Source organism: Filifactor villosus, assembly GCF_042652965.1.
GTDB classification, from domain to species: Bacteria; Bacillota; Clostridia; order Peptostreptococcales; family Filifactoraceae; genus Filifactor; species Filifactor villosus.
Genome location: NZ_JBHSHL010000045.1, coordinates 1 through 57,671, shown reverse-complemented (window position 1 = coordinate 57,671; position 57,671 = coordinate 1). Strand labels below are relative to the sequence as shown.

52 protein-coding genes are annotated in these 57,671 nt (G+C 45.1%); 41 read left to right on the top strand and 11 right to left on the bottom strand.

Going from position 1 to position 57,671, the window contains the following annotated elements:
* Positions 1-461: 461 nt before the first annotated feature.
* The 8 genes from ACFO4R_RS09750 to ACFO4R_RS09715 form a co-directional block, all read right to left on the bottom strand.
* Complete coding sequence (locus ACFO4R_RS09750) at positions 462-1,931, bottom strand: alanine/glycine:cation symporter family protein (RefSeq protein ID WP_379788924.1); 1,470 nt, start codon at positions 1,929-1,931, stop codon at positions 462-464.
* Positions 1,932-2,404: 473 nt separating this feature from the next.
* Entirely contained in the window at positions 2,405-3,247 is an 843-nt protein-coding gene (locus ACFO4R_RS09745; RefSeq protein WP_379788923.1) for a response regulator, read from the bottom strand.
* A 249-nt stretch (positions 3,248-3,496) separates the two neighbouring features.
* Entirely contained in the window at positions 3,497-4,819 is a 1,323-nt protein-coding gene (locus tag ACFO4R_RS09740) for an ATP-binding protein (protein ID WP_379788922.1), read from the bottom strand.
* Positions 4,816-5,145: a DUF6881 domain-containing protein gene (locus ACFO4R_RS09735; protein ID WP_379788921.1), complete on the bottom strand. Its 330-nt coding sequence runs from the start codon at positions 5,143-5,145 to the stop codon at positions 4,816-4,818. The genes ACFO4R_RS09740 and ACFO4R_RS09735 overlap by 4 nt, the downstream gene beginning before the upstream one ends.
* 41 nt (positions 5,146-5,186) lie before the next feature.
* Positions 5,187-5,408, bottom strand: a complete 222-nt coding sequence (locus ACFO4R_RS09730; RefSeq protein ID WP_379788919.1) for a DUF3784 domain-containing protein — start codon at positions 5,406-5,408, stop codon at positions 5,187-5,189.
* An 11-nt stretch (positions 5,409-5,419) separates the two neighbouring features.
* Positions 5,420-5,905, bottom strand: a complete 486-nt coding sequence (locus tag ACFO4R_RS09725) for a GNAT family N-acetyltransferase (RefSeq protein WP_379788918.1) — start codon at positions 5,903-5,905, stop codon at positions 5,420-5,422.
* A gap of 133 nt (positions 5,906-6,038) precedes the next feature.
* Positions 6,039-6,371, bottom strand: a complete 333-nt coding sequence (locus tag ACFO4R_RS09720; protein ID WP_379788917.1) for a YqfO family protein — start codon at positions 6,369-6,371, stop codon at positions 6,039-6,041.
* Positions 6,372-7,049: 678 nt separating this feature from the next.
* Positions 7,050-7,565, bottom strand: coding sequence for a GNAT family N-acetyltransferase (locus ACFO4R_RS09715; protein WP_379788916.1), 516 nt, complete (start codon positions 7,563-7,565; stop codon positions 7,050-7,052).
* Positions 7,566-7,979: 414 nt separating this feature from the next.
* Between ACFO4R_RS09715 and ACFO4R_RS09710 the strand changes: the two genes are divergently transcribed.
* Entirely contained in the window at positions 7,980-8,846 is an 867-nt protein-coding gene (locus ACFO4R_RS09710) for a MerR family transcriptional regulator (protein WP_379788915.1), read from the top strand.
* Positions 8,847-9,298: 452 nt separating this feature from the next.
* Here ACFO4R_RS09710 and hutI read toward each other — a convergent pair whose 3' ends face one another.
* Positions 9,299-10,567 (bottom strand): imidazolonepropionase, encoded by a 1,269-nt coding sequence (hutI, locus tag ACFO4R_RS09705; protein WP_379788914.1) that lies wholly within the window; start codon positions 10,565-10,567, stop codon positions 9,299-9,301.
* A gap of 426 nt (positions 10,568-10,993) precedes the next feature.
* Between hutI and ACFO4R_RS09700 the strand changes: the two genes are divergently transcribed.
* From ACFO4R_RS09700 to ACFO4R_RS09685, 4 genes are all read left to right on the top strand, one after another.
* Positions 10,994-12,385 carry an AAA family ATPase gene (locus tag ACFO4R_RS09700; protein ID WP_379788912.1) on the top strand — a complete coding sequence of 464 codons (1,392 nt, stop codon included), beginning with the start codon at positions 10,994-10,996 and terminating at the stop codon, positions 12,383-12,385.
* Complete coding sequence (locus ACFO4R_RS09695) at positions 12,382-13,101, top strand: hypothetical protein (protein WP_379788910.1); 720 nt, start codon at positions 12,382-12,384, stop codon at positions 13,099-13,101. Before ACFO4R_RS09700 ends, ACFO4R_RS09695 begins: the two co-directional genes overlap by 4 nt.
* Positions 13,102-13,264: 163 nt before the next feature.
* A complete protein-coding gene (locus ACFO4R_RS09690) occupies positions 13,265-15,298 on the top strand; it encodes a urocanate hydratase (RefSeq protein ID WP_379788909.1) in 2,034 nt (677 codons plus the stop codon).
* A 420-nt stretch (positions 15,299-15,718) separates the two neighbouring features.
* Positions 15,719-15,910, top strand: a complete 192-nt coding sequence (locus tag ACFO4R_RS09685) for a PspC domain-containing protein (protein ID WP_379788908.1) — start codon at positions 15,719-15,721, stop codon at positions 15,908-15,910.
* Between the two features lie 686 nt (positions 15,911-16,596).
* Here the strand turns inward: ACFO4R_RS09685 and ACFO4R_RS09680 are convergent.
* Both ACFO4R_RS09680 and ACFO4R_RS09675 read right to left on the bottom strand, forming a co-directional pair.
* Entirely contained in the window at positions 16,597-17,160 is a 564-nt protein-coding gene (locus tag ACFO4R_RS09680; protein ID WP_379788906.1) for a hypothetical protein, read from the bottom strand.
* Between the two features lie 506 nt (positions 17,161-17,666).
* Positions 17,667-18,245 (bottom strand): TetR/AcrR family transcriptional regulator, encoded by a 579-nt coding sequence (locus tag ACFO4R_RS09675; protein WP_379788905.1) that lies wholly within the window; start codon positions 18,243-18,245, stop codon positions 17,667-17,669.
* Between the two features lie 813 nt (positions 18,246-19,058).
* Here ACFO4R_RS09675 and ACFO4R_RS09670 point away from each other — a divergent pair.
* The 36 genes from ACFO4R_RS09670 to ACFO4R_RS09495 form a co-directional block, all read left to right on the top strand.
* Entirely contained in the window at positions 19,059-19,991 is a 933-nt protein-coding gene (locus tag ACFO4R_RS09670; protein ID WP_379788904.1) for an AEC family transporter, read from the top strand.
* Positions 19,992-20,272: 281 nt separating this feature from the next.
* The gene (locus ACFO4R_RS09665; RefSeq protein WP_379788903.1) at positions 20,273-21,304 is read left to right on the top strand and encodes a PTS sugar transporter subunit IIC; all 1,032 of its coding nucleotides are present in this window, start codon (positions 20,273-20,275) and stop codon (positions 21,302-21,304) included.
* 368 nt (positions 21,305-21,672) lie between these two features.
* Positions 21,673-22,017, top strand: a complete 345-nt coding sequence (locus ACFO4R_RS09660; RefSeq protein ID WP_379788902.1) for an ASCH domain-containing protein — start codon at positions 21,673-21,675, stop codon at positions 22,015-22,017.
* A gap of 909 nt (positions 22,018-22,926) precedes the next feature.
* Positions 22,927-24,372, top strand: a complete 1,446-nt coding sequence (locus ACFO4R_RS09655) for an aminotransferase-like domain-containing protein (protein ID WP_379788900.1) — start codon at positions 22,927-22,929, stop codon at positions 24,370-24,372.
* 83 nt (positions 24,373-24,455) lie between these two features.
* On the top strand, positions 24,456-24,677 hold the full coding sequence (locus tag ACFO4R_RS09650) for a DUF896 domain-containing protein (protein ID WP_379788899.1): 222 nt from the start codon (positions 24,456-24,458) through the stop codon (positions 24,675-24,677).
* Positions 24,664-25,923, top strand: a complete 1,260-nt coding sequence (gene yfmF, locus ACFO4R_RS09645; RefSeq protein WP_379788898.1) for an EF-P 5-aminopentanol modification-associated protein YfmF — start codon at positions 24,664-24,666, stop codon at positions 25,921-25,923. The genes ACFO4R_RS09650 and yfmF overlap by 14 nt, the downstream gene beginning before the upstream one ends.
* 1 nt (position 25,924) lies before the next feature.
* Positions 25,925-27,214: an EF-P 5-aminopentanol modification-associated protein YfmH gene (gene yfmH, locus ACFO4R_RS09640; protein WP_379788897.1), complete on the top strand. Its 1,290-nt coding sequence runs from the start codon at positions 25,925-25,927 to the stop codon at positions 27,212-27,214.
* A gap of 207 nt (positions 27,215-27,421) precedes the next feature.
* Entirely contained in the window at positions 27,422-28,171 is a 750-nt protein-coding gene (lgt, locus tag ACFO4R_RS09635) for a prolipoprotein diacylglyceryl transferase (RefSeq protein WP_379788896.1), read from the top strand.
* A gap of 484 nt (positions 28,172-28,655) precedes the next feature.
* Entirely contained in the window at positions 28,656-29,591 is a 936-nt protein-coding gene (gene rsmH, locus ACFO4R_RS09630) for a 16S rRNA (cytosine(1402)-N(4))-methyltransferase RsmH (protein WP_379788895.1), read from the top strand.
* Positions 29,592-29,683: 92 nt separating this feature from the next.
* Complete coding sequence (locus ACFO4R_RS09625) at positions 29,684-30,364, top strand: FtsB family cell division protein (RefSeq protein WP_379788894.1); 681 nt, start codon at positions 29,684-29,686, stop codon at positions 30,362-30,364.
* Between the two features lie 11 nt (positions 30,365-30,375).
* A complete protein-coding gene (locus tag ACFO4R_RS09620) occupies positions 30,376-32,808 on the top strand; it encodes a penicillin-binding transpeptidase domain-containing protein (protein ID WP_379788893.1) in 2,433 nt (810 codons plus the stop codon).
* 182 nt (positions 32,809-32,990) lie between these two features.
* The gene (locus tag ACFO4R_RS09615) at positions 32,991-34,361 is read left to right on the top strand and encodes a UDP-N-acetylmuramoyl-tripeptide--D-alanyl-D-alanine ligase (protein ID WP_379788892.1); all 1,371 of its coding nucleotides are present in this window, start codon (positions 32,991-32,993) and stop codon (positions 34,359-34,361) included.
* A complete protein-coding gene (gene mraY, locus ACFO4R_RS09610) occupies positions 34,358-35,323 on the top strand; it encodes a phospho-N-acetylmuramoyl-pentapeptide-transferase (protein ID WP_379788891.1) in 966 nt (321 codons plus the stop codon). The genes ACFO4R_RS09615 and mraY overlap by 4 nt, the downstream gene beginning before the upstream one ends.
* A 13-nt stretch (positions 35,324-35,336) precedes the next feature.
* Positions 35,337-36,683, top strand: a complete 1,347-nt coding sequence (gene murD, locus ACFO4R_RS09605; protein WP_379788890.1) for a UDP-N-acetylmuramoyl-L-alanine--D-glutamate ligase — start codon at positions 35,337-35,339, stop codon at positions 36,681-36,683.
* Between the two features lie 9 nt (positions 36,684-36,692).
* The gene (locus tag ACFO4R_RS09600) at positions 36,693-37,886 is read left to right on the top strand and encodes an FtsW/RodA/SpoVE family cell cycle protein (protein ID WP_379788889.1); all 1,194 of its coding nucleotides are present in this window, start codon (positions 36,693-36,695) and stop codon (positions 37,884-37,886) included.
* Entirely contained in the window at positions 37,883-38,989 is a 1,107-nt protein-coding gene (murG, locus tag ACFO4R_RS09595; RefSeq protein ID WP_379788887.1) for an undecaprenyldiphospho-muramoylpentapeptide beta-N-acetylglucosaminyltransferase, read from the top strand. Before ACFO4R_RS09600 ends, murG begins: the two co-directional genes overlap by 4 nt.
* Positions 38,990-39,118: 129 nt before the next feature.
* Positions 39,119-40,258 carry a cell division protein FtsQ/DivIB gene (locus tag ACFO4R_RS09590; protein ID WP_379788885.1) on the top strand — a complete coding sequence of 380 codons (1,140 nt, stop codon included), beginning with the start codon at positions 39,119-39,121 and terminating at the stop codon, positions 40,256-40,258.
* A gap of 3 nt (positions 40,259-40,261) precedes the next feature.
* Complete coding sequence (locus ACFO4R_RS09585) at positions 40,262-40,993, top strand: DUF881 domain-containing protein (RefSeq protein ID WP_379788884.1); 732 nt, start codon at positions 40,262-40,264, stop codon at positions 40,991-40,993.
* A gap of 7 nt (positions 40,994-41,000) precedes the next feature.
* On the top strand, positions 41,001-41,687 hold the full coding sequence (locus ACFO4R_RS09580; protein ID WP_379788883.1) for a DUF881 domain-containing protein: 687 nt from the start codon (positions 41,001-41,003) through the stop codon (positions 41,685-41,687).
* A 14-nt stretch (positions 41,688-41,701) separates the two neighbouring features.
* Complete coding sequence (locus ACFO4R_RS09575; RefSeq protein WP_379788882.1) at positions 41,702-42,061, top strand: small basic family protein; 360 nt, start codon at positions 41,702-41,704, stop codon at positions 42,059-42,061.
* 721 nt (positions 42,062-42,782) lie between these two features.
* Positions 42,783-43,928, top strand: coding sequence for a cell division protein FtsZ (gene ftsZ, locus ACFO4R_RS09570; protein WP_379788881.1), 1,146 nt, complete (start codon positions 42,783-42,785; stop codon positions 43,926-43,928).
* A gap of 73 nt (positions 43,929-44,001) precedes the next feature.
* The gene (nrdR, locus tag ACFO4R_RS09565) at positions 44,002-44,469 is read left to right on the top strand and encodes a transcriptional regulator NrdR (RefSeq protein WP_379788880.1); all 468 of its coding nucleotides are present in this window, start codon (positions 44,002-44,004) and stop codon (positions 44,467-44,469) included.
* Positions 44,470-44,514: 45 nt separating this feature from the next.
* Entirely contained in the window at positions 44,515-46,305 is a 1,791-nt protein-coding gene (locus ACFO4R_RS09560; RefSeq protein ID WP_379788879.1) for a 3'-5' exonuclease, read from the top strand.
* Positions 46,266-47,738, top strand: coding sequence for a GspE/PulE family protein (locus tag ACFO4R_RS09555; RefSeq protein WP_379788878.1), 1,473 nt, complete (start codon positions 46,266-46,268; stop codon positions 47,736-47,738). The genes ACFO4R_RS09560 and ACFO4R_RS09555 overlap by 40 nt, the downstream gene beginning before the upstream one ends.
* 3 nt (positions 47,739-47,741) lie before the next feature.
* Entirely contained in the window at positions 47,742-48,860 is a 1,119-nt protein-coding gene (locus tag ACFO4R_RS09550; RefSeq protein WP_379788877.1) for a type II secretion system F family protein, read from the top strand.
* A 427-nt stretch (positions 48,861-49,287) separates the two neighbouring features.
* Positions 49,288-49,686 (top strand): hypothetical protein, encoded by a 399-nt coding sequence (locus ACFO4R_RS09545; protein ID WP_379788876.1) that lies wholly within the window; start codon positions 49,288-49,290, stop codon positions 49,684-49,686.
* The gene (locus ACFO4R_RS09540) at positions 49,683-50,114 is read left to right on the top strand and encodes a hypothetical protein (RefSeq protein ID WP_379788875.1); all 432 of its coding nucleotides are present in this window, start codon (positions 49,683-49,685) and stop codon (positions 50,112-50,114) included. The genes ACFO4R_RS09545 and ACFO4R_RS09540 overlap by 4 nt, the downstream gene beginning before the upstream one ends.
* Positions 50,115-50,446: 332 nt before the next feature.
* Positions 50,447-50,776 (top strand): hypothetical protein, encoded by a 330-nt coding sequence (locus tag ACFO4R_RS09535; protein ID WP_379788874.1) that lies wholly within the window; start codon positions 50,447-50,449, stop codon positions 50,774-50,776.
* Positions 50,776-51,390, top strand: a complete 615-nt coding sequence (locus ACFO4R_RS09530) for a hypothetical protein (RefSeq protein ID WP_379788873.1) — start codon at positions 50,776-50,778, stop codon at positions 51,388-51,390. Before ACFO4R_RS09535 ends, ACFO4R_RS09530 begins: the two co-directional genes overlap by 1 nt.
* A gap of 57 nt (positions 51,391-51,447) precedes the next feature.
* On the top strand, positions 51,448-51,927 hold the full coding sequence (locus ACFO4R_RS09525) for a pilus assembly FimT family protein (RefSeq protein ID WP_379788872.1): 480 nt from the start codon (positions 51,448-51,450) through the stop codon (positions 51,925-51,927).
* A complete protein-coding gene (locus ACFO4R_RS09520) occupies positions 51,914-52,492 on the top strand; it encodes a type IV pilus modification PilV family protein (RefSeq protein WP_379788871.1) in 579 nt (192 codons plus the stop codon). The genes ACFO4R_RS09525 and ACFO4R_RS09520 overlap by 14 nt, the downstream gene beginning before the upstream one ends.
* Positions 52,493-53,495: 1,003 nt before the next feature.
* Positions 53,496-54,419 (top strand): NAD-dependent epimerase/dehydratase family protein, encoded by a 924-nt coding sequence (locus ACFO4R_RS09515; protein WP_379788870.1) that lies wholly within the window; start codon positions 53,496-53,498, stop codon positions 54,417-54,419.
* A 1-nt stretch (position 54,420) separates the two neighbouring features.
* Positions 54,421-55,227 (top strand): glycosyltransferase family 2 protein, encoded by an 807-nt coding sequence (locus tag ACFO4R_RS09510; RefSeq protein WP_379788869.1) that lies wholly within the window; start codon positions 54,421-54,423, stop codon positions 55,225-55,227.
* A gap of 13 nt (positions 55,228-55,240) precedes the next feature.
* Positions 55,241-56,029, top strand: a complete 789-nt coding sequence (locus ACFO4R_RS09505) for an ABC transporter permease (protein ID WP_379788868.1) — start codon at positions 55,241-55,243, stop codon at positions 56,027-56,029.
* 25 nt (positions 56,030-56,054) lie between these two features.
* Positions 56,055-56,792 carry an ABC transporter ATP-binding protein gene (locus ACFO4R_RS09500; protein ID WP_379788866.1) on the top strand — a complete coding sequence of 246 codons (738 nt, stop codon included), beginning with the start codon at positions 56,055-56,057 and terminating at the stop codon, positions 56,790-56,792.
* Between the two features lie 25 nt (positions 56,793-56,817).
* Positions 56,818-57,671 (top strand): glycosyltransferase family 2 protein (locus ACFO4R_RS09495; RefSeq protein WP_379788864.1); only part of this gene is annotated, 854 nt, incomplete at its 3' end.

Sequence of the window (57,671 nt, the reverse complement as noted above, 5' to 3'; positions counted from 1 at the left end):
TCTTGTCTTCCTCCGTGATAAACCGAGATTATACTGTTCTCCAATAGAGGTATGGGTTTCGACCACGAAAAATTGTTTTATCTTCTACAGGTCACAGAACGTTGATATCCACAATAGAAGGAATAATAGTAATCAGCTACTCTTTTTCCTTCTATTATGGACAACATATAATTCGAAGAAGTCGGCACAAAAGCAATTCTACAGGAAGGATGAAATTCTTGGAGATTTTGATTTGGCAAACTTTCGAGCCTTATAAACTGAGAGATCGAGACGGTGTTTCCTCGTATAATAAAACTTACATTCAAGCACATTCTTTATACAAATCGAGTCTGTGGCCAAAGGAGCGCTTATAGTTAAAACTCAAATAGGTAACGGTATGAATCGGGGCTTTGTCAGTAACGAAGTTGCCCCGTAGTCAAGACAGTTTAGATCAGAGTTTGTACGTTCTTTGTAGGCAAGCTCTATTTGGCGTTCAGGTTGGAATAGCTTCGTTTGGAAATGCTGTTCCAAAGTCCTGCGTTCTTGAAACCCGCTTTTTCCGGTGAGAATACGGGGTCGAGTCCCTGTTTTTTCTGGTCTTCGTAGTCCTTTAAGACAGCGATAGCTTTTTTTCTTAGAAGGATCATTGCAATCAGGTTGATCCATGCGGAAAGTCCCACACCGATGTCCGCCATATTCCATGCCACATCGGAACTTCTTAAGCTTCCGAAGACAATCATAACCAACAGAAGCACCTTGAAGCCCATAGTGATCTGTTTGAAATACTTGCTGTTTTTAAACAGGTAGGCGACGTTACAGTCGCTGTATACTGCAAAGGAAAGCAGGGTGGTAAAAGCAAAGAAGAACATTGCCACAGCGATGAAGATCGATCCGAAGCCGGGGAAGACCGAGTCGATCGCAGCCTGTGTGTAAGCAGTTCCTTGAGCGACATCGGGAAGGTTGTTTACAAGAAGATCCCCTGCTGCATCCACGACGTTGTAACAGCCCGTTGACAGAATCATCAGTCCTGTTGCGGTACATACAAAGAGGGTATCCACGTAGACGGAGAAAGACTGAGCCAACCCCTGTTTTGCAGGGTGGGATACTTCTGCCGCCGCGGAAGCCTGTGCTCCCGAGCCCATGCCGGCTTCACTGGAATATACTCCACGTTTTACTCCCCACATAATTGTCTTGCCGTAAATTGCTCCGAACAAGGCTTCTTTTCCGAAAGCGGAACGGAAGATAAGAGCGAACATGGAAGGGATCTGTCTTGCATTGATCACGAGAATAATCAGAGCCAAGACGATGTAGACGATTGCCATGAACGGAACGATGTACTCCGCTACTTTTCCGATTCGTTTGAGACCTCCGAAGATGATGACGGCAAACAAAAAAGCCACTGACAGACCTACAATCGCGGGATTGATACCGAAGGCGTTCTTTGCCGCATCCGCAATGTTAAAAGCTTGGATGGTAGGTCCTGTCAAAGCGTTTGCAATAATACCCGCAATGGCAAACAGAACAGCCAGCCATTTTAAACCGGTTCCGTGCTCTATGTAGTAAGCGGGACCTCCGCGGTATTCGCCGTTGATCTCCTCTTTCCAAACCTGAGCCAAAGCGGATTCGGAAAAAGCACAGGCAGCGCCTACAAAGGCGATGACCCACATCCAAAAGATGGCTCCGGGTCCACCGAAATAGATGGCGGTTGCCACACCGGCGATATTTCCTACACCGATCCTTCCGCCTAAGGCCATTGCAAAACCTTGAAAGGATGAAATTCCATTTTCGGAATCTCCGCCACCGAGCAGGTTGCTTACCATATCTTTGAGCAACCTCGCTTGAGGTACCTTCATTGCAATCGTAAAATACAATCCCACTCCCAAGCACAGTAAAATCATTGGGGTACTCCATAGCCAACCGGCGATGGTTCCTGTTAATGTTGCCAGATCCATTTTTTCTCCTCCTTAAAATTAAACGAAATTTCATTTGCTTTCTTAATTTTAAGAGAGAGGTTCAAAAAAAATCAAAATCCTTCAAAAAAATCTCAAAAATCTTAGAAATATTTTTTCTGACAATTCTGTGTCGGGAAATTATTTCGAGGCGGAGATCTCTGTCAATTCTTTGTTTGATGTTGCTCCCATTCCCTTATTAAAGCGACCGAGAAATATAATATATCCTGTTGATAAACGAAACTCGTCAATACCCGGCTTTTATTGACAGGATCACCTAAGCGGAGTTTATTGAAGATCTTCAACGCACAGACTTTTATGCCGTCTGTCAAGTGAGGCCAAAAGTACAAGATGCCCTTGTAGGGCAGTTCTTACACTGCTTTTCAAATGAAATCCTGATTGAAGAAAGGGTATAAGGCACATAGGGAATCGACGAATATCATTACCGGATAATCGTATCATTCAAATAAGTCGTATCAATGATCAAAGTACAGAAATAAGGTGGGAATAAATTTATCTACGTTGACCTTTGCCGTTCCATTTCTTTTTCCGCGCAGAGCATCCATCTCCACCCGAATTTGGGAGAAGTCAAACAAGGTGTTGCTGTAGGCTTCAAAAGTCGGATTGGCATAGTCTTCAAGTCCCAGACTCGCCAGGTTGGTCATTCCCTTCTTTAAGGCGCGACGTATCCTTTGTCGTATGACTTTTTCGGAGACATCGATCTTCTTTCCATAGTCCGAAATTGTGTTTTTGTCGTACTCGCTTGAGTTGGAAATCAAAAATTCCATGATTCCGAGGATGTCGTTACTCCCTTTTTCTCCAATCATGCCGAGTTCGTTGAGGATCTTTTTGCAGACATCCATAGGAGTTTCGACCGAAGCTCTGCTTCTTGAAGGCTCTTCAAGAGGCTCATCCCCCATAATGGTTTTGATTTTTTTGAGAAGCCCTTCCATGCGAACCGCTTCTCTCACCTTTTCGATTACGCTTTTGACCTCTATGACATTGATGGGTTTGTGAATGAAGAATTCGATCCCATAGGAATAGGCATCGGAAATCAGCTGTTGGTCCGAAATTTGAGAGATCATAATAAAACGTTGACCGTGAGAATAACGACTGATTTCTTCAATTACAGTGAGACCGTCTTTTTCAGGCATCAAAAAATCGACCAGTACGATGTCCGGTTTTGAGCTCAGGACCTCCGAGGCTGCCGAGGTCGAATCGGTCGTATAGCCCACGACATCTCCGAGATCCGAGCTTTCGATAATATTTTTCAGGGTTTGGATAACCCCCATATCGTCGTCGATCAAAAAAAACTTCATCTCATCCTCCTGTCTTTGTTTCCATGTTTATTCTTAGTCGACACCATACAAGTATAAAATTCTTGTGTCCTGTAATACTATTGTCTATTAAACTTGTCCGGTCGAGAAGTTTCAATTCTACAATCGCTCAAAACATTTCCGGTAAATATATATTCTGTTTGCCTGATATGTTGAACGAAAAATAGTACAAAACGGGTATCGAGGAGCTGTCTTATCTTTGTGTAGTGCGGGTTCGATCGTTTTTTGAAATCAAAGGTTTTTTTCCGGGATGGAGACCTTAAACTCCGTAAATTTGCCGAAGACGGACTCGACTTCTATGCTTCCCTCGAAGAAGTCCACCATATCTTTGACAATGGGAAGACCCAGACCTCGGTTGATGTTTCCCGTCTTTTTGTCAAACTTTGTCGAGTAGCCGGGAAGGAAGATCATCTTCTGTTCCCGACTTGTCATTCCCCTTCCGTTATCTTTGATGGAAAAATAAATAGTTCCGTTTCCGCGATAGACATTCATCCGAATAGAAGGAGACTCCGATTCGACAGTTGCATCCACAGCATTTGAGAGTAGATTGCGTAGGATCGGGATCAGTTGATAATAGTTTTTGACGCCTACCTTTTTTGCATCGAAATGATAGCGGTTGCTGAATTCAATTTTTTTATCATTGAATCCTTCCTCCCCGAGAATATGGATGGATATCATATCAATAAGCTGTTCAACGCTGATAAAAGCACTCTGTTCTTTTTCATCAAAGAGGGTTTGGATTCCTTGAATCACCCGAATATACTCTTTTTTGATTTCGTGGATATCCTTGGCGATCTCGAGGGCGGTGCTTTTCCACTGTGCAAATTCCGGCTGCGTGTTCAAGCTTCGATAGAGATCGAAGGATTTTTTCATCACATCTTCAATATCCACAATACTCTTATTCATCATAAACAATTCCGACTGAAATACGGAATTCATCATAAGCAGGTTTTCATAGCGGCGTCGATCCTCCCTTTGCAGGATGAAATTTTCGGAAGAATTGATGACGGTAATAAGGATACAGGAAAGAAGTGTCCGAAAAACAGCCACAATCCAAAGATAGTACAGGGTATCCGGAATCGCACGAAAACCGTTTCTTAGCGAAATCTCAATCACGTTCGATACCCAATCGCAGAGGAAGACAACGAGGGCAAAACGCCGAAAGTCTCTTCCGCCGGATTTTAACTGGCGTCTGTGATAGAGAAGGTAATAGATCAGACTGTAGCTGAAATAAAATATGCACTCCGGATAGACTGTAGCCAAAGCGATGGAGAAGGTTTTTAGCTGTCGGAAGGTGATGATCGCCGCTCGGAAAAAAGGGGAGAAGAACGATGTCATCAAACAGATTTTTGTAATCGAGTGCTCTCGATACAGATAGAGGAAGATGGGGAAGATCACAACGGAAAAGGCAATGATAAAGCCGTTGGTAAAGGCATCGATATAAAATTGTGAGCCCGCCGCGATAAAAAAGGCGATGATCCATGCTTCCTTCCAGTCGTCGGAGGGAAGAAGGCCTCTTGAAGTTGTTCTTGAATATTGAAATTTGTTTTTCATAAGCGATCCTTGTCTTTTTGAAGATGAAAGGAAGTTAAACTTCCGCTGTACATTCCGGTCTTCCATACCCTCTCAAAGTCTTCCCGGGAGATAAGGACTGCATAAAAGCCCTCTCCCCAAACGCCTGTATTGAGCTCATCAAGGGTTGGAATCGGAAGTTTCTCTATAACATCGGAGTACAGATCCTTCATATGGTGGACCTTCCTGCTTGTAAACACTTCCATTGCTCTATGAGCAAACCGGCCCTCACTTAGGTCAACTTCATAAAAATATACCAAAGGCATATCAACAGATTCATACTCCATAAATACTTGTATATATTCCATAGACTCTTCCAAGGTCAACGTCCTCCATGATAAACCGAGATTTATTTAGTGCTTATCACACAAATTCCGATCAACGATAACAGCAGTCCTGATATCATTTGAATCATACCGACTTTTTTAGCATAAGATTCTGTTTTTCTGCCTGCCTTATGATCCTCTTCAAAGCCGTTGATCAAATCATACTGTTTTTTAAAGTAAATTAAATAGCCGAATAATGAAAAAGCCACTCCAACTGTTATCAGCATCATCTTTAATATTGTCATAAGTCCTCTCCTTACAACTTCAAATGGACAAGGTTACAAATCATAATATAGTCTTCTTCGTGTTCAAAAGCAACTTCAAAACCTACTTTTTTGTACATATACACTGCATAGTTCGCCTTTTGAACCGACAATGAAACCTGCTTGTATTCTTGCTCCTTCAAAGTCAAAAGAATTTGTTTCATAAGTTCGGTTCCAATACCCAGATTTCTATACTCCTTGAGAAGTGAAATAGAAAGGGACGGTGTTTCATCATCAATATGACCGTAATCATTTATTATACGAGTCCATACCGCTCCTACTACCCTTCCTTCAACTTCTGCAACATAACAGAGATCCTCTTTCTTGCCGAAATCCGCAACATATATTTGCAGATCCGGGTGTTTGATAATATCTTTCGATGGAGCTTGTACACCTTCGGGAATAAAAATAGCCTCGTATAGAAATGTATCCAACAGTTTGGTTTCATTGCGTTTTAATTCTCTTATGTTGTAATCCATGTTTGCCTCCGATTCGTATTCCGATGGTTATTTTTATAAATCGGCAGTAATTCCACATATACTCTACCTCCATACTTTGTAGGTTATCTCATAAAATTGTAATTTTTATACAGCAACCATCTACAAAAACTTCTTATCTTTCAACAAACTCATGGTTCAATAAAGGAATAATGTGGATCACCGGCTCCTCATAAGGATGATATGTTCGAATGATGTCAATCGCTTTTTGCACCTGATCATAAGGACAGCGAACCTCCAGTTTATATTCCTCGCCTCGCGAAATTTCGCCGGTCTTTCCCTCATAAGGATTGCTTCCTTCTCCCGGCATCCAAGTTCCATAGATCTTAGAATACGATGACACATAGGAATAGCGTCCTATCCTACAAGCACCTATTTCCGAAAGCTTCGAAAGTAAAGATTCCAAATAACTTTCGGGCATAAAAATTTCCAATTTGACCTGTTTCACGACTTTTCCTCCTTGTAGACTTTACTATACATAATCATAGGGAACTTTCTTTTTCATTTAGGGGGTATCTGAAAAGTCTTTAAGCGTTTCAAACAAGGCTTTGTAAAGCAGTTAAACACATTTATTCCATATGCTTTTCACTTTCATTTACTGGAATATGGCTAGTTTTTAAATCACCCTAATTTATTTCATGCTATTTTCTTTATAAATTTTTAATTTCCTTTTTTTGTAGTTTTATATTACCATAAACACTGACAGGTACAAAACTTTTTAAATCTCATGATTTTATTGAATAACATTTGAATTTGTAGTATTTGGATATTGTTCTATATGCTTGTTTTTTCATTGATATTATATAACTATTTTTAGTTTTCAGATACTCCATAAGTTTTATACTTTGTAAAAGATTGCGTAGATACACTCTAGTGTAACGGCACGTTGAAATTCACGGTAATTCTGACTTTGATATGAATTCTTTTTCTTTATAACCGAGATGAGAAATAAAGCTGAATATCAATATGTCAGTACACTAGTATAAAATCCTATTGGCAGGTATTCATATAGTTTTTTCTGATAATAGGGTAGCGTTGCGTTTCCAACCGAATTCATAAGAATGTTACTATTTTTTTCCTTGTATTTGTCCATATCGAAACTTTTAAGCAAATCCAAATGAATCCTTCACTCAAGGTTTAACTTGTAGCAATGAGCATCAAAGTATGTTTCTTCTCCCCATTTTCTGTAGCGAGTTTTCCTGTCTTCTGAAAAACCGAATTTACGAAGAAGTGCAATCGACGCAAGATTCACATCTGCCACCTCGCCGGTGATAGATTTTCCTCCTTCCGATCTGATCCGGTCAATCAGTGCATCGATCATTTCGGTTCCGAGCCCTTCTTTCCAATGCGATTTAGAAATACAATAGCCGATATCATAGTTCTCATTTTCAGGAAATGCACAACAAGTTCCAACCGGACTGCCATCTTCTTTCAAAACAGCAATCATATAATATCCGTCAGGATTGTCTTCCATCTCATCAATAGATTGAAGGTATTCTTCATCTTGATTTTCAAAGGCAGGATCAGACATATACATTCCATTTTCTTTGTCGCCCCAAAGAGACAGAGTAAAATCAGCATCCGACTTTTTCCAAGATCGTATCACAAGTCTTGGAGTTTCTATTATTTTATTAAGTAACATTTTATGAAAACCTCATTTCTCTTTCTATTATGTTTCTCTTGACATTGCGCCTCATCCATCTTTTCCAAATGTGAATTCAAAAGGTTCATTCTGAAAGTATCTTCCTTAAATAATCTATTTGAGTCGGAATCTTCATATTTTGAAGCAGCCCATTATCCAAGTTGTTTTGCGGCAATGACAAGTTTATATACCCGTCATTTCAAACGGAGAATAGTATTACATCTACAACTTCCGATTTATCGATATACTCCCTTACAATATATCTATTTTTTGAGTTTTGTTCAATATCTTTGCCAAACTTTATTGAGAAGAACGAGTGGAAGAGGTTGGGAGAGTGTGTTATCATAAAACACAAATGACACTTGACCTGCACTCGGGGAACAGGCTTATCCTTGTATTAAGGAGGTGGCGAAAATGCTTAGAAATGAAGTGGAAATGTTGACCGGACTGACGCGTAAGGCATTGGAATATTATGAAGACAAGGGGCTTTTTTGCACAAAGAGGGATGAAAACGGATACAGGCGATACAGCAGGGAGGATATCGACAGGATTAGGAGTATCGGGCTCTACAGAAGATTGGGACTTTCGGTAGAGGAGATCAAAGCGATCCTCCGTTCGGATACGAAGTCGATATTGGGTTCCATCGTACGTGAAAAACACTTGAAGAATGAGATCGAAAGGAAGAAGGAGGAGGCTCTGAGTGCTCTTTTGAGGGGAGAAGAACTCAATGTGATCGAAGACAGGTTGAAGAATATCGAACAGGAAGAAACCGTCTATCAAAAATTGACAAGGGTCTTTCCGGGATATTTCGGGCAGCTGTTCTTTTTCAACTACAAACCGTTTTTGTCCGACAAACTTGACGAGAAAGGGAAGGCAGCTTTTGACAGGTATGTGAAGTTTATGGATGGCCTGCCTCCGCTTTGTCTATCTAAAGAGGAGGTCGACTTTCTCGAAAAGGGAGCGGAGGGTATGGAAGTCGAGAATATGACGTTTTCCATCAACGAAAGGATCGGCGATTTAGAAGAGATTGAAGATTGGTGTGAGCAACATGACGAAGAGATCAGGACCTACCTTGAATTTCAAGAGAGTGACGAGTACAGAGATTCTCTTTGGTATTCGATAAAGAAAAAACTTGAGAATTATATGGCACAAATAAATTATTTTGAAATAGCTTTGCCTTTAATCAGGGAGTTTTCGCCGTCATATGATCGGTATTATAAAACGATATTGAAGGCAAATGAACACTTTGTTCAAAAATACAGGATAGAGAGGAGACGGTAGTAGGGTCGGTACCGAAAGTTATGAAGGATACCTATTTATGAAGGATCGGTGAAACCGTCGGCGATGTGAGCTGTATGCGGAGGAGTGTTTCAAAGGGGCGAGGGGATTTATGCTGTCAGCTCTTTGAAGCACAGGTGTTCATGGCTTGTGCTTTGCAAGGAACAAGGGAACGTCCTGTCATTTGCAATACTGTTATCTGTTTGAATTTCCGGGGTGTATAGCACTGCACTTCTTAAATCCATACGTTCTTCAGAGATGATATCGCTTCTTCGGACGGCTGTTTTGTCGGAGGATGGTATGCAATAACTACGTTCACACGCAATCAAGAACAGTATAACGATATCAATGATCGATGCAACAGATAATAAATCCCGTACAAATAAGGAGGCTTGCAACATAAGAACGGTTTATGTTGCAAGCCTCTTCTTGTCGGTTTTTTATTTCCCTGTTTTTTAGTATAGAACCCTTCGATCTTCCATGACAAGTTCTCCTTTTTTGTAAACCTGTTTTACCTGATTGACTCCGAAGTGGTAGAGCAGGTAGTCGAGGTTGGGAGCTTCGAAGACGGTGATATCGGCTTGTTTTCCTTCCTTGAGACTGCCGACTCTGTCAGCGACATCCAAGCAGTGTGCCGCGTTTATCGTTACGGCGTTGAACACTTCTACCGGTGTCATCCTCATGGCAAGACAGCCCAACTGCATGATGAGTTGAAGGTTTTCGGTCGGACAGCTTCCGGGGTTGAAGTCCGAAGAGAGGGCAAGGGCGAGGTTGTTGTCCATCATTTTTCGAGCGGGAGCATAGGAAGTCTTCATCAGGGAGAAGGTTGTTCCCGGAAGAAGGTTGGCGATGACTCCCGCCTCCGCCATGGCACGAATCCCTTCATCGGAAGCAGCCATCAGATGCTCGGCACTGTGTGTTGCAAGTTCTCCGGCGAGCTCCGCGCCGCCGATCGATTCGATTTCGTCCGCGTGCATTTTCAATTTCAGGCCGTGCTCTCTCGCTGCGGTCAATATCCTACGGGATTCTTCCACGCTGAACACTCCTTCTTCACAGAAGATATCGCAGAAGTCGGCAAGGTTCTCCTCGGCGACCTTCGGTATCATCTCGTTGATCAGAATGTCGATAAAGGTCTCGGGATTTTCCTTGTACTGAGAGGGTACGGCATGGGCTCCCATAAAGGTCGATACCACATCCATGGGATGGACCTCGTTGAGTTTTTTTGCAACGAGCATTTGCTTCTTCTCGGTCTCCCATTCAAGACCGTAACCGCTTTTTCCTTCTACGGTCGTAACGCCGTGGATCAGCATGGTATCCATATGTTTTTTCGACTTTTCGACAAGTTCGTCAAAGCTTGCGTTTCTTGTGGAGGTCACACTGCTCAGGATACCTCCGCCTGCCTTCAGGATCTCGATGTAGGGAACGCCGTTGAGCTTCATGGAGAACTCATTTTCCCTGCTTCCTCCGTGTACCAGGTGGGTGTGAGAATCGATCAGACCCGGGGTCGCAACACAACCTGCAAGATCGATGACCTCCGTGGACGAAGAGATCAGTTCGCCGGGAACTTCTCCTTCTCCGACGGCAAGGATGTTTCCATCCTTGATTGCAATATATCCGTCGTTTAAAATCACCGCCTCATCCATTTGTTTCCCTCTGAGGGGAGAGCCCGTATCATTAGGGCAAAAAATTTGGTTTAAGTGAACCAATACCTTATCCGCTGCCATAGTTTTTCCTCCAATATATCATAATAGGTTCATAAAAAATTCATAATTCTTTTACCATTATACCCTAATTATCCTTTTTAAACATCTATAAAACGTCAAGAGTAGCAATGAGTTTCCAAAGTGCCGGGAAGTCGGATATCTCTGTGTCGGATCGTTCTGTTTTTTTGAGAAGGAGACCGACGTCCGTAGAAAAACCGCGGTTTGTTTGGTATAATAAAAAATAAGAACGTAAGAAATTGGTGCTGTTCTCCGATTGAAACGGGGAAGAATCTCCCTGACAGAACACAAAAACGCGGTTCGGCACTATATGAGGTGCAGATCCCGGATGTCAATAATTTAAACGGATAATAGTATGAGGCGTGTCTGCAAGAGAATTTTTCGGCTTGGAAGCGGACAGGCCGTCGATGCGCAGGAGGGGTGATAATTGTGGAATACTTTGAACAGGATATTATCAAAATAACGAGGATCCGATTGGAAAACTACAAGAATGTATCCTACGGAGTTATGGATATATCGGATCTGAAGGAGTCGGAAGAAGGAAAGGGGAGTATCACGGGGATCTACGGACAGAACGGTTCGGGAAAGACCTCCGTCATCAGTGCGATCAGCTTGGTCAAGTCCCTCTTTGAGGGAGAGAGTCTGCCCGAGGATGTCGGAGAATACATCGAATCAGGCAAGAGTAGGGCCTTGATTGAGGTCGAGATGTATCTCGGGAAGAAGGAAGACGATGAGGGCTATCTCGTCCGGTACGTGTGTATCATCGCCAAGGATGAAACCTCCGCCTTTATTGAGGAAGAGTCGGTGAAGTATCGATGTATCAGCAAGAAAGAAGGAGCGAAGGGGCGAGAGTTCAACCTTGTGAGCAGTCGCTATGACAAGAACGCTCTGTCTCCCAAGTATCGACACTCCGAGGTGGCACGTCTCTATAAGAGCAAGGTGGATCTGCTGGTAGGCAAAAAGATGTCGCATGAGAGAAACCGCAGCTTTATTTTCTCCAATGAACTCATAGCTCTTTTGGATGAGAAGAGGGAAATGGTTCCCGAGGAATTTTGTATTTTAGAAAGGCTGCGTTTTTTTGCAAAGACCTGTCTGTTCATCATCGACAACAAAAAGATCGCTTTGAGCGATGCGAACGTGATGTTGCCGATCGCTTTCAAGCAGTATAAAGACGGAAAGACTTCGGTCTTCGGCCAGATTCCCATCGCACTCAACAAACCGTCGGAACTTGAAGTGAGTGCGATGAAGCAAACGCAAGGAATCTTGGAGGCCTCCAACAAGGTCCTCAAGGAGATCATTCCGGGGCTGTCCATTGAGATCGTCGAATTGGGACGCAAGATGTCGGAGACGGGCAAGGAGATGGTGATGTTCGAGATGATGTCGTGCAGGGGTGAAGTCAAGATTCCGATACGCTATGAGTCTGACGGAATCAAGAAGATCGTTGCGGTTCTTCATATGCTTATTGCCCTTTACAACAGTGAGACGATCACGGTGCTGATCGACGAGTTGGATGCGGGCATCTTCGAATACCTCCTCGGGGAGATTCTCCAGATCGTGGAGGAGAAGTCCAAGGGTCAGTTGATCTTTACCTCTCACAATCTGAGACCCCTGGAGATCCTTGACAAGAATAACCTGATCTTTACAACGGTCAATCCCAACAACCGTTATATCAAACTCAAGAATGGAAGACCCAACAACAACCTGCGTGACACCTACTACAGAGATATCCTTCTGGGAGGACAGAGCGAGGAGATCTATCTCACGACCAACAGTGCCAAGATCAGCAGGGCATTCCGTAAGGCCGGTGAAAAAGAACTATGAGAAAAAAAGTAATCTTGTTTATTGTAGAAGGAATCACGGATAGGGAGAGTTTGGAACTGAGCTTACACACTCTTTTGGAGAAGGACAACAGCGTCGTCTTCGAGGTTGTCCAGGGAGATATCACCGCCAATGCGGGCGTCAAGGGTAACAATATCAGACGAAAGCTTACCGACATCATCAATTCGGGGGGAAGAAGAAAGTTTTTGAAACAGGACTACAAGGAGATTGTCCACCTGATCGATACGGATGGAGCCTTCGTGTCCGAGGACTACATCATGGAGGATGAACGCTACAAAGAGTTTCATTATACGCAGGAAATGATCTACAATCAGAGCAAGGAGAGGGTGTGGACGCGAAATCAAAAGAAACAGGCGTCGGTCAATATCCTCCTGTCGACCAAGAATGTGTACGGGAATGTTCCTTATCGGATGTTTTATTTTTCGTGCAACCTTGAGCACGTCCTGCACAATGAGATCTCCGTGCGAGATAGAAGTAAAATGGAGTATGCGCATCGGTTTCAGGACAAGTATGCCGACGACGAACAGGCCTTTGTAGATTTTATCTGTGAGAGTGAGTTCTCCGTCAAGATGGACTACTACGACAGCTGGGATTTTATTATGCAGGAGAACAATTCACTTAAGAGATATACCAATTTCAACCTCTTCCTTGAAGAGATATTGGCCGAGCGAGAGGAGGACGCTCTGATAGGAAGGTAGAATCGTCAAATTTGTTTTTTGAGAACAAGGGACGAAAAACGTCAAAAAACATTTCGTATGTTGACGATTTGGAGACGAGGTAGAGAGTATACTGATGATAGGAATACAAGAAAAAGAGATATTTTTCTTAATGAAGTTAAGAAGGTTTTGAAGGAGGATGATTATGAACAACGCAGAAATTGCAAAGGCGATGACAATAAAACTTGATGACATGTTACCCGAGATGCCGAAGTTTGAAGAAGGAATAAGACGAGCACCCGACAGAGGATTTCAGCTTTCTCAAAGTCAGACGGAGGTTGCTCTTAAGAACGCTTTGAGATACATTCCGGAGCAGTTCCACGAGCAGTTGATCCCCGAGTTTTTGGAAGAACTCACCACAAGAGGAAGGATCTACGGGTATCGTTTCCGTCCGGAGGGAAGGATCTACGGCAAGCCCATCGACGAATACAAGGGAAACTGTATCGAAGGAAAGGCCTTCCAAGTAATGATCGACAACAACCTCGATTATGAAGTAGCCCTTTATCCTTATGAACTCGTTACTTACGGAGAAACGGGAAGTGTGTGCCAAAACTGGATGCAGTACAGACTGATCATGAAATATCTTGAGGTGATGACCAACCATCAGACCTTGGTCATCGAGTCGGGACATCCTCTGGGTCTGTTCAGATCCAAACCGTCCGCTCCGAGAGTCATCATTACGAATGCTTTGATGATAGGAATGTTTGACAACCTCAAAGATTGGGAGATCGCTCAGGAGATGGGAGTTGCCAACTACGGACAGATGACGGCGGGAGGTTGGATGTATATCGGACCTCAAGGCATCGTGCACGGCACTTACAACACGATATTGAATGCGGGACGTATGATCCTCGGCGTGCCCGAAGACGGAGATCTTAGAGGCAAGCTGTTTGTGACATCCGGCCTTGGAGGAATGAGCGGGGCACAAGGCAAGGCGGGCGAAATTGCAAATGCGGTCGCCATTGTTGCGGAGGTAGACGAATCCCGGATTCGCACCCGTTTGGATCAAGGATGGATTCGAAAAATGACGGCATCGGCGGAGGAAGCGATCAAGTGGGCACAGGAGTCGATGGAAAAAGAAGAGGCAATGTCGATTGCCTACCACGGAAACATCGTGGATCTGTTGCAGTATGTGGTCGATCATAACATCCATATCGACCTTCTGTCGGATCAGACTTCCTGCCACAACGTATACAACGGAGGCTACTGCCCGCAAGGCATCAGTTTTGAAGAGAGAACCAGACTCTTGGCGGAGGATCAGGAGAAGTTTAACGAGTTGGTGGATAAAACCTTGAAGAAGCACTTCGAACTGATTCAAACCTTGAGCGAAAGAGGAGTGTACTTCTTCGACTACGGAAACTCCTTTATGAAGGCAATCTACGATGCGGGGGTAAAAGAGATCTCGAAAAACGGGGTGGATGAAAAAGACGGATTTATCTGGCCTTCTTATGTAGAAGACATCATGGGACCGCAGTTGTTCGATTACGGATACGGGCCCTTCCGTTGGGTGTGCCTGAGCGGAAAACATGAAGATCTGATCAAGACGGATCAGGCAGCGATGAGCTGTATCAATCCGGAGAGAAGATATCAGGACAGAGACAACTATAACTGGATCCGTGATGCGGAGAAGAACCAAATGGTAGTCGGCACTCAGGCGAGAATCCTGTATCAGGATGCTAAGGGAAGAATTGAGATTGCACTGAAGTTCAATGAAATGGTAAGAAACGGCGAAATCGGGCCGGTCATGATGGGGCGTGACCACCATGACGTATCGGGAACGGATTCTCCGTTCAGAGAGACCTCCAATATCAAGGACGGAAGTAATGTCATGGCGGATATGGCAGTGCAGTGCTATGCCGGAAACGCAGCCAGAGGAATGAGTCTCGTTGCTCTTCACAACGGAGGAGGAGTCGGGATCGGAAAAGCGATCAACGGAGGCTTCGGACTTGTGCTCGATGGAAGTGAGAGAGCGGATGAGATCGTCAAATCGGCACTATCTTGGGACGTAATGGGCGGAGTTGCAAGAAGAAGCTGGGCGAGAAACGAGCACTCCATTGAAACCGTTCTCGAGTTCAACAGGGAGAAAGAAGGAAAAGAGCATATCACCATCCCCTATCTTGCGGATGAAACTGCAGTAAAAGAAGCGGTTGCAAAAGTATATGCAAATTTGAAGAAATAATCGATATAAGTCGGCGGTATCCTTGGGGTGCTGCCGATTTTTTTGTAATGTCTTTGTAACGGCTTTCTTATGTTTTTTTGATGAAGGTCAAAAGAAAAGGCGGTAGAATAAGAGTGGATGTAGTGATAGGGATAATACCGTTATCCGATAGAAGTATGGTTATACTGCTATCCGTTCACATTGACAGGTCGAATGATTTGAACTGCAATTCTCCAAATCGTTTTTTCGGCTCTATATACCCGGCATTTTAAACGAAGAATAGTATTGTATGTATATAGAGTGTAAGGTCGTTGATACCCATAACGCAAAGGAGTGAAAGTGTTCAACCGTCACTCTAAAGAATTTGCGGCACAGTTGAAATGGATGGTGATTGCAACATATCCATACAAGAATATAAATACTATAAAGGAGGGATCTACTGTGAAAAAGCTGTATAAATCCAATTCCGATGTAATGATCGAAGGGGTCTGTGGAGGTTTGGCGGAATACTTCGACATCGACTCCACCGTTATAAGGATCATTTGGGCCTTTATGATCGCTACGGGAAGCGGGCTGTTGCTGTATATCATTATGGCGGTTCTTTTGCCCAAACGTCCGAAGGGAAGTTTTTAGAGAAAATACTACACAAAGATACAACATAATTTTTCTGCTGTTTTACCAAATACAGAAACCCGTATTCTGATTTTCACGGGATTTCCTCAGAAATCCGTGGATCTTAAAGCAAGACCCTTGTTATACTGTTATCTGCTGAAAATGCGACCATATCTATTCTGCGATTACGAAATTTCGTTTCATTTCCTATGCAGTATAAATCGTTGATATCAATAACTCAAATAAATAACAGTATCAGACAGAAAGAAACATCCCTCGGCCGAGGGATGTTTCTGATAGAAGGAGTAATTGTTCCAATACGATTCTTTACCTGAAGCTCTGTGACATACAGTCTAATACGATTCTCCCTTTGAATTGTCGGGGTTAAAACCTATCTCATTTACCGAAACACCGCTTGGAGAATAATATGCTTCGGTGAGTTGAACCTGTGAATTCGAACAGATAACCGTAGAAGGACAAATTGATATTTAGTCGTATACTATTTCCGATAGCATTGGAATTATATCTATGTTCTCCGACCACAAACCTTCGTGTTACCTTCCATATAGTGCAGATCATAGATATTCATAACTCAAGTGATTAGTAGTATTATCCGGCATCTTTGTACTATTAAAGGCTTTATAGCACAGTTGGAATTGATGGGTATATCAACCTGTCTAACTCGGAGTTTTAAATCCATTTTGATATTACTTCAACTGTTCAAAAAAGTCTTTTTCCGATTTCGCCTGAATGAGCTTCCCGTTTTTCAATCCCACATAATGTTCAGGCTGATTGCTCTTGCCTGCACACATTCCAATACACCCGTATCTTGTAGTATACCCGTGTTCACTTGAAAATTTCTCCAGATGTTCTACTGATACGGCGGAACATTTTTTGCATATTTTGACTGTAGTGCTTTCGCTGTCTTTGTAAGCAATCCAAAAAGCCAATACGATTGCAAGTCCCATGATACAAACGCTCGCTATCAATTTTATAAGCAAATCCATTTCAAACAGAAAGCAGTAGGCGGAAACAGTTATGCCCAAAATAATGATGAAGCCTTGTTTTACAAGGCTTGTAACACTCGAAATCATACATAGGCCTATTGCAATACCGATCATGGATCCTACCAAAAAACTCATAAAGTCCACATCGGTAAGGCTTGGGGGAAACAACATTCCTCCATACAGAATACTCAATGCGGAACTCAAAAGTATACAGACTCCCGCTATTGTTTTCACAGTTTTTTTCAGTTGGATTTCTCTCTTCATAATTCTTCCTTTCTCTTGAAATACAGGCACTGAACTTGTTTGATATGATTGATTGTTTAACTTCTTCATGTATACAGTTTAAACTCCGCAACCTCCAAAACATTTGCTATGGTTCACGACTTGGTTTTCAGCTCCAAAAACGTCCTCGTTGCGTTTGCACTTTCATTTACTATCAATTCCGATGTATCTCTATACCTCCCATACACCGGACATTTTAATTGGGTTTTAGTATAACACCCGTTTATACCGTCATGTCGATGAATTTGTTACACTTGCCTCTTTACATAATCTTTTGTCTTGAAAATAGCATACTCCTCCTTGGAATACATTCTGTAAATTGTTGGAACAGTTGATATCAATCCCCTTATTTCACCGGAGAGGAAACAAGTTTATACATGTCGATATCCACATGATTTTATCGAAACATAATAACACCTCTTTTCTTTGAATGAATAATCTAATATATTCATTCAGTCTCTATCGAATAAAAAGGGAACCGAAATTCCCTATTCCAACTTGCTTTTTAAAACTCCCTGAATAAAGTAATGCAACATCACCCTTAGGGTTTCTGTCTTGTCGGCAAACTCCTCCTCTTTCACATTACAATCGATAAAGTACATCATCTCGTATACACGGATGATTTTTGCGATTTCGTCTTCTCGGTAGCCCGATTTTTTCAGGTATCTGTCGATATAGTTTAGAAGAAATTGATGAAAGGAGTTGTTGTTGATCCCCTCTTCCGAAAGATAGTACTGTTGCAATCTGTCATTGATCTTGGAATTATTCCATTCCGCTAAAATTTTGTTGTTGAGCATATGTTCTTGAATGTATTGAAACAACTCTTCCATAACCTGAAGCGGATGCAAGTTCCAGTCGATTTCCTTCAACAGAGCCCCTCTCATCTTCTCGTTCTCACGAATATAGATTTCTGTAAATAAATCTTCTTTTGAATCATAGTATTTGTAAAATGCTCCGACGGATATTCCCGCTTTTTTTGAGATTTCGACAATATTGGTAGCTTTATAGCCGTTTTGCAGGAATATTTCATATGCTGCCTTATTCAACAATAGTTTCTTTTCGTCCATAAAGCCTCCTCTTTCTTGAATGAATTATTTTTTTTATTCATTTCCTATAAAATACCAAAGATTGCAGATCCTGTCAATATAAATTTTCTTTATTCTCTACAAAACTCATTTACAGTGTTGCTGTTAAAGCTCTCAAAAAGAGAGAGGGGGTTTTGTTTATCTTTTTAAGGCAAGTATGAAGAAGGAGCGGTCGTTTTACATATTCGTTTTCAAAACTTGTGTTATGGTATTGTTTGCTGCTGTAATCGTGATTTAGAATTGTTTTTCTCAAGAGTAAAGGTAAGATTTTTTCTTCATTGTATGAAGACGTCACCTACGAGGGTCTGTGAAGAGCTTCTTTGCAAACATGACTTTCCGTTTTTCTTCCAATCGGCTATAATACAAGGTATGTATAGTTGTCTTATCATCCGGGATATCGATATTGAACAAAGAAACCGCGGAAGAGAGAAGAGGGAAGAGGTCGGATGTTATTTTGATAGGCCGAAGTTTTGTATCGTCTATTGACGATCGAGCGGATCCCGTATCCTTATTATAAGGAAAACACCGTATAAGTTGAAAAGCCATCATAAAATCACTGTATATGAAGGCTGAATTTCTTGAAAGTATTGACTTGACAAAATTCCATTTTTGCAACTTCATAAGAAAATCAAAATTCTACATTTGTACGCTATCGTCGAAGTCGCAACGATTATAAGTCACAACGATCGGCCGTATAGTCGCAAACGGTTTGGATTTCAATATATCGGGATGTCCTATTGTTTGATTGCAGACGGTCACGGATATGAAACGAGGCGGAAATCAGGGGAGGTTTTTATGTTTGTAAGGTTGGCACAGCTGTTATTGCCGGTATTTTCCATTATCTTTATCGGAGGATTTTGCAGGTACAGAAACTACATAAATCGGGATCTTGTAAAATACGGAAACGAGGCGATCTTCAAGGTTTTTCTTCCTCTTTCTCTGTTTTTGTCGATCTACCGTTTGGATAACATCGGAAAGATCAGTCTGCTCCCGCTCTGTTTTTTGATGAGCTACACGGTGCTCATCTTTATTCTCGGATGGATCTATAATACGCGTCTCTGTCGGGATGTGCAGACGAGGTCGGTCATGATCCAGAGCTATATCAGACCCAACCTCCTGCTTTTCGGACTTCCGATCGCGGCGAGCTACTATACGGATCAGGGCTATGAGTTGGTCATCTTGAATCTTCTTCTGATGGTGCCCTTTGTCAATATCATGGCCCTGCTCTGCTTTGAACTCGGTATAAACGGAAGGGTACCGCTACGGACCATAGCGGGCAATATCATGAAAAACAAGATCGTCACAGGAGCGATGGCGGGCTTGGTATGCAGGCTCATCGGTTTGGAGATACCGGAGTTGTTTCTTAAACCCGTTCAATCCCTGTCCTCGGTCGCAGGGCCTTTGGGGCTGTTTCTGATCGGAGCGGGTCTATCCTTTCAATCGGTTAGGAAAGAAGGTCTCTGTGTTGCGGACTCCGTCTTGTGGAAGAACTTCCTCGTGCCCTACACGGCGATTTTTATCGCCGTTCTTTTGGGGCTGAGGGGACAGAGTCTTTTCGTTATAGCCATCGCCCTGCTCTCTCCCGTCGCCATCTCAAGCTACACCTATGCCATCGTCTATACGAATAAGGACAAGCTCGCGGCGATGCTTGTGATGATGACGACCTTGGTATCTTTAGGAAGTGTTTCACTCGCCTTCTTTGTGTTGATGAAGTACTCCTTGATCTAGCGCGATCTCATATGGATGTTTAGCCTTGTTTTATATTTTCATCATAAACCTCTTCCGTGATACTTTAAATTTTATTGACAAGACAGTTGTAAAAACATTCAAAGTATTGTACTATTTTCTTGTATAGAAAACACATACCTCTCCGAAGCATTTGTTATGGAGGATTTATTCAGGAGGGTTCAAGGACGTTACGATTTTTTGACAGTTGGACGTTCCACACTCTCTTTGTATGAAAGTCGATTGCTTGGGAGATAACAAACAACAGGGGGCTTGCAGAAAAGATGGAAAGAGTAAAGAGGTTTTTGAAGAAGAAAGATGTGGAGATCTCATTTCAGCGTTATTGCATTGAAGTTTTGGGATCTATGGCAATGGGGTTGTTTGCATCCTTGCTGGTCGGAACGATATTGAATACGATAGGTACGAAACTGGGGATAGGTTTCCTCAGCGAAACGATATGGCCGATCGCTAAAGAAATGACGGGTCCTGCGATCGCGGTCGCAATCGCAACGGCACTCAAGGCACCGAATCTGATCCTGTTTTCCTCGGTGGTGGTCGGTTATGCGGGCAATCAGCTCGGAGGTCCTGCCGGAGCTTGGATAGCTACTTGGATCAGTGTGGAATTGGGAAAACTCGTATCCAAGGAGACCAAGGTGGACATCATCGTTACGCCGGCCGTTACGATCTTGACGGGAGTCGGGATAGGGACCTTTGTGGGACCGATGATAGCTCAAGTGATGACGGGGCTCGGCCAAGTCATTATGGCGGCGACAAACCTTCAACCTTTTTGGATGGGGATCGCAGTCTCGGTCATTGTGGGTATCGTGCTGACCCTTCCCATCAGTTCCGCCGCCCTCTGCATGATGCTTTCGCTCTCAGGCTTGGCGGGAGGTGCCGCAACGGCAGGCTGTGCGGCGCAGATGGTGGGTTTTGCGGTCATCAGTTTTAGGGAGAACGGTTGGAGCGGTATTTTGGCACAGGGATTGGGTACATCGATGCTCCAGATCCCCAATATTTTGAAAAACTGGAAGATATGGATACCTCCCACCCTCGCTGCGGCGATCACGGGACCGATATCGACCACAGTTTTTCGTATGACCAACATCCCCATCGGATCAGGAATGGGAACGAGCGGTTTGGTGGGTCAGATCGGTACGATCACGGCAATGGAAGAGGCAGGAGCCTCCCCGGCTACGATCTACTTGGGCATCGCGTTGGTCCACTTTATCCTCCCGGCGCTCTTGAGCTACCTCTTTTACTTTATATTGAAAAAGATGGGCCGGATCAAGGACGGCGATTTAAAACTGAACTTGTAGGCAGGATCTTGGCGGGAGATCTCTTCTGAAAAAGAAAGTGACGAACAAAGAACAGCTTATTTCGCGGCGATACTGTATCGTAGGACTTCCGTGTCTTGTAAGGCGGAGATCGTACATCTTTGCATTTCTCCTCGATCAAACCGAGGGATAATATATCCTGTTATTTAGTCAGTTATTGCCGGAGATTTATACTTCATAGGCGACGAAACAGTTTTTCATGGTCAGAGGATTGATGTCATGACCCTTCTGCCGGATAATGGGGTAATGCTCTGCGTCGATGACCGAGTACGGGCAAACTCCCCTTTTTGCGTTTGCAAGGGAGAATGCTGAGGGAAAAACACGAGAACGATTAGGAAGGAGGTGGAAGGATGGAACATAGGATGAGGTTGAAGCCGTCTCCCTTCGAAAAGATAAAACAGGGGACGAAGACCATGGAATTGAGACTTTATGACGAAAAGAGAAGGAAGATATCGATCGGAGACAGGATCTGTTTTGTAAATATGGAAGATGAAGGCGAGACCCTCTTCGTGGAGGTAAAGAACCTCTATGTCTTCGAGAGTTTCGAGAAACTGTATCAACGTCTTCCCCTTACGAGCTGCGGTTATACACAGGAGGATGTCCATAGAGCTTCTCCGCGGGATATGGAAGAGTACTATTCGCCGAAACAACAGGCGGAGGTCGGGGTCGTCGGGATCGAGATCTCCCTCCTGTAAAGCCTCCTCAAGTATTATGGTCAGAAACCATCCTCCCTTTGAGGGCATGGAGTATGATCTGTTAGGATCGACGGGTTATACTATTGTTCAATAGAAGTATGGATATATCTATTTTTCGATGACAAAAAACTATGTTGTCTTCTATGGGTCACAGAGTATTTATATCCACTATTCAAAAGAATAGTAGTATTAAACGCTTGGAAGCATATCATCCTCCAAACTTTTTTTCGATAATTATGTTCCGTACTCGGCATTTCAAACGGAGAATAATATAAAAAGGCGGTAGAAGAACTATCGTCTTTTTTTTTCGGGGAAAGTAAGAAGTATACTACCTTAAACTTCGCATATAAAAAAGCAAAAAAAGCCTTTGATACTACTATTCCTTTGAATGGTGGATACAACGATTTGTACTCCATAGAAGAGAAAACAACTTTTCGTGGTTGCAAAACAAATATAACAACACTTCTATCGAAGAATAGTATAATACTATTGTCCAATAGAAGTGTGGTTATATCTACTTTATGACCGGGAGAATCCGTGTTATCTTCCGTTGAGTACAGGTTGCGGCTATCCATAACTCAAAGGACGAATAGTATAAAATCAATCGGGAACGGCAACAGTAAGATTTACACAGCCTGTCAAGGGAGATCGTTTTCTATGTTGAACAATGTCCTTTGGCAGGCTGTCTGGTTTTATCCTCCCTGCAAAAGGAGAATGTAAAGCCTATAGAGGTCTTCTTGTTTCTTTCGTATAAAAATGATATACTTTAATGGGAAATTATCGTTTGTTTTAAGGCAATATCGAACGATTCGAAAAATCATCGTAAAATCACTGTACATGAACAATGAATTTCTTGAAAGTGTTGATTTGACAAAATCCCATTTTTTGCAAATTCATAGAAAAATCAAAATGTTACATTTGTGCGGGATTGCTTTAGGTGTCAGTATCCGAAACAAGAAGGATGAGAAAAGAGAGCGGATGAAGAAGTATAAGGTGGAGTTTGAGACCAACGATACCAAGTATTTGGAAATATACAGGCATATCAAGAAGATCATCGAGAAGGGCCAATTGAGACCGAACGAGAAACTGCCGCCGCTTCGGAGGCTCTCCGAGTTTTTGGGGGTCAATATATCGACCTGTGTCAATGCTTACAATCTTTTGGAGAAGGAGCATTTGATCTATAAGGTGAGCGGGAGCGGTTGCTATGTCCTTCCCGTCGAAGAAGGTGTGGAGGAAGAGACGGGGAAGGTGCGTTTCGATATAGGGCATCCGTCTACGGATATGTTTCCTCTCGAGAACTTCCGCAGATCCGTCGAAAAGGCTATGGCTCTTAACCTGCGAGGAGTGTTTGATTACGAGGAAGGTTTGGGTTACGAGAAACTCAGGGAGTACCTCGTCCGTTATCTGGAGCAGTCGGGCATCCATTCCAACAAGGAGAGGATCCAGATCATCTCCGGAGCCCAGCAGGGGATCTCACTTGTAGCGAAGGCGCTCCTGAACTACGGAGACATCATCTATGTGGAAGAGCCGTCCTATCACGGGGCGATGGAGGTGTTTTCGGACAAGAAGCTGAAGCCGGTGTCCATTCCGATGATGCATGACGGAATCGATGTCGGAATCCTAAAGACGAAGCTCGAACGGTTCAGGCCGAGCCTCATCTATGTGATGCCCACCTACCAAAATCCTACGGGTGTCAACTACAGCCTCAAAAAGAAAAAACTCCTGCTGGAATTGGCTGCGAAATACGATTTTTATATCATTGAAGACGACTTTTTGAGCGATATTGAGTTTCACGGACACAAGGAGCATGCGCCCCTTCGAAGTTACGATGAGCACAATCGGGTTATCTATATCAAGAGTTTTTCAAAGATATTGATGCCGGGTCTTAGGATCGGGTTTATGGAGATGCCGGAGAGTTTTGTTCCCGCAATCCGCAAGGAGAAGAACAAGATGGATATTGCCGGACCGTCGATTATTCAACATTCGTTGTATAAGTATTTTCAGGATTTTGATTGGAATCTTCACCTCAGCATGGTGCAAGGTGCTTACTTGAGGAAGTTCGAGTTGATGTCCCGCAGTTTGGAGAAGGGGTTCACAGGCCTGTTGGAGTTTTTGAGACCGGCAGGAGGGACAAATGCCTTTTTCTATCTTCCCAAGGGACATTCGGCGAAAGATTTCAGGCTCTATCTCAGGAGGCAGCACAATATCGAGGTTCTGGAAGGAGGGCTTTTCGGAGACTCCCTGCGTTGTCAGCGGGGGTTTCGGATCAGCTGTGCTTCCTTGGACGAGGAAGCGATACCGTCTTCCTTTGAACTGCTTAGGAAGGCGACCGGGGAGTATCTTCAACAAGGTTAAGACAGGAACAGCTTTGCACATAGTGAGGGACGGTTTCGCTTTGATCGAAGCTGATACAAAATAAGAATATAGGAGAAGAACATATGGACAAAAAACTGATAGAAAGGATCAACGAACTTTCGCGCAAGAATAAAAAACAAGGTTTGACCCCTGCGGAAGTCAGGGAGAGAGAAGATTTGAGACAGGAGTATTTGAAACAGTTTCGGGAACAGTTCCGAGCACAGTTGGAAAACATCGATATCGAGTATGTCGACGGACCCGCTGTCGAACGGGAGATCAAAGGAGCGGGCTATGGAGACAATTAAACTTCAGGAAGGGGTCGTACTCAAGCGGATCCCCACGGATCAATTTAAGACGAATTTGATATCGGTGTATTTCAAGAGGCCGATCTGCCGGGAGGAAGTGACGATGAATTCACTTCTTCCCTATGTGATGAGGGCGGGGACGAAGTCCTATCCCAATGAGACCGCGATCTCCAAGAAACTTAAGGACCTGTACGGAGCCTTCCTCAGTGCGAATGTGAGCAAGAAGGGTGAGATTCAGATCTTCGGTTTTCAGCTTGCCTTTATCAACGAGAAGTATGTGGAGGAAGAACTCTTCAAAGAGGTGCTGTCGTTGCTCAAGGAGGTTTTGTTCGAACCTTATTTGGAAGACAGATATTTTTCCGAACTCGTATTGTCGATCGAGAAAGAAGTCCTGAGAGAGGCGATATTGGCACGGATCAACGACAAGGGCTCCTATGCAAGGGAGAGACTGCTCGAAGAGATGTGTGGCGACGAGCTCTACGGAGTTGCGGAGGAAGGCTATATGGAAGACTTGGATGAGATCGATCCCGAGAAGCTTTACAAGCACTACAAAGAGGTGATAAGAACTTCTCAAATCGAGATCCATCTCCAAGGAGAGATGGATCGTGAAAAGACCCTTTCCCTTCTGAAGGAAGAGTTTGTCTTTCCGCAGGGAGAGAGGGTGGAGATCTCGGTCCCTGATCTGAGCTTTTCCCCTTCAAAGATAAAAGAAGAGGCGGAGGAGATGGATGTCGAGCAGGCGAAGCTGGTCTTGGGCTATCGTACCCACCGCAGCGTGATGGTCGAGGACTGCACCGACGTCCTGCTCTATGCGACGATTTTGGGAATCGGCTCACAGTCCAAGCTCTTTCGCATCGTTCGCGAGAAACACAGTCTCTGCTACTACATCGGAGCAGGGCTTGAGAGTCTGAAAGCCCTGATGCTTATTCAGACGGGGATCGAGACTGCCGACAGGGACAAGGTAGTGGAGCTTATCGAAGTCCTGCAAGGAGAGATGAGAGAGGGCAATATCTCACAGAAGGAGCTGAGTGAGTCGAAGAAGATGCTTATAAACGACCTCAAGTCAGTGAAGGACAACGTTTTTTCTCTTGCCAATTTCCACTTTGCTCAGAGTTTCAGGTTTGAGAACAGGACCTTTGAGCAGATGATTGAAGCGATCGAAAAAGTGGAGATTGAAGACGTTCAAAGGGTTGCAAGATCGGTAGAGTTGGACAGCATCTTTTTCTTGAAGGGGAGGGAGAAGTAGGATGAATATACTTGAGATGATAGAGAAGGAAACCATATATCGAAAGACCCTTCCGAGCGGTATGGAAGTCTTCTATATGCCCAAGAAGGGCTTTACCAAAAAATATGCGGTGTTTGCAACGAACTTCGGCTCGAACGATCTGGAGTTCATAAGCCCTCATACCGGGGAGAGAGTCAGGCTCAACGAGGGGATCGCACATTTTTTGGAGCACAAAATGTTTGAGCAGGAGGACGGGAGCGATGCCTTCGAAGCTTTTGCCAAGCTTGGGGCAAATGCGAATGCCGCTACCACCTTCGATAAGACGTCCTACCTCTTCTCTGCGACGGAGAACTTCTATGAGGCTCTGGAACATCTGATCAGCTATGTGCAATCTCCCTATTTCACGAAGGAGAACGTGGAGAAGGAGAAGGGAATCATCGCCCAGGAGATCAAGATGTACGAAGACGATCCGGACTGGAAGCTCTTCTTCAACGCTCTGGGAGCGATGTATTCCAAGCACCCCGTCCATATCGACATTGCGGGAACGGTCGAGAGTATTTATCGGATTACTCCGGAGGAGCTGTACCTGTGCTACAACACCTTCTATTCGCCTTCGAATATGGCCCTGTTTGTCATAGGGGACCTGTCTTGGGAAAAAATTCAGGACATCGTTGAAAAAACGGTGAAGGATGATAATGCCTTTGAGGGAGAACTCAAGAGGATAGAGCCTGTAGAACCTGTAGAGGTTCGAACGAAGAAAGTAACACAGGAGTTTCCGGTCTCCATACCGATGTTTATGATCGGGATCAAGGAAGAGGCGGGCGGAGACCGGAACGGTCGGGAAATGCTCAGGAAGATGATCACGACGGATTTGCTTATGTCCATCCTCTTTCAAAAGGGGAGCAAACTTCACGAGGAACTCTACCGGGAAGGATTGATCTTTTCTCCCCTGAGTGCGGAGTTCAATATCGCCCCCTCCTATTCCTATTCCCTGATCTCCGGAGAGAGCAGAAAGGTGGATGAAGTCATCGGGAGGATCCGACAGAGGATCGAAGAGGTCAAGGCGGAGGGCTTGGATCAGGAAGAGTTTGAGAGGGCAAAGAAGGCGAAGATAGGAAGGTTTGTGCGTTTCTTCGATTCCATGGAAGGCTTGGCGAATACCTACCTCTCCTATCACTTCCAAGGGATGGACCTTATGGACTATGCGAGATTGCTTGAAGAAGTCACGAGGCGGGAATGTGAACAGAGATTAAGAGAGCATTTCAGGGAAGAGGCTACGGTCCTGTCTCTGATCGAGCCCAAGGCGAAATAGAGCGATCGGTATCGGATCGACCGTATTCTACGGCCTTGTTACAAGTCGGAATGATCGGCAGCACAGTTACGGACGGTTTCGATCTCAATGTGATGATACAACGGCGCGGGCAACGGTACTTTGTTGACTGCTTTCCTGAGCGTTTATTCGAGCTTGGGATCTTGACATCGCCCAAGTCCCGTTGTTGATGATGGAAAGGAGGATGTCGTGGATCCTACGGCATTTACGATTTTTAATATAGAAGTGAAGTGGTATGCCCTGTTGATTACGGGGTCGATGCTGCTTGGAATGGCTCTGCTGCTCAGGCAGGCCAAGAAAGAAGGGTTTGTCGGAGATCACCTCCTCGATGTGTTTTTGTACGCTCTTCCTCTTGCAATCATAGGGGCGAGGACCTACTATGTGCTCTTTCACTTTGAGGAGTACAGGGGAGATCTCTTTGAGATGATAAATATCAGAGGCGGAGGATTGGCGATCCACGGAGCCTTGCTTGGAGCCTTTGCGGGAGGATGGATCGCTGTCAAAAAACACAGGCTCCAACTTCTTAAAACGATGGATATTTTTTCGCCCTATGTCATCTTGGGGCAGGCGATAGGAAGATGGGGAAACTTTATCAATCAGGAGGCTCACGGAGGTCCTACGGATCTTCCGTGGGGGATCATGGTGGATGGGGTCAAGGTCCATCCGACCTTCCTGTATGAGTCGCTCTGGAACATCGCCATCTTCATCCTGCTTCTGTCCGTCCGGAAGAAGAAGGATTTTGACGGGAAGATGACAGCCATCTATCTGATCGGCTATTCGATAGGCAGGTTCTTTATCGAGGGTCTGAGGACCGATTCCCTCATGCTCGGACCTCTTCGGGCAGCTCAAGTCATCAGTCTGATCTTCATCGTGATTGGAGCGCTCTTGTGGAGGAAGAACAAAGACAGGGGAGTAGGCGAGGCCTATGTCACGAAATAGCCGGAAATAAAAAAGCGATTTACAAAACTTGACGGTATATCATCGATATGGGGTGGGAGGTTATCAGTCTTCTACTACCTCAAGGAGAACAAAACTCAGGGGAATTTCATCGGTGTCGACCTTATCCGTTGCAACGGCGGGTAAGAACGGTATTCGATCGGGTCGCTTGCGACATGGGTATAAAGGCTTAAGACAATTTAAACGCTTGTAGACAGTGCCCTGTCAAGGCGGACGGTGTAACAGCCGGTGGGATGATCCGTTTCAACTATCGAGATCAATAAGCTGTATTTTGAGAGAGATCTACCGAGGTTTCGTGGTTTCAGGAGGACAGGAGACCCTTCTGCGGGCAAGGGTACAATGGAAGTTATCTCCTTGTCTCTCCATAAGGTGTTATAAGTTTCGGCAAGAAGACACGAGGTCGGTAAGCAGAGGAGATGAGCCTTGCATCTGTGGCGATATCGCCTTGAGAACTTAGGAGGAAGTTATGGAATTTGTACACAAGTCGGTCATGCTTGAGGAATGTATCGAGATACTCGATATCGATCCCGACGGTATTTATGTGGACGGGACCCTCGGAGGTGCGGGCCACTCGCTGGAGATCTGCAAACGTCTTGATAAGGGTAAACTGATCGCCTTTGACAGGGATGAGGAGGCGATCGAAAATGCCAAGATCAAGCTCGATGCCTACAAGGACAAGGTCATCTTCCTGCATGATAATTTTTTTAATCTAAAAAAAGCCCTTCAAAATATTGATATTCACTCTATAAATGGTATACTATTAGATTTAGGGGTGTCCTCTTATCAATTGGACAACAAGGACAGGGGTTTCTCCTATATGCAGGATGCACCCTTGGATATGAGGATGGATAAGAGGGAAGGTTTCAGTGCCTTCGATGTCGTCAACGACTATTCAAAGGAAGAATTGAGCCGTATTCTCAAGGAGTACGGCGAAGAGAAGTGGGCGGTACGCATCGCCGAGTTTATCGTAGAAAAGAGACGACGAAAACCTGTTGAAACTACTGAAGAACTCGTCGGTATCATAAAGGCGGCGATTCCCAAAAAGGCGAGAGAAGAAAACCGGCATCCCGCCAAAAGAACCTTTCAGGCGATCCGCATCGAAGTGAACCGAGAACTCGACATCATCCAAGGTACTTTGGAGGATGCGATCGACCTTTTGGCACCCGGCGGGCTCATTGCGGTCATCACCTTCCACTCGCTTGAGGACAGGATTGTGAAGACCTGCTTTAAGGAGAAGGCAACGGACTGTATCTGTCCTCCCGAACTTCCCGTGTGCAGGTGTGGTCACAAGGCGGAGGTAAGCCTTGTCAATCGCAAACCCATCCTCCCATCAAAAGACGAACTTGAGAGCAATCCGCGTTCACGAAGCGCCAAGTTGAGAGGTGCAAGGAAGAAGCAGTAGGGTATTTTTTTCGGGAACGGGCCTGTTTGGTGCTATACCCGTTACAAATATAAAGGAATATAAGAAAGATCGAATGGAGAAGGAGAATTGTTTTGAAAAAGAAAGCGGATCCCACTCATAACAAGAAGGGAGAAAAAAGGCCGGAGAACCCGTATGTGAACCATGAAAGTATGGCCTATTATAAGATGAAGGAAGCCTACTCCAATTCGATGTCTGCGGAGAAGAAGGAGAAATCGAGACCCAAGTTCTCATTCGGGAAGAAGACAGCGAAGAAGGAAGGGGAAGCTCGGTCTAAGCCGGAGCCGCGTAAGATCATTCCGCTTAAAGAGCCTCCAAAGTCCGCACTCAAGAAGAAGGATACAAAGGTTTCCAAGGAAAAGAAGGTAGCGGAAAAACAGAAAAAGAAGAGTTTGAGCGCTCCTGTGGAAATAAAGAAGAAGGAAGCGCGCAAAACGGTTTCCATCGTAGAGAAGAAGACGAAAAAGAGAAGTTTTCTCAGAGATACGGGGATTACCGTGTTGATTGTAGCAATTTTATGTATCATCTTTTCGTTTTCCGTAGTTCTTGTGGATAGGTACTCCAAGATCGCTCAGATCAAATATCAGATCAACGTATTGAACAAAGAACTCTCCGAGAAGCAACGCGAGATCGACGACCTCGAGGTTCAGTTGGAGAGCCAAAACCGAAGTGACATTATCGAAAAATATGCCCGTGAGGAATTGGGGATGGAATATCCGAAGGAAAGTAAGATCACCTATATTCGTGTAAATTAATGAGGTCAGTTATGAAAAAAACGAATGTAAAGAGAAAATCGGAAAAGATTTTATCCATAACAATCCGATTCCTTGCGCTGGTCATCATATTTTATATCGCAAGGCTCGGTTATGTCCAGGTCATAGCAAGAGAAAAATTCTTTTATGAGACGGTCCGTACACAGTACCGCGATATAGAGATCATGCCCAAGAGGGGAGCCATCTATGACAGAAACGGAAAAGAACTGGCAGCTCATGTTTCGTACTACGATGTATGGATCGAACTGGTCTACGCCAGGGGGGAGAAAAAAGCTTGGGATAAGGAGGAATGGCAGAATTTTGCCGACAGGGTAGCACCGATTTTGGGAGCTACACCTGAACATATCCTCTCCATCATCGAGGAGAATAAGGCCCAAAACAAGGCGAGGTTTGTTCTGACAAAAAAAGTCACCAGAACGAAGATGAAGAAACTCGAAAGTTTGAAATTTAAACCGATCTACTTTGAAGAGTCTCATTCGAGAAGATATCCGTATGGAAAGTTCGCCGCACATGTCATCGGCCATATATCCAAAGAGAACCAAGGCTTGGCGGGTCTCGAAGCCTACTTCAACAAGGAGTTGGCAGGTATTCCCGGCAGAAAGATCGTACTTAGCGATGCGAAGTCCCATGAGATAGAAACGGAATCCTACCAGTATAATGCTGCGGTTGACGGCTACAACGTCATATCGACGATCGACGAAGTCATCCAGCATTATGTCGAAAAAGCAATGGAGCAATCCCATTATGAAAACAATTCGGTGAGAAGTATAGCCATCGTCATCGACCCTAAGACGGGAGATATTTTGGCGATGTGTGCCAAGCCCGATTACAATCCGGCCGAACCCAGGGAGATCTATTATGAACACTTCCGGACAAAGATGGAGAAGGCGAAGGACAGCAAGGCCAAAGACGATGTGATCAATGAGATGTGGAGAAACCCCATGGTCAACGATATCTATGAGCCGGGCTCGGTATTTAAGGCGGTAACTGCAAGTGCAGGGATAGAAGAAGGTGTGGTTGCACCGAACTCGACTTTTCAGGATGCAGGTAACGTAGTGATCCTGGGGCAGAAGATATCGAACTGGACGCCTCGTGCCTTCGGTACGGTCGATTTTAAAAAGGCGGTAGGTCAGTCGATCAACACCGTGTTCATCGAGGTTGCCAGAAGACTTGGAAGCGAAAAGTTTGTGGAATACATCAAGGCCTTCGGTTTCGGAAGAAAGACCGGGATCCAGCTGCCCGGAGAGGCGAAGGGGATCGTTCGAACCAAAAACACGATCGGACCGATCGAACAGGCGACCATGTCCTTCGGTCAAGGGGTGTCGGTAACTCCGATCCAAATGGCTATGGCGGTCAGTGCCATCGCCAATGACGGGGTCCTTATGAAACCGAGGATCGTAAAAGAGATCACAAATTCAGAGGGAGAGATCATTCAACGCTTTGAACCCGAAGTTGTAAGAAAGTCCGTATCGAAGCAGACGAATAAGATTGTCACTGACCTTCTTGAGAATGTGGTTCAGAAAGAAGGGGGAAAGAAGGCCGCAATCAAGGGATATCGGATTGCAGGAAAGAGCGGTACGGCTCAGAAGGTCATCAACGGAAAGTATCCGAAAGGATACTATATTTCGAGCTTCGTGGGTTTTGCTCCTGTGGAGGACCCGAAGGTCGTCGTTCTTGTGATCACCGATGAGCCGCATGGAAATCACGGTATCTATGGAGGTACCAATTCCGCTCCGTTTGTGAAGATGATCTTAAAGGATACCCTGCGCTATATGGGAGTGACACCCAATGCAATTGTGACCAACAATACCAACATCGAAAGACGTGAGGTCCCGGAGCTTCGAAACATCAGTTTTAAAGAGGCCAGAGTACTCTTGAATCAGGCGAACCTGACCTTTGTGTCGGATGGAGATCCTCCACCGGATGAAACGACGGTCATCGATGTCTTCCCCAAACCGGGAGAAAGCGTCCCTGTCGGTTCGGGAGTCGTGCTCTACTTTGAGGGAAGAGTTGCGGATGAGGTTTTGATGCCGGATCTGAACGGAAAGACGCTTGCGGAAGCCGAGCGTATCATAACCTCCTTGGGCTTGAGATTGAGTTTCTCGGGTTCAGGGAAGTTGATCAAACAGTTCCCCGAGCCGAACAAGTTGGTCAAGAAGGGAGCCATGGTCAATTTGAAGTTTGAAGATGTCTTCCAAAAGCCCTCCATTGCGGACAAACTGGAAGAAGAAGCCTTGAAGCCGGAGACCGACCCCGGGGCAGTTGGAGGATCGAGTGAAGAGCAAACCGGGCAGGAGATCGAAGAAGCGGAAGAAACAACGGAGGAGGGCACCTCCGAGACCGACCTTGTCGGACCGGAAGAGGCGGGTATGCCGATGGAAGGACTCGAAGCACCCATGGAAGAGGAAGGAGAGCCTGCTCCTTAGGTTTTGAAAAAACGATATGAGAGCTGAACGCACCGGCAGGGAACTGCTTTACTTCTTGCATTGTCGGAGATAGAATAAAATCTTCATGCTCACTTGATCCGTTTTCGGGTTTCAGATGCTTGAGATGACCGGTGTTTTTAATCGGATAAACAGTATAAACAAAGGACAGAGGATGTTGGAAGATGGAAAAATTGAAGTTTTCGGAAGTGGTGGAAGCGGTTCACGGTAGTGTGAACGGTACTTCTCAATACGACAGATACATTGACAGCGTCGTTACGGACAGCAGGAAGTGTAGGGAAGGTAGTCTCTTTGTTGCGATTAAGGGAGAGAATGTCGACGGAAACGACTTCGTGGACAAGGCCTTTTCCGGAGGGGCCTGTGCGGCCCTCACGACGAGAAAAACGGACGATGAAAGAGAGATCCGTGTCGAAGACAGCGTGCTTGCCCTCGGAAATCTTGGGAGGTACTACTTTAAGAAGTTAAGTCTTCCTCTTGTAGCCGTAACGGGAAGCAGTGGAAAGACGACCACCAAGGATATGATGTACTATGCTCTGTCATCGCAGGTCAAGGTGCATCGGACCCAAGGAAACTATAACAACGAAATAGGCCTGCCCCTCACTGTCTTGGAGGCGGACGGGACAGCGGAATACATGGTGTTGGAGATGGGGATGTCGCAGGAGGGAGAGATTGACTACCTCTGCGGGATTGCCAAACCCGATGTCGCCATCATCACAAACATAGGGACGGCTCATATGGAACAGTTGGGTTCCAGGGAAGCGATATTCAGAGCGAAGATGGAGATCGCGCATCGTATGGACGAGAAGGGTCTGCTCCTTCTCAATGCGGACGATGACTTTCTCTCCAATGCGGACAGAAACACTCTTTCCTGCACCGTCAAGACCTTCGGCTTTTCGGAGAACGCCGATTACAGGTGCCTCTCCTATGAACAGGAGGTTCTGTCGATGAAGGTCAGAGCTTTGATAGGAGAAAAAAACGTAGAGTATCGGGTACCTTTGGGGCTACACAATATTTCAAACTCTCTTGCGGTTTTGGGAGCGATCGAAGGGATGGGTCTCGATTTGAAAAAAGCCGTTGAAGGCTTGGAAGCCTTTCGTCCCTCCGACCTCAGGATGGATGTCAGAGAATACGGGAAGATCACCGTTATCAACGACAGCTACAATGCCAATCCCGACTCGATGAAGTCGGTGCTCTCCATCTTCAAGACCGATCCTTCCTCAAGGAGGAAGATAGCGGTCCTGGGAGATATGTTGGAACTGGGAGAGAATTCCCGACTATATCACGAAGAAGTCGGGCGCTATGCCTTTGAATGTTGCGACAGCCTGCTCTGTTTCGGAGAATATGCCTCTTTTATGGCGGAGGCTGCCGTCTTGGCGGGAATGAAGAGGGAAGCAGTGTTTTTTTCGAACGATAAACAGGAAGTCGCAAAGAACCTGAAAGAATTGTTGGAAGAGGGAGACCTTGTACTGATAAAGGGATCCCGCGGTATGAAGATGGAAGAACTGTTATCCGTGTTTGGAGGGGAGGAAAGATGAAACAGTCGGCGATCGCATATTTTATAACCTTTGTTTTAGCCGCTCTCATGGCACCGCGTCTCATCCCTCTGCTCAAGAGGTTGAAATTCGGTCAAACCGAGAGGGAAGAAGGACCGGAAAGTCATAAGGTCAAATCGGGTACACCGACCATGGGGGGATTTATCTTTATCGTCCCCGTATCGATCGTCACCTTGTTGATCGGAGGTTTTTCTTATGATACCTTCATCCCTGTAACGGCTATGCTGCTGTTCGGTCTCATCGGTTTTATCGATGACTATATCAAGGTGGTTAAAAAGCACAATCTGGGACTTAGAGCCTATCAAAAGCTCATCCTCCAGTTTTGTTTTGCTCTCATCGTCGCCTTTTTGCATCTGAAGTATTCCGAGCATGGGACTTCGGTCTATCTTCCGTTTACGGACAAACTCTGGGACATGGGCTACCTCCTTTATTTTCCGTTTATGGTCCTGCTTTTGACAGCAGTCAGCAACAGCGTAAATTTGACCGACGGTCTGGACGGACTTTGTACCTCGGTCACGGCGATTGTAGCATTTTTCTTTTTCATGATATCTCGCGATATCCAAATGGAAGGGCTTCGAACCTTTACAGCCTCCCTTATAGGAGGTTGTGTAGGCTTCTTGGGCGTCAACCGATATCCCGCGAAGGTCTTCATGGGAGATACGGGCTCCATGGCCTTGGGCGGAGCTGTTGCGGCCTGTGCCGTTTTATTGCACGCGCCCCTGATCCTGCCGATCGTAGGCATCATCTATGTAGCGGAAGCTCTGTCGGTCATCATCCAGGTGATTTCGTTTAAGACGACGGGGAAAAGGGTCTTTCGGATGTCACCCCTGCACCATCATTTTGAGCTCGGGGGTTGGAGCGAAAACAAGATAACCTTGGTATTTGTGGCAATTACCTTTCTTTGCTCCATCATAGGACTGATGGGCTTGTCAAAAATCTATTGATGGGAGAAACTATATGAAACTTAAGGATAAACATTGTATCGTGGTAGGACTTGGAAAAAGCGGTTTAGCTACCTGTCGTTTTCTCAAAGAGCGGGGAGCGAGGGTTCAGGCCTTTGATATCAGCAAAACTATTGAGGAGAACACTCTGAAAGACTTGGGGGTAGAGGTTCACTTGGGCCAAAACCCTACGGGCGAAGAGGAGGCGGACCTTGTTGTGATGTCGCCGGGGATCCCCTTGGACCTTCCCTTTGTACAGGCTTTTTTGAAGCACAAGGTCGAAGTGACCGGAGAGGTGGAACTTGCCTATCGCTTTGCCAAGGGAAGTTTTTTGGGTATTACCGGAACCAACGGTAAGACGACCACAACAACTCTTCTTGGAGACCTCCTCTCCTTCGTATCCTATGACACGAGGGTGGTAGGAAACATAGGAGCTCCCGTTATCGAGGAGGTGCAGACCTCCGGAGACGACACGTTTTTCGTCACGGAACTCTCGAGCTTTCAGCTGGAGACCGTCAAGGAGTTCAAGTGCCGAGTCGCCGGCATCCTCAATGTGACTCCCGACCATCTCAATCGTCACGGAAGTCTTGAAAACTACGGAAACATCAAGGCGAATATCTTTATGAACCAGGAAGAGGACGATGTTGCGGTCCTGAACTTCGAAGATGGATTCGTCCGTTCTCTTGGAGAAAAATGCAGGGCGAAGGTGCTCTGGTTCTCGGTCCGCCAGAGGGTCTCTCCGGGACTCTACCTCAAGGACGGACAGATCATCTCGACTTTGAAGGGAGAAGACGAGGTTCTGTTTGCACGTAGTGAGGTAGCACTGGCGGGAGATCACAATATGGAGAATGTACTTATGGCCATGTGTATGGCCTACAGCGTAGGAGTGTCCTTCGATGCGATGAGGATGGTCCTCAACGTGTTTCAGGGAGTTGAACACCGTCTGGAATTTGTTCGGGAGCTCGGAGGAATTCGCTATATCAACGACTCCAAGGGAACGAATCCCGATGCTTCGACCAAGGCGGTAGAAGCGTTTGAGGGGAATTTGATTCTGATCGCCGGAGGAATGGACAAGAAGGTGTCCTTCGACACCTTTGTTGAGGCCTTCCAAGGTAAGGTCAAAACGTTGATCCTTTTAGGCGAGACCAAGAAAATGATACAAGAATGTGCCGAACGTCACGGGTTTCGCGATGTTATCCTTGTCGAAGATATGAAGGAGGCAGTGGAGAGGGCTCATTCGATCGCAGTGGAGGGAGATCTGGTTCTGCTCTCGCCGGCTTGTGCTTCGTGGGATATGTATCCGAGCTATGAAGTCAGGGGAGAGGACTTTAAGAGCAGGGTCCGTGAATTGAAAGAGAAGTAGAGGTTTGTTATGTCAGGTAGAACAATCAGACAGGGAAAGATGGACAGGGGAATATTTTTTCTTGTCATTGCCTTGGTTATGATCGGTTTGGTCATGGTATACAGCTCAAGTTACGTCAGGGCTTATTATGATGACAAGAACAAAAACATGGCAGTGTTTTTCATCTCCAATGCGCGTGTAGGTCTGCTGGGACTCATCGTGATGATGCTGGTCTCTTTCATTCCGTATAAGCTCTATCGTAATATCTTCGTGATCATTGCATTGTGTGTGGCGGTAGGTGGGCTGCTTGTGTGGCTTTTGATTGAAGGAAAAGCTGTCAACCAGGCTGTGAGGTGGTTTAAGGTGGGCGGTTTGAGCGTTCAGCCCTCCGAGATGGCAAAGACGGTCGTTATTTTATTTGTTGCGTCGATGCTATCGAGCAAAAAGATAAACATCAATCGATTTTGGTACTTTATAATCATCCTTTCCGTTCCGGGTTTGTTCACCACCCTGATACTGATGCAACCCCACTTCTCGACCTCGCTTACCATTTTGGCGGTCACCTTCTATATGATGGTGCTGGGAGGTACTTACTGGCGCTATATCATAGGAACGGGCTCCGTTCTCTTTGCAGTCGTCGGGGTTCTCATCGTGGGAAGAGACTATGCGCGTCAGAGGGTATTGTCGCTTTTTTCCCCGGAGCTTACGGACGGGAAAGCCTACAATCAGGTGGCAAACGCTTTGGGAGCGATCTCCAGCGGCGGTCTTTTCGGGCGCGGATTGGGAAGAAGTGTTCAAAAGTATCTCTATCTTGCGGCTTCGTACAATGATATGATCTTTGCTATCTATGCGGAAGAGTTCGGCTTTTTCGGAGCCCTTATTTTGATCCTGATCTTCTTCGTACTGATCGTGCGTTGTATGAGACTCTCCAAGGTAGTGCCCGATAAGTTCGGTTCCCTTCTGGTGGCGGGAATTACCGCTCAGATTGCCTTTCAATTTGCGGTCAACATCGGAGTTACTCTGGGAGTCCTGCCGACAACGGGAGTGCCACTTCCTTTTATCAGTTTTGGAGGAAGCGCTTTGCTTACGACCATGGCGTCGATGGGGATCGTCCTCAACGTTTCGCGATATGCGACGGGCATAAAAAGAGATCGGGGAACATCGAGCAGAGAAAGAGAAATGCGAAAAGAAGGAGTGAGAAGAAGAGAAGGAGGACAGGTATGAGAGTGATAGTATCGGGAGGGGGAACGGGAGGCCACGTCTACCCGGCCTTGGCGATCATCGAAGCCTTGAAGAAGAAAAAGCCCTCCTTGGAACTTCTCTACATCGGTACGCAGCGAGGTATCGAATCCGAGATCGTTCCTGTTGAGAACCACCCCTTCAGGACGATAGAGGTAAGAGGCTTTATTCGAAAGTTGACCCTTGAAAACATAAGGCGTCTCTATATGGCTCAAAAGGCATTGAAAGACTGCAAGAGCATTATGAAGGAATTTCGGCCCGATCTTGTGATAGGAACGGGAGGCTATGTTTGTGGTCCTGTACTCAAGGCGGCACATAAGTACGGGGCTTTTTGTGTTATTCATGAACAAAATGCCTATCCGGGTATTACCAACAAACTGCTCTCGCGGGAGATGGACCTTGTTTTCTTAGGTTTTGAGGAAGCAAAGGAAAGGTTGAAAGGAAGCTGTCCAAAGATCTTTGTCGGTAACCCCGTTCGAAGAAGCATTTTTGATCTGAGCAGGCAGGAAGCTCGAAACAAACTTGGGCTGAGTGAAGACGATAAGATGCTCGTTTCCATAGGAGGCTCGGGAGGCTCGGAGAGCTTAAATACCGCCTTTGCAGAAATGATGCCGATTTTGCTCGAAAAGGGTATCCGCTTTCTTCATACGACAGGGAAGATGCATTACGAAAAGTTCAGAGAGGCGGTAGCCGAACTAGTTCTTGGCAGGAATCAGGAGTATAAGAGTTATGAATCAAACGTTCCCCTATACTTGGCAGCGGCGGATCTCGTCATCTGCAGTGCCGGAGCGACAACCTTGGCGGAAGTCAATGCGATGGGGCGCGCCGCGATCGTTATTCCCAAGGCATATACGGCGGAGAATCACCAGGAGTACAATGCTCGGGCGATCAAGGAGAACGGAGCGGGAGATTATATCCTCGAGAAAGATCTGAACCCTCGCTTGTTACAGGAGAAGATAGAGAGTATTTTAAACGATGAGGCATTGAGATATAGGATGGAAGAATGTAGCAGGAAGATGTATCCGCAGGATCCGGCGCGAGAGATCGTACAAGCGATGCTGGAGGCTTACGGAAATCAAAAACGATAAAAGAGCGGATACGAGCATGTCGGCATATTGACAATGGAACATCTTTCTTATCCTTTTTACGGATCGGGAAGATAGACATCATAGTTGTGAGAAATTCAAGTTTCAATCAAAGCGCGAGAGGAGTTAAAGATGAAGTCGAACGATGAAGAAAAAAAGATGCAGGAGCAGATACAAGCTGCAGATCCCAAAAAAGAAGCGTCCTCTCGTGTGACGAAGGAAGAAGAATGTGGGCAGGAAGCGGATAAGGAGGTGTCTTCTGCCGGCGAAGAGGTGCAGAAGGACGAAACCGGAGGGCGGGAGAAAGTCAACGAAGCGGATGAGGAGGAGTTAAAAGCACAGGAAGAGGTTCTTGAAACGGATAGAGAGGAAGAAGAGCCCTCCGATGCGGATCTCAAGGAAGAAAAGCATGAAGGAGATGGTAGCGAGCCGCAACGACGGGAGAAGAAGAGTACGGAAGATACCAAACCGCGCGAAAGGTCGGCGAAGAAGGGTGCGAAGGCTGTAGCTGCTGCCAAGAAGAGGGGAAAATTCAGAGCCTTCAAGTTAAAGAGGACCGTGATCCGAAGGCTGAAGCTGATCCTGCCGATCTGTATCCTGCTCTTGCTTGCCACCTTATTTACGCCCTTGTATAAGCCTAAGGGGATCGTCATCCTGGGGAACAACGACCTCAAGGAAGAAGACATCATCAAGATGGGTAAGATCCCTATGGATAAGAGCATTTACCTGCTTCGGAGCAAGCAGATCGAACAAAACCTCTCTGAAGACCCTTATGTAAAATCGGCGGGAGTATCAAAGAGATTCCCCAATATCCTGATTGTAGACATGAATATCAGAGAAGAAGTTGCAACCGTCAATTTTCAGGAAGGTTTCGTCATCATCGACTATACGGGACATATCCTCCGCATAGAGCAGGATGTGAAGAACATTGTCAAGCCTTTGATCACGGGTCTTAAAGAAGCGGATATGCTCAAGGTGGGGGATAAGTTGGAGCAGGCTGAAAACTCGAACTTTCAGATGATATTGGATCTGATTTCCAACGTTCAAAATGCGGGATTGATTCACAACATATCCGAGATGAACCTGCAAGATGAAGAAAACATCTTCCTGATCACGACTCAAGGATTGCGAGTCCTTTTGGGCAGGGGGGATGACCTTACCTACAAACTCAACCAATTGAGCCATATACTGGTAGATCTTCATACAAAGAAGATTAATTATGGAATTATCGATATGAGGTATGACAGTTACCCGGTTTACAGGGAGAATTAGACTATGAACAAGGGGAGAAATCTTAGAAAAAAGACGATGAGCAACATCATATTGATGATGTGCAGCTTTCTTATCGGGATCGGAATCGTAGTTCAGGTGAAGACAACACAGAAATTTACAGGTGCAAGCACCACATCGCAGAGGATCCGTACCTTACAGATCGAATTGAAGAATTTGAAGACGAAGAGGGAAGAAATGGAAGAAGAAGTCGCACAGATCGAAACGGAGATCGAGGAACTTCGGGATGAGAGCGGAGTTCAATACGGCATAGAAGGGCGACTGAAGAGCGAGATCGAAGAGTACGAAACCTTGGTAGGGTACCGAAAGGTAAACGGCTCAGGTGTGCTTCTCGAACTCAGGGAAAGCTATGAGAAGGACTCGTCGATTCTCGTCAGCAACTATGAGCTGATCCTGGCGGTGATCAACAAACTCAATGCCGCCGGAGCTCGAGCGATCAGCATCAACGAGCAGAGATATGTAATCAATACAAGTATTCGGGCAGAGGAAGAAAAACTGTATATCAATGAACGTGAAATCAAACTTCCCATCGTTATCAAGGCGATAGGAGATCAGGACACCTTGGAGGCTGCCATGAATTTCAGGTACGGGATCTTGTGGGAGATGAGAAACTATTACGGGATTGACGCCGAGGTGTCCAAACAGGATGAGTTGGAGATTCCTGCATATCGCGGTGCGATCGAATACAGATTTGCCGTGCCGGTCGTGAAGGGGTGATGGCATCGTGAACCAACGCAAACTGATAAAGAACAACCTGATCCTCCTACTCTCTTTTGTTCTGTCCGTCGTTGTTGTGATGCAAAGTAAGATTATGCAGGACAGATATATCTACACGGGGGTGGAGAGCGTCAAAGAGATGGAGGAGAGCCTTCGATTTGAAAAAATAGAACTAGAAAACCTCTACGAATTCAAACTTTCCCGCCAAAAAGAGTTGGAGAGTGACAAGAAGGAGTATGAGGAGGGAAGGGTCACCGAAACCCTCGAAAAAAACCTCGTGTCCAAAAAAATGCAGGCCGGATATACACAGCTCAAGGGACAGGGAGTTCAGATCGAACTTCGGGACAGTACCAAAGAACTTGCGGTGGGGGAAGATCCCAATGATCTGCTGATCCACGATCAGGACATCCTGATGCTTATCAACGACTTGAAGGTGGCAGGGGCTGAGGCCATCTCCGTCAACGGAGAAAGAGTTTTGAGTACGACCGAGATCAAGTGTACGGGAGCGACCATCATGATAAACAACATCACCTTCGGACAACCCTTCATCATCAAGGCGATCGGTGAGCCTGCGGAACTTGAGGCGGCGGTCCTTGCGCCTTCTACATACGGAAGCATACTCAAGGAACTCTACCATCTACAGATCGATGTGGAGCAGAAGGAAGTGTTGATCAATGCGGCGAAGAGACAATAAGGAGGATATAAATTATGATATGGGCGATTATAGGGATCGTATTGGGACTTGTTGTGGGCAACTACCTTCCGTTTACTTATCCGGACAACTATTCTCTCTATGTCTCCATAGGGATCTTGGCGGCGATGGATTCCGTCTTCGGTGCGGTAAGAGCATCGATGGAAGATAAGTACGACAACCTTGTTTTTTTGACGGGCTTTTTGTCGAACGGAGTTTTGGCCGCTTTTTTGTCTTATTGGGGAGATAAGATGGGAGTGCCCCTCTACTATGCACCGATCTTTGTTTTTGGAGGAAGGCTGTTCTCCAACTTCGCAGTTATCCGAAGGCTCTTGATCGGGAGACTTCAACAGGACAGAAGAGCGGAAGAAGAATGATTCCGTTCAAATCATTGTCAAGGATAATACCGCATAATTTAAGAGAATGGTATAAGATCAACTCGATGCCACCGGTGAAATTCTTGAATTTGTTGACAGGATAAACTTTTGTATTTTATGAGCTTGCAAAAAATCGGAAGTTCGCCTTTGTGGTTCTTTCTTTAGTGCTGTTTCCCGAAAGATCGGGTCAAAGAGCATACCGTGATCGAAAAGGATGAGGACGAACGTATGTTCCAAAGCACTTACGTGCTCAATTCAAATGCTAAGGGTATAAAATCTTGCACAAACCTCAAGATATCCTTATAATATTATCAAGTGATAAGCTGCTTGAACAAGAACACAGGTACGGAAACTTCGGTCTTTTGCCCTGAAGAACGACTTGAGACACGGATCTTTACAGTTTCGAGAAGTTCAGTATGTACTTGTTTCAAAGTTGTAAAATCGGGGTATTATGATACTGTTTTGTTGTGGTTTTAAAAATTCGCGAAAAAATTCGTTTTTCGAGAATCGTTATATTCCTAACGAGCCGGCGAAGGGAAAGCAAGTTCGGGGAGACGGCAAGAAAGGAACGGAACTCTTTGTTACAAGGCTGTAATAGTGGCAAGAACTATTTTTCGAGACCGATAAAAATAGGCGAAAAAGCTTGACTTGTGTAGTTTCGTAGGTTACAGTATAAGGTAAGGAATTATGTAGAATTTCATCTCTTGAGGGAGTGATCAGGATGGTACAATTGGAAGTTAAAGACAACACCAGTGGTGAAGTGATAAAGGTCGTCGGAGTCGGCGGCGGAGGCGGAAACGCTGTGGATAGAATGATTCAGTCCGGTATCGTCGGAGTTGAATACGTTGCTATGAATACGGATCTGCAAGCCCTTCACAAATCGAGGGCGGAGCAGAAGGTACAGTTGGGAGTAAAGTTGACAAGGGGTCTGGGTGCAGGAGCCAACCCCGAGATTGGACGCTTGGCTGCCGAAGAAAATATCGAGGATATCAAAAACGCACTTGACGGAGCGGATATGGTTTTCATCGCTGCCGGAATGGGTGGAGGAACAGGGACCGGTGCAGCCCCGGTCGTAGCGAGGGCTGCAAGGGAGATGGACATTTTGACGGTAGCCATCGTTACCAAACCCTTTACAATCTCTGAAGGCAAGCCCAAGATGAGAAAGGCGGAGGCGGGGATTGCGGAGCTTAAAGAGCATGTCGATACTCTGATCGTACTTCCCAACGACAAGATTTTGGAAGCGATTCCGGAAGGAGCCTTGGCCTATGACTCCTTTGCCCTGGCAAACCAAGTCTTGGAGAGAGGTGTCAGGGGAATCACCGACATTATAAAGGTTCCCGGAATGATTAACGTCGACTTTGCCGATGTGAAGAACACCATGCTCAACAGAGGGGTGGCTCACATGGGTATCGGCAGTGCAAGCGGAGAGAACCGTGCTATGGAAGCGGCGAAACAGGCTGTATTCAGCCCGCTGTTGGAGACGACGGTAAAAGGCGCTAATGCGGTTCTTGTAAATATCGTCGGTTCGAGAAACTCCCTCCAAATGATGGAGGTCCAGGATGCGGCATCCTTTATTATGAAGAGCACGGGGCGTGAAGAAGATGCGGACAGTATTATAGGAACGACCTTCGTCGACGAGGATACGGACCTGCTCGAGATTACCTTGATCGCAACAGGCTTTGATGAGGAACTTGAACAGAGAAGACGCGAAGAATATATTCCCGCGGGCAGAAAGTCGGTGCCCTCAAAAAGTCAAAAGGAAGAACAGGAAGCGGAAGAGACAATTGAAGACCTATTCCAAAACAGTGATCTGCAAGAGCCGCCGAAGTTTGTGATTCCTGAATGGTTATCAAATAAAAAAAGATAAGAAAAGAGGAGCGTAGTCTCCTTTTTTTCGAATGTAATAATTTCAGAATTTTGAAGAAAGGGCGGTGAAGGCGATGAGATGTCCTTATTGCGGTGAAGTGGAGTCCAAGGTTGTAGACTCCAGGCATACCGATGAAGACAATGCCATCAGGAGAAGACGGGAGTGTAATAATTGCCACAAACGCTTTACCACTTACGAAAAAATCGAGCAGATTAATGTTGTGGTAGAAAAAAAGGACGGGACGAGAGAACATTTTGACAGAGAAAAGATCCTAAGAGGGATCGTCCGATCCTGTGAAAAACGCTCGATCCCCTTTGAAGAGATGGAAAAGGTTGTCAACGATATTGAAAAAGAGATTGTAAATTCCATGAGAAGAGAAGTCAGCAGTGTGGAAATCGGAAAACTGGTCATGAAGCATCTCAAGGATGTCGACGATGTCGCCTATGTTCGCTTCGCTTCCGTATATAGAGAATTTCAGGACCTGGACTCTTTTCAAAAGGAGTTGGACGAGATCATAAAGGAGAGAAACGACCGTTCTTAGAAGGCGGTCCGGGTAATTTGATGCGGGAAGGAAAGGAAGTGTAGCATGAGATTATTTACTTCAAATTCCGTTTCAAATGTGGATGCATTGAAAGGAAGGAACAGCGAGAAAGAGTTTTATCGATATATGGGAGACACCCTTAAGGGGTACGGCTTGACCAAGGTCGCCTCCTTTTCGGGACTGTATACCGATCTTATTTATATTGAAGACGGCAGGATAGCCCTGTTTAAGTTTATGGATACCAACGAGGAGACCTTTTCCATCCTTGATGAGGAGATCGTTGAGATCATGGAAGAAGAAAGAGAAAAGATGTTCCTGGAGATGAGGGGGCACGGGATCGAGAGGGAGATTCCTTATTATTTTGTGATGCCTTATGTTGACCTGGAAAAATTCGATCTGGAAGACAAGCGTTCCTTCCTCATAGACACCTACCTTTTTGAAAGGTTGATCAACGGGGAAGACGAGATGCAATCTTATTTGAGTGAGTCCCTGTCCGCGGAAGAGACGGACCGATTCCGCCTTACCATGGCAAAGGAGTATCACATCGTAAAAAAGGTCAGTGACAGCCGAGGCGGCAGGGGCAGTTTGAGGAAGATCAAGTTTTCTTACCGTTCTCTGGAATATCAGGCTCTGATCATGGATTCGTCCGAGATTCGTCATATCAATTCAATCAAATACGGGAAGACTTTGCTCGAAGGAGCATCGGGAACAGGAAAGACCACGATCCTGCTTTCGACCGCCCTGAAACTTGCAAAGCTGTTTCCGCGCGACCAATTTTTGTATATCACCTTCGATAAACAACTCGTATATGAATTGAAGAACTTGTTGGAGATGAAAGAGATCTCCTTATCCAACCTCAAGTTCATCAATTTTCATCAGTATATTTCGCAGTTGGCAAAGCCCTACGGACTCAAGATTGACAATCAAAAGGGATTTCGGGAGTTTGAACACGAATTTTCCAAGGTCTTTGTCAAAGTTTCCCAAATCTATCGAAACAAAAAAACATATAGGGGGATCTTTCTGGATGAGTCGGAAAACTTCTCCGAGGAAGAGATCGGCTTTTTGATGGGCTCCATCTATACCAAAAAGAGTTTCTTTGTCGCGTCTCAAGACAAGGCAAAGGATGTCAAAAACAACGAAAAGTACATCTGGAACGATGTGGATCGCATCAGTTTCGATGAGATCATCCGTCTTCGGGTCAATTATCGAAGCAGCTCGAGCATCAACCGTGTTATCAATGCGTATACGGATAGAGTGAGGGAGTATGCTGAGGAAGAACTCTCCACCGTCCTGGATGACTATGTGCATAAGGGCTATACGAAGAGAAAGACGGAAGGAAGGGTCGAAGCACGGTTTTGTGAAGATTTTCAGCAGATAAGCAAACAGATCGCCCTTAAGATCAAAGACCTTCATGAGAGCGGATACCAATATTCGGATATCTGCATTGTCTATCCCTACAATACGAGGAAGACGAAGACCAAGGGACAGATTTACTATCAGTATATCATCAAGACCGACTTGGAAGAGGAAGGTCTGCCTTTTATGATGGCAAGCGATGAAATGACAAACATGAGCCATAAGATAGGTGTTACCCTGTCGAATGTTTACAACATCGTGAACCTTGAATACAAGGTCCTTCTGATCTGTGGAATCGAGAGCTTGAGCCCCGAATTCGCTGTCAAGGAAGACAACAGAAGGATGAACTTTTTGCAGGGATTCAACATTGTCTACTCCATCCTGAACAGGGGTGTGGACGAGGTCTATATGTTCTTCAAAGAGGAAGACGAGGAGAACATATGGCAACGGCTTTTGGTGGAGGCTCTTCAGGAAGAGTAAGAAGGGGGATGAATCGGATGTATGAGAAGATTCGGGAAGAAGCTCTTGGTCTTGTCAGGGAAGAACTTGCACGAAAATACAGGGTCTTTCCCTGCTCTTTGGAGGATAAGGTTTTGTCTGTTCTCTGTCCTGAGGAGGGGATGGAGAACAGACAGGGCTTTGAACAGGAAGTGGCGAAGGAAGGCATCGAGAAGGTGGATTATAGACCGGCGCCCCTCTTGCAGATAAACAAAAATATCAGTACATACTATACTCTGGCACTCTCCAACGCACAGATCGGCGACACAATAAGGGCCTGTGTCGAGCAAAGGAGTGTCACCTCCCTGCTCGATTACATTCTGAAAGAGGCTCTGGAACTGAAGGCGAGTGATGTACATCTCTTCTTTATGAGCAGCGCCCTTGCTGTCAGGATGAGGATCAAGGGGGAACTCAAGACTCTTTGTTTTCTCGAAGCGGAGCTTGGGGAGCAGTTGATCCGCGCCGTGAAGGTCAGAAGTGAGATCGAGATCTCCAAGAGTCGCAACCCCAAGGATGGGAAGATGAGATATCACACGGCAGAAGGAACAATCGATGTAAGAGTTTCCGTGATCGCGACCATCACAGGCGAAAAACTTCATCTTAGACTGCTCAATCTTATGGATTCTCCCGAAAACCTCGAAGATTTGGAGATGGAAGAGGAGAAACTCCGGGAGCTCAAGAATTTTTTGTATCGGGACAGCGGATTTTTGCTCATCACAGGGCCGACGAGCTCGGGCAAGAGCACGACGATGAGGTGTGCCCTGGGAGAGATGCACGACGGACGAAGACACATCATCAGCTTGGAGGATCCTGTCGAATACGTGGTCGAAGGGATCACGCAGGTGCAGGTCAATGCGGAGAACGAATATGGGTTTTTGAATGCACTCAGGGCGATGCTCAGGCAGGACCCCGATGTCTTGGCTATCGGGGAAGTGAGGGATTACGAATCGTGCAATACGGCGATTCAAAGTTCGCTTACGGGGCACTTTGTCATCAGTACCCTGCATACCAAAAGTGCAGAGAGTGCCGTTGACAGGATTGTGAGTTTGGGGATCTCCTCCCAATTGCTCGCCCTCTCCCTTGGAATGATCATCAACCAGCGTCTGGTCCGGATCCTCTGTCCGCACTGTAAGGAAGGTACTGTCTATCACGGTAGGGGAGAAGAGAGTCTGGGAGTCAAGGAAGGCCAACTCCTCTATGAGAAGAGGGGATGTCCTTGTTGTCAACACACGGGATACAGTAGAAGAAGGGCGGTCTTCTCCATCCGAAACATTTCTTTGGAAGATCGGGAGATGTTGATAAGGACGGGTCATATCCCGCAAAAAAAGGAAGAAAGCATCACGAGCGAAGTGAGCCGTCTTTTGCACCTTGGAGAACTCAGTTTAGAGGATGCACTTCGTTTTAGAGGGGAGTAGGAGATGGAAGAGAAGAAAGAAACGCGATCAGCAAAGAAGTCGATCTCTCTTTTTGAGATCCTATTCAAACGCGAGATGATTTCTTTGAGGCCGGTGAAGCGAAACTTGAGGCAAGGGAAGCTCAAAGAAGTCTTCTATATGCTCTACACCTTTCTCGAACGAAAGATCCCCCTCTATCAGACGATAAGGATGATGGAGAGGGAGTTTCCCGAGCTGGTCTCCATGTCGATTTCAGAGAAGATCCTGGGAGGCGGTAAGATCAGTGAAGTATTCTACAGCGAAGGTCTGGTCGACCGTTTCGTCTACGAGACCCTACAGATCGCAGAGGAGTCGGGAAGTCTCAAAGAAGGCTTTGAGATGGCCTATCTCTACTACGAGGATAGGATCAAGATGAAGGAGGAACTCCAAAAGATAGCCCTCTACCCCGTTATTATCATCACCAATACCCTTCTTCTCCTCCTGTTTTGCGGTGAAGTCATCTTTCCGCAGTTGATCGCCATGTACGAATCGACGCAGACGGATCTTCCGGGACTCCTTGTGTGGTTCGATGTGTTAAGAAGACTTCGCAGTGAGTATGGAGCGGTATGGCTCGCCGTATCGGCAGGGCTTGTTCTGATCCTGATGCACCTTTTGGAGAAGGAGGGTACAAGGCTTTTTTTGAGCAGGCAAAAGTATGATCTGCTCCTCATCGGAAGAGTTTACCGAAGTCTGTTTCTGAAGATGTTCACCTGGCAGGTAAGCGTATTGAGCAGGGCGGATATTCGAGTGGTCGAAGCCCTCGATATCATCCGGGAGGTCGAAGAAGATGTGTACCTGAGGGAAGTCTATGAGGAGATGCTTGTAAAACTGAGGGAAGGCAGCACCCTGCATGAGGTGATGGAAGACTACCCGCGGTTGTTTTCCTCGACGGAACTGTCCTACATCAGGCAGGCGGAGGAGTCGGGAGCCTTCGATGACAACATTGCGGCACTTTCTCTGATGCACCGAAGAAATGCACAGAAGATGCTGGACAAGCTCTCGACCTATGCTCAACCTGTCATCCTGATATGTCTGGGTATTTTGGTAGGGCTTACGGTGTTTTCGATCATGCCCCTGCTCAATGTATCACAGCTCTATCTCTAGGACGATTACTTATCTTATACTATTTTTAAATAGAAGTGTGGATATATCTATTTTTCGATGACGAAAAACTATGTTGTCTTCTATGGGTCACAGATTGTTTATATCCACTATTCAAAAGAATAGTAGTATTAAGCGGTGGAAGCAAGGATTTGTATTTCATAGAGGAAGGAGAAGCGGATTTTTTCGGTTGAAGAATCGATAGGATGTCTCTTTCTATCGGAAAAGAGTATGAGAACGGGTATTTTTCAATAGAAGTACAGTGATATCCCGGATGTCAAAACAAAATTTTTCGGATATGAAGAAGTAAAAATTTTCGATACCAATTCTTCGAACCGATGGCAGTGTAAAGGCTCAATTCGAATAGACCCCGGCAGGGAAGAAGGAGTATCGAAGTGTTGTAAGAGGAATAAAAAAGGAGGAGAGGACTGTGGCGCAGAAGAAGAATCTGTGGCTTCCCCTGCTTATGGTAACGGTCGCAGTGGGCGGCATCTTCCTTGAGAGTGTTGAAAGGGCGGAAGAAAAGAAGTACGAAACTCTAAGCCGGAGTTATGAGCAAAGACAGGCATTGAAGACGCAGGATGCAGAGGAGGAAGAAGTCGAACTTTCCGCACGTATGTTGATTGACACCCTGGAGGTAATAGGGCCTTTGACCAACTCTTCCCTCTATACTCAAGAAGGAAGGATCATGCTGGTCCTTGAGAAAGTGTCCTTCGACAAGGTTACCGAGGTTAGAGAAGAACTCAAAAACAGAGGATATCGCTCCTACGTCTCCGAAGGGAAGGGGACAAAACATTGGGATGAATTGATACTGGTGGTGGCGGAATGAAGAAGAGATACATCGTTGTTCTTGCGATTTTTCTTATCCTTGAAGCGGCTCTGGTCTATTATCCGAAGATCAGAGACATTTATCGCTGGAAACAGGGCAGTATGGAGTATGAAACCAAGCTGCAACTGAAGGAAGAAGCATTGTTTGCAAGATCGCCGAATCTTCCCTCTCAGGAGGAGGCGGTCGAACTCTTGGATCGCACCTTGGAAAACTATAACATCGAGGCGAAGGAAAAGAATCTGATCTCGGACGAGGGAGAAGATATGAGGATGGAATATGCGTTTTTTGCCGATGACGAGGATGTGAGGAGGCTGCTGGAGGACGAGATTTGGAAGAGTTCGAATTACAAGCTCGTCTATCTCGACAAGGAGGTCGGGGATGAAAATCTGTGGACGATAAGAGTAAAAAGTGCATATGGGAACAAATAAAAAAGGGAAATACTGCACAATTCGAACAAGCGGCATAAGATCCGCTTTATAGGAGGGATGAAATTTTTAATACCATTCTTCTTTTGAGTTATGGATATAAACGCTCTGTCGTAGAAGATAGACTGATTTTTCGTCGGTTGAAAAACAGAGATATCCATACTTCTATCTATTGGAGAATAGTATAAAAATGCGGATACGGCATACCTTTGTATTTGATAAATCCAAGGAAACAACGGAAGTCTGTCTCCGTACGGTTTCCATAATAGTACGGTACCCCTTTCTTCGGCTCGCACAAAGGGGTATGAGTGTCGGATCATTCTATGGAAGGTCGGGTGAGGAAGGTGAAGAGAAGGGGCTATGTCCTCTTGGAGGTCATTTTGGCGATGGGAATCTTTCTTCTGTGTATCACCTATGTGGCAAAGGCGATGACGGTACATATGAAGGTGGAAGAGGAGCTTGAACAAGAAGCGGAGGCCCGAGATAGGATCAGAACGGCAATCTTGGCAAAACAAACGGGCGAAGGCTGCTTCCTGTCGGAAGAAGAGGCGGTGATTAGACTCGGAGACTATGAGATTACCGTAGATAAGAATACCCTCATCTATGAGGAGGACGGCAGGGAAGGCGGAAGGTATGTTTTTCTGGAGAGAGGAGGGGGAGACTGATGCGCAGAAGAGGGAGCATATTGTTGACGACGATCCTTATTTGTACTGCCATCCTGACCTCCGTTACAGCCCTGACCTTCGGAGCGTCGTTTCGAATCCGGGGAGAAGGAGCAAGGGGAAGGTTTTTGCAACGGGAGTTGGACGAGAACAGTTTGAAGATGTTGATGGAAGAATACGCCCTACTGTGCTCTTCACAGGTGTGGGATCAGATGTTGGAATCGCTGAAAACAAGGGAGGTCACCTTGAACAAGACCTCTATGGAAATCGAATACCTCAATCAATTTCCCAAGAACCATAGGGATCTGAGCAATCCGAGCCTTAATACTGCTATGGATGCAAGTACAGTCTACCTTGAACTCAAAGAGATCTATAAGATCGACTACGAAACCTACACCCGACAGAAGAGGCCTGCCTTGAGGATGGAATATGGGGCGAGGATCACAAGAGGAGGCGAGGAGAGTACGATATCGGGAGCTCTGATCATCATCCTTCCCCTTGCGGATATGGACGAAGATCTCTTTGATCTTGCTCCGGGAGAGACCAACGCGGATCTCATCGGTCGGATACCTGAGATAGACTGGGAGAACTATGTCAAGACCGTATACTATGAGTAGAAACGTTTTTTTAAAAAAGACTGCATGTTGGACCGGGTCGGTCAAGGAGGTGCTTGGATGAGAAGGGGATATCTTCTGTTTGAGATCATTATCGTCGTAGCGATCCTGGCCTCGATGGGGATCTACAGCCTGTCGAGAAAACAGGTGAGTTTTGTCATGCAAAAAACGGCTGCCTACGAATTTCAGGACGCGATGCAGTACGGAAGGAGTTTGGTAAAAAACAAGGAGATAACAAAGGCTTATTTCGAGTTCGAGAAGTTGGAAGGAGGAGGGTATTCCTATACCTTGAGCGATGAGATCACAAAGAAAAAATTCTACCACAAGGAACTCAAGGGCGATTTCGGCATCTTTGACTCCGTGGACGAAAGCACCTACTTCCCTCTGAAAAAAGCGGAGTACTCCTTTGGACTGAAGTCGGCGAACGAAAAAAGCAAACATATGACCATTTATTTCGGGGACGCAAAAGGAAAGAAGATGAGTTTCAAGCTGACGATCGTTCCGACGACGGGGAGGGTGCATATCTATGAGGAACCGTAGAGGTTTTGTCCTGATGGAAGTTTTGATCGCGATCGCGCTGTTTGCCCTGTTGGTGTTCTATCTTGCTCAGGCCTCGATCACGAGCCGTCGATATATCGACCGAAGTCTTGACAGACACAGGGGTCAGATGATCGCGGAGGATGCCCTCGATACCCTTCAGGTCGAGTTCCGGGCCTCAAGTAAAATAAATGCTCTTGAGGACGTGGACGGAGCAACTTACACCGATGTGCCCGAAGGAGAGATAAGGGTCAAACGTCTTAGGTTGATGCAGTATAAGAAGGTCAAGGTGAAAAAGACCGAAGAGAGTACAATCGCAAAAGAAGGACTTAAGGAATTCGAGCAGGTCATCACCCTCCATCCCGAGGAAGAAAGAAGACCGGTGAGATTCTCCCATCGAAATTCTCCGGATCTTTCCGTAAGTGGAGTTTATGAAGCGGCTACAGGAGTGGCAGAACTCAGGATGGAAAAAGCGGGGGATAAGTCCTATCGGTTGACCGTCGTTGCTGTGGCCGGTAAGGTCAAGACTGAAGTCAGCCGCATACTGACCCTCGGTAAGAAAAGGTAGGGAAGCACCGCACAAAGGCAAACTTCCAATTTTCCTTTGAGTTTCCAAAATGCGAAAGTTTGTCAAATAACAATGTTCAAGAACTTCATCCTTCATATAAAATCGACTTTTTGCTGATCTTTTGAACGATACGGTATTTTCATAGGGATATTCTCCGAGGTTTCATCGAAAAGGATCTGTAATGCAGGACGATTCCTACAGGCTTTCCTCAAATTATTTTGCCCTATGATGTTGATTTATAGGAAGATATTGTTTAAACTAGTATAAGGAAAAAACTGAGTATTTGTAAGTGTGGATTTGTCGGTACTGTTATCCGATTGAAAAACGAAAGTGTCCGTTCCTGCAAACGAGAAGATGTTTCCCTTCGAAACAGGGGTCATTGATATCAGTAGAGTTCAAGTTAAATAATGAAATAGGTCAACACCGCTCGAAAATCAGTATAAAATCAATGATGTAGGAAGGATGGAATTCGTGAAAATACTGCTGTAAAAAACTTCGCAATTTTATAGATGCAAAAGGGAAATCGAGAATTTTCTTTTTGGCAGTGTTTTCTTATGCTATGATTTGTTTAACGGTGTCGGAGTTCTATGTATGTTATACTGTTATTCGTTTGAGTTATCGATATCGGCGATTGTATACCATGGAAGATAGAACGAATTTTTTTCAGTCGCAAAACAGGGAAGTATCGCATAATTTGGAAGATTATAAGGAGTTGAGTTTTTCTTGGACAACATATTTCCGAAAGTGTTGACTTGAAAGGAGTTCTGTATTTCTCCAAACGATCGGAAGATTATTTTGTGTCTTTGTGCGCTACTTCCATAGATATAACCTTCTGTTGGAGAATAGTAGTAGAGTTTGTATCATTTCTGTGGAAGGCATTTTTAGACAATGGTATCGGCTTTGAGTAGAAACACCTTATTTGAAAGAAAGATCCGTATCCGAGTTCTTAAGATTGAGGTAGGGTATTCGGACGGGATCGCCGGCGAAAGGGAAGGTAAGTAAAATGAAGATCGTTGTTACCGGAGGAGCGGGGTTTATCGGCTCTCACATTGTCGACTGTTTTGTGAAAGAAGGTCATGAGGTCTATGTAATCGACAACCTCTCTCACGGAGATAGAAAAAACGTGGCTGAAAGGGCGAAGTTCATTCAAATGGATATCAGGGATGAAGGAATCGAAGAACTTTTTCAGAAGATCGGTCCCGATGCGGTCGTGCATCAGGCCGCGCAGATCTCGGTCAGCAAGTCTCTACAAGATCCTTTGGAAGATGAAAAGATCAATATCATGGGGACCTTGAACCTGCTTGAGGCCTCCAGAAAGGCGGGGGTGAAGAAGTTTGTCTATCCTTCTACGGCTGCCGTCTTCGGTGAGCCGCAGTATCTGCCGATCGATGAGGAGCACCCGACCGATATGATATCGAACTACGGGGCGTCGAAGTATGCGGCGGAGCAGTATATCAAGCTCTATCACAGACTTTACAAGATGGGGTACACGATCTTTCGTTATTCGAATGTCTATGGACCCAGACAGGACTCCACGGGGGAAGGCGGAGTGATCTCCATCTTCTGCGAAAAAATGCTCAAGGAAGAACGTCCGAGTATCTTCGGAGACGGTAAGCAGACAAGGGACTTTGTCTATGTCGAAGACATCGCACGGGCAAATCTTCTCGCGGCGCTCTCGGAGCAAAACGGTCTCTACAACCTTTGTACAAATACGAGGATCTCGGTCAACGAAGTATTTGAGATCATCAAAAAAGAGATCGGTTTTCAGGACGGACCGATCTATGTCGGGGAGAGAAAGGGAGACATCCTCCACAGCTATATGAGTTTTGAGAAAATGAAAAAAGACTTCGGTTGGGAACCGACCTGTTCCTTTGAGAAGGGGATAAGCAACACCGTGGATTATTATAGGAGAGAATGCGGGGTGTAGGGTGAAGGTTGAAGTTTCGGTGATTATGGGAGTTTACAACCCGGATAAAAAGCAGATCTTTGATTCGGTATCCTCTGTTTTAACGCAGACATTTCAAGACTTTGAGTTTGTTATCTGCGATGATGGGAGCACCGTAAATACAGAGGTGTTCTCCGAACTCAAAAACTCGGATCCAAGGATCGTTGTCATCTGTAACGAAACCAATCGAGGTTTGGCATATTCTTTAAACCGCTGTATTGAGGAGTCGAAAGGGATCTACTTGGCCAGACAGGATGCAGATGATATTTCTCATCCGCAAAGGCTTGAAAAACAGGTGGAGTTTTTGAGGAGCCATCCAAGGATCGGGTTTGTAGGCTCCAACATTGAATATTTTGACCATGAAGTCTGGGGTCATTATGATTTGAAGGAGTATCCGGAAAAGAAGGATTTTTTGCTGACACCTCCTTTTATGCATGCGAGCATAGTGTATAGACGGGAGGTTTTTTCGCGAAAGGAAAATCTGTATCGGGTAGCGAAAGAAACTCGTCGCTGTGAAGATTATGATTTGTTTATGGATCTGTATTCCAAGGGGTACAGGGGAGCCAATATTCAACAATATCTGTATCTTGTAAGGGAAAATAAAGACTCGTTGAAACGCAGAAAGTTCAAGTATCGACTCGATGAAGTCAAAGTAAGGATGAAGGGTTTTAGAAAACTGGGGATAAGCCATGTGTACGACATCTTCATCATAAAACCCGTCATCGTAGGTCTGATACCGAAACAACTGTTGGAGAAAATAAAAGATCTTTTTTATAAAAGGTTGAGATAGATGGAGAACATATATGTTTGAGAAGATTAGAGGGTATTTTTTCGGATTTAATAAGTACAAGGATCTGCTTAGGGAACTTGTGATCAGAGATATTAAGGTAAGATATAGAAAATCATTTCTCGGGATACTGTGGACGGTATTGAACCCATTGATGATGATGGCTGTTCTAACAGTTGTATTTTCTACTATTTTTCGCTCCAATATTGAGAATTTTCCGGTCTATTATTTAACAGGAAGTTTGCTGTTTTCATTCAACTCGGAGGCTACTACACAGGCACAGACTGCAATAATAGGGAATGCATCTTTGATAAAGAAGGTCTATATTCCTAAGTATCTGTTTCCGCTTTCAAGAGTAATGTCATCTTTGGTAAATCTATGTTTTTCGTTCATAGCTCTGTTGATCGTGATGGTCGTTACAAAATCGACCTTCCATCCCACTATGATATTTGCTGTTTATCCGATCATTTGCCTGATGATGTTCACGACAGGTCTAAGTCTTGTATTGTCTGTATATACTGTATTTTTTAGAGATTTGGTACATCTTTATGGAGTGTTTACGCTGATATGGATGTATTTAACGCCACTGTTCTATCCGTTGGAGATGCTGCCTCCCGAAGCCAAGTCGATCGTGGAGATGAATCCGCTGTATCATTTTATTGTCTATTTCAGACTTGTTATTCTCGATGGGCACATACCGACGCTGATGCAACACATCAACCTGTTTTTGATAGGTTTTATGTTCCTGATTATAGGGATCGTGGTGTTTATAAGAAGGCAGGATAAGTTTATTCTTTATATTTAATTCATCTTGGAAGAGGAAATGAAAAATGGATAATATAGTTGAGATCAAAGATGTTTCAATGATGTTCAATCTGAGCAAAGAGAAGGTTGACAACATAAAGGAATATGCGATAAAAATCTTGAAACGACAATTGATGTTCCAAGAATTTTGGGCATTAAAGAATGTTTCTTTTGATATAAAAAGAGGAGAATCTGTCGGACTGATCGGCTTAAACGGTTCAGGGAAAAGTACCTTGCTCAAGATTATAGCCGGAGTATTGAAACCTACAAAGGGAAGAGTAAATGTGTACGGGTCGATAGCTCCGTTAATCGAACTGGGGGCAGGTTTTGATATAGAGTTGTCAGCAAAAGAAAATATTTACTTAAACGGAGCGATCTTAGGATATTCCAGAAAAGAGATTAAAGAGAGGTTTGAAGATATTGTGGACTTTGCTCAACTGTGGGAGTTTATTGATGTTCCCATCAAAAACTTTTCTTCCGGAATGATTGCACGGTTGGGATTTTCTATAGCGACGATCAGTGATCCGGACATCTTGATTGTAGATGAGATCCTTTCCGTGGGAGACCTTCCCTTTCAAAGAAAGTGTGAGAAACGCATTGATGAAGTGACTAAAGCGGGAGCGACCGTTATATTGGTCTCACATTCGCTGGAACAGGTCAGAGATATCTGCAAAAAAGCGGTATGGCTTGAAAAAGGAACTATGATATGTCATGGGAATGTCGACGAAGTGGTCGGTGAATATCAAAAATCTACTTTAACCTAATGATACAAATAAGGAGAGGGAGAGAATGTTTGATTATAGAAGAGAGCCGGGGAAGAGACGAACGGATAGAAGATATACCAAAACGCAAAGAGCCTTGATGAGTATCATCACGGCCTACTATAATGAAGAAGAGTACTTTTGGCAGACCTATAACAGCGTATTGAATCAAACCTTTCCTTGGTATGAGTGGATCATAGTAAACGACGGGAGCACACAAAGCACGGAAAAGTTAGAAGAACTGTGCAAAAAAGATCAACGGATAAAGTTGATCCATCAAGAAAACAAAGGAGCTTCTGTTGCCAGAAATAGAGCGATCCGAGAAAGCACGACCGACATCATTATTCCCTTGGATGCGGATGACTTGATCGAGCCGACTTATGTAGAAAAGATCTATTTCGGTCTGTACTTTAATCCTGAAGCCTCTTGGGCTTACACAGACACAGTAGGGTTTCAAGAGCAGGAATACTTGTGGATGAAACCGTTTGATTCAGAGAAGCTAAAGACGGAGAACTTTCTAGTCATCACAGCTGGGATAAGAAAAAAAGATCTTCTTGAAATAAATGCTTATGACGAAATAGAAAAGGAATATAATGAAGACTGGAGAAAATGGTTAAAATTTATTTTAAAACGAAAATATCCTGTTCATATCAACGGATATGAGTTTTGGTACAGACGAACAAGTTTTGGAGGTAACAGCAGAGTACAGCAAGACAAAACAAAACAGGAAAAAAACAAAAAACTGATTGAAGAAATCTCAAAACAGATCGTTGAGCGGGTAGAAGCAGTGGAATATCCAAGGACATCGGGAACCAATCTGTTTGAAAAACCGAAAAAACTTGAATGGACATTAAAAACGACAGAGAACAAAGAGAAAACAAG

Coding starts and splice junctions, on each gene's coding strand:
- ACFO4R_RS09750 (WP_379788924.1), bottom strand. CDS start 1,931: ATGGATCTGGCAACATTAACAGGAACCATCGCCGGTTGGCTATGGAGT.
- ACFO4R_RS09745 (WP_379788923.1), bottom strand. CDS start 3,247: ATGAAGTTTTTTTTGATCGACGACGATATGGGGGTTATCCAAACCCTG.
- ACFO4R_RS09740 (WP_379788922.1), bottom strand. CDS start 4,819: ATGAAAAACAAATTTCAATATTCAAGAACAACTTCAAGAGGCCTTCTT.
- ACFO4R_RS09735 (WP_379788921.1), bottom strand. CDS start 5,145: ATGGAATATATACAAGTATTTATGGAGTATGAATCTGTTGATATGCCT.
- ACFO4R_RS09730 (WP_379788919.1), bottom strand. CDS start 5,408: ATGACAATATTAAAGATGATGCTGATAACAGTTGGAGTGGCTTTTTCA.
- ACFO4R_RS09725 (WP_379788918.1), bottom strand. CDS start 5,905: ATGGATTACAACATAAGAGAATTAAAACGCAATGAAACCAAACTGTTG.
- ACFO4R_RS09715 (WP_379788916.1), bottom strand. CDS start 7,565: ATGTTACTTAATAAAATAATAGAAACTCCAAGACTTGTGATACGATCT.
- ACFO4R_RS09710 (WP_379788915.1), top strand. CDS start 7,980: ATGCTTAGAAATGAAGTGGAAATGTTGACCGGACTGACGCGTAAGGCA.
- hutI (WP_379788914.1), bottom strand. CDS start 10,567: ATGGCAGCGGATAAGGTATTGGTTCACTTAAACCAAATTTTTTGCCCT.
- ACFO4R_RS09695 (WP_379788910.1), top strand. CDS start 12,382: ATGAGAAAAAAAGTAATCTTGTTTATTGTAGAAGGAATCACGGATAGG.
- ACFO4R_RS09690 (WP_379788909.1), top strand. CDS start 13,265: ATGAACAACGCAGAAATTGCAAAGGCGATGACAATAAAACTTGATGAC.
- ACFO4R_RS09680 (WP_379788906.1), bottom strand. CDS start 17,160: ATGAAGAGAGAAATCCAACTGAAAAAAACTGTGAAAACAATAGCGGGA.
- ACFO4R_RS09675 (WP_379788905.1), bottom strand. CDS start 18,245: ATGGACGAAAAGAAACTATTGTTGAATAAGGCAGCATATGAAATATTC.
- ACFO4R_RS09670 (WP_379788904.1), top strand. CDS start 19,059: ATGTTTGTAAGGTTGGCACAGCTGTTATTGCCGGTATTTTCCATTATC.
- ACFO4R_RS09665 (WP_379788903.1), top strand. CDS start 20,273: ATGGAAAGAGTAAAGAGGTTTTTGAAGAAGAAAGATGTGGAGATCTCA.
- ACFO4R_RS09660 (WP_379788902.1), top strand. CDS start 21,673: ATGGAACATAGGATGAGGTTGAAGCCGTCTCCCTTCGAAAAGATAAAA.
- ACFO4R_RS09655 (WP_379788900.1), top strand. CDS start 22,927: ATGTTACATTTGTGCGGGATTGCTTTAGGTGTCAGTATCCGAAACAAG.
- ACFO4R_RS09650 (WP_379788899.1), top strand. CDS start 24,456: ATGGACAAAAAACTGATAGAAAGGATCAACGAACTTTCGCGCAAGAAT.
- yfmF (WP_379788898.1), top strand. CDS start 24,664: ATGGAGACAATTAAACTTCAGGAAGGGGTCGTACTCAAGCGGATCCCC.
- yfmH (WP_379788897.1), top strand. CDS start 25,925: ATGAATATACTTGAGATGATAGAGAAGGAAACCATATATCGAAAGACC.
- rsmH (WP_379788895.1), top strand. CDS start 28,656: ATGGAATTTGTACACAAGTCGGTCATGCTTGAGGAATGTATCGAGATA.
- ACFO4R_RS09620 (WP_379788893.1), top strand. CDS start 30,376: ATGAAAAAAACGAATGTAAAGAGAAAATCGGAAAAGATTTTATCCATA.
- ACFO4R_RS09615 (WP_379788892.1), top strand. CDS start 32,991: ATGGAAAAATTGAAGTTTTCGGAAGTGGTGGAAGCGGTTCACGGTAGT.
- mraY (WP_379788891.1), top strand. CDS start 34,358: ATGAAACAGTCGGCGATCGCATATTTTATAACCTTTGTTTTAGCCGCT.
- murD (WP_379788890.1), top strand. CDS start 35,337: ATGAAACTTAAGGATAAACATTGTATCGTGGTAGGACTTGGAAAAAGC.
- ACFO4R_RS09600 (WP_379788889.1), top strand. CDS start 36,693: ATGTCAGGTAGAACAATCAGACAGGGAAAGATGGACAGGGGAATATTT.
- murG (WP_379788887.1), top strand. CDS start 37,883: ATGAGAGTGATAGTATCGGGAGGGGGAACGGGAGGCCACGTCTACCCG.
- ACFO4R_RS09590 (WP_379788885.1), top strand. CDS start 39,119: ATGAAGTCGAACGATGAAGAAAAAAAGATGCAGGAGCAGATACAAGCT.
- ACFO4R_RS09585 (WP_379788884.1), top strand. CDS start 40,262: ATGAACAAGGGGAGAAATCTTAGAAAAAAGACGATGAGCAACATCATA.
- ACFO4R_RS09575 (WP_379788882.1), top strand. CDS start 41,702: ATGATATGGGCGATTATAGGGATCGTATTGGGACTTGTTGTGGGCAAC.
- ftsZ (WP_379788881.1), top strand. CDS start 42,783: ATGGTACAATTGGAAGTTAAAGACAACACCAGTGGTGAAGTGATAAAG.
- nrdR (WP_379788880.1), top strand. CDS start 44,002: ATGAGATGTCCTTATTGCGGTGAAGTGGAGTCCAAGGTTGTAGACTCC.
- ACFO4R_RS09560 (WP_379788879.1), top strand. CDS start 44,515: ATGAGATTATTTACTTCAAATTCCGTTTCAAATGTGGATGCATTGAAA.
- ACFO4R_RS09555 (WP_379788878.1), top strand. CDS start 46,266: ATGGCAACGGCTTTTGGTGGAGGCTCTTCAGGAAGAGTAAGAAGGGGG.
- ACFO4R_RS09550 (WP_379788877.1), top strand. CDS start 47,742: ATGGAAGAGAAGAAAGAAACGCGATCAGCAAAGAAGTCGATCTCTCTT.
- ACFO4R_RS09540 (WP_379788875.1), top strand. CDS start 49,683: ATGAAGAAGAGATACATCGTTGTTCTTGCGATTTTTCTTATCCTTGAA.
- ACFO4R_RS09530 (WP_379788873.1), top strand. CDS start 50,776: ATGCGCAGAAGAGGGAGCATATTGTTGACGACGATCCTTATTTGTACT.
- ACFO4R_RS09525 (WP_379788872.1), top strand. CDS start 51,448: ATGAGAAGGGGATATCTTCTGTTTGAGATCATTATCGTCGTAGCGATC.
- ACFO4R_RS09520 (WP_379788871.1), top strand. CDS start 51,914: ATGAGGAACCGTAGAGGTTTTGTCCTGATGGAAGTTTTGATCGCGATC.
- ACFO4R_RS09515 (WP_379788870.1), top strand. CDS start 53,496: ATGAAGATCGTTGTTACCGGAGGAGCGGGGTTTATCGGCTCTCACATT.
- ACFO4R_RS09505 (WP_379788868.1), top strand. CDS start 55,241: ATGTTTGAGAAGATTAGAGGGTATTTTTTCGGATTTAATAAGTACAAG.
- ACFO4R_RS09500 (WP_379788866.1), top strand. CDS start 56,055: ATGGATAATATAGTTGAGATCAAAGATGTTTCAATGATGTTCAATCTG.